53 protein-coding genes, 1 tRNA gene and 1 rRNA gene (1 of these 55 running past the window's edge) are annotated in these 43,626 nt (G+C 69.7%); 27 read left to right on the top strand and 28 right to left on the bottom strand.

The window, feature by feature from the left end; all coding sequences use genetic code 11:
- Positions 1-105 (bottom strand): 23S ribosomal RNA (locus B043_RS0104475); the annotation flags it as partial.
- A 145-nt stretch (positions 106-250) separates the two neighbouring features.
- Here B043_RS0104475 and B043_RS0104470 point away from each other — a divergent pair.
- Positions 251-910 (top strand): PspA/IM30 family protein, encoded by a 660-nt coding sequence (locus tag B043_RS0104470; protein WP_016330157.1) that lies wholly within the window; start codon positions 251-253, stop codon positions 908-910.
- Positions 911-922: 12 nt separating this feature from the next.
- On the opposite strand, the gene B043_RS0104465 is transcribed toward B043_RS0104470, so the two are convergent.
- Both B043_RS0104465 and B043_RS0104460 read right to left on the bottom strand, forming a co-directional pair.
- Complete coding sequence (locus tag B043_RS0104465; RefSeq protein ID WP_018461088.1) at positions 923-1,123, bottom strand: hypothetical protein; 201 nt, start codon at positions 1,121-1,123, stop codon at positions 923-925.
- Positions 1,124-1,135: 12 nt separating this feature from the next.
- The gene (locus B043_RS0104460; protein WP_016330159.1) at positions 1,136-1,759 is read right to left on the bottom strand and encodes a hypothetical protein; all 624 of its coding nucleotides are present in this window, start codon (positions 1,757-1,759) and stop codon (positions 1,136-1,138) included.
- 23 nt (positions 1,760-1,782) lie between these two features.
- Here B043_RS0104460 and B043_RS0104455 point away from each other — a divergent pair, with 23 nt between their 5' ends.
- From B043_RS0104455 to B043_RS0104440, 4 genes are read left to right on the top strand one after another with little or no spacing between them, the layout of a single operon-like run.
- Complete coding sequence (locus B043_RS0104455) at positions 1,783-2,505, top strand: metallophosphoesterase family protein (protein WP_016330160.1); 723 nt, start codon at positions 1,783-1,785, stop codon at positions 2,503-2,505.
- Entirely contained in the window at positions 2,472-3,278 is an 807-nt protein-coding gene (locus B043_RS0104450; RefSeq protein WP_018461087.1) for a DNA polymerase III subunit delta', read from the top strand. The genes B043_RS0104455 and B043_RS0104450 overlap by 34 nt, the downstream gene beginning before the upstream one ends.
- Complete coding sequence (locus B043_RS0104445) at positions 3,275-4,042, top strand: PSP1 domain-containing protein (protein WP_018461086.1); 768 nt, start codon at positions 3,275-3,277, stop codon at positions 4,040-4,042. Before B043_RS0104450 ends, B043_RS0104445 begins: the two co-directional genes overlap by 4 nt.
- 34 nt (positions 4,043-4,076) lie before the next feature.
- Positions 4,077-4,334, top strand: a complete 258-nt coding sequence (locus B043_RS0104440) for a hypothetical protein (RefSeq protein ID WP_018461085.1) — start codon at positions 4,077-4,079, stop codon at positions 4,332-4,334.
- Here B043_RS0104440 and B043_RS0104435 read toward each other — a convergent pair.
- Together B043_RS0104435 and B043_RS0104430 are read right to left on the bottom strand one after the other, a co-directional pair.
- Positions 4,322-5,239 (bottom strand): ABC transporter permease, encoded by a 918-nt coding sequence (locus B043_RS0104435; RefSeq protein ID WP_016330164.1) that lies wholly within the window; start codon positions 5,237-5,239, stop codon positions 4,322-4,324. The two genes, B043_RS0104440 and B043_RS0104435, sit on opposite strands and share 13 nt — an antisense overlap.
- Positions 5,236-7,065: an ABC transporter permease gene (locus tag B043_RS0104430; RefSeq protein WP_026234126.1), complete on the bottom strand. Its 1,830-nt coding sequence runs from the start codon at positions 7,063-7,065 to the stop codon at positions 5,236-5,238. The genes B043_RS0104435 and B043_RS0104430 overlap by 4 nt, the downstream gene beginning before the upstream one ends.
- A 41-nt stretch (positions 7,066-7,106) precedes the next feature.
- Between B043_RS0104430 and ubiE the strand changes: the two genes are divergently transcribed.
- Positions 7,107-7,805: a bifunctional demethylmenaquinone methyltransferase/2-methoxy-6-polyprenyl-1,4-benzoquinol methylase UbiE gene (gene ubiE, locus B043_RS0104425; protein ID WP_081623131.1), complete on the top strand. Its 699-nt coding sequence runs from the start codon at positions 7,107-7,109 to the stop codon at positions 7,803-7,805.
- Here the strand turns inward: ubiE and B043_RS0104420 are convergent.
- Complete coding sequence (locus B043_RS0104420) at positions 7,802-8,254, bottom strand: arsenate reductase ArsC (RefSeq protein WP_018461082.1); 453 nt, start codon at positions 8,252-8,254, stop codon at positions 7,802-7,804. The two genes, ubiE and B043_RS0104420, sit on opposite strands and share 4 nt — an antisense overlap.
- Positions 8,255-8,291: 37 nt before the next feature.
- A complete protein-coding gene (locus B043_RS0104415) occupies positions 8,292-9,974 on the bottom strand; it encodes a M3 family oligoendopeptidase (RefSeq protein ID WP_018461081.1) in 1,683 nt (560 codons plus the stop codon).
- Positions 9,975-10,030: 56 nt separating this feature from the next.
- On the opposite strand from B043_RS0104415, the gene B043_RS0104410 reads away from it, so the two are divergent.
- Positions 10,031-10,432 carry an acyl-CoA thioesterase gene (locus B043_RS0104410; protein ID WP_016330169.1) on the top strand — a complete coding sequence of 134 codons (402 nt, stop codon included), beginning with the start codon at positions 10,031-10,033 and terminating at the stop codon, positions 10,430-10,432.
- An 11-nt stretch (positions 10,433-10,443) separates the two neighbouring features.
- On the opposite strand, the gene trpD is transcribed toward B043_RS0104410, so the two are convergent.
- The 12 genes from trpD to thrS form a co-directional block, all read right to left on the bottom strand.
- Complete coding sequence (gene trpD, locus B043_RS0104405) at positions 10,444-11,433, bottom strand: anthranilate phosphoribosyltransferase (RefSeq protein WP_018461080.1); 990 nt, start codon at positions 11,431-11,433, stop codon at positions 10,444-10,446.
- Positions 11,421-12,002 (bottom strand): anthranilate synthase component II, encoded by a 582-nt coding sequence (locus B043_RS0104400; protein ID WP_016330171.1) that lies wholly within the window; start codon positions 12,000-12,002, stop codon positions 11,421-11,423. The genes trpD and B043_RS0104400 overlap by 13 nt, the downstream gene beginning before the upstream one ends.
- The gene (gene trpE, locus B043_RS0104395; RefSeq protein WP_018461079.1) at positions 11,999-13,384 is read right to left on the bottom strand and encodes an anthranilate synthase component I; all 1,386 of its coding nucleotides are present in this window, start codon (positions 13,382-13,384) and stop codon (positions 11,999-12,001) included. Before trpE ends, B043_RS0104400 begins: the two co-directional genes overlap by 4 nt.
- 182 nt (positions 13,385-13,566) lie before the next feature.
- The gene (locus tag B043_RS0104390) at positions 13,567-13,992 is read right to left on the bottom strand and encodes a c-type cytochrome (RefSeq protein WP_018461078.1); all 426 of its coding nucleotides are present in this window, start codon (positions 13,990-13,992) and stop codon (positions 13,567-13,569) included.
- A 9-nt stretch (positions 13,993-14,001) separates the two neighbouring features.
- Entirely contained in the window at positions 14,002-15,081 is a 1,080-nt protein-coding gene (locus B043_RS0104385) for a TIGR04053 family radical SAM/SPASM domain-containing protein (protein ID WP_018461077.1), read from the bottom strand.
- A 60-nt stretch (positions 15,082-15,141) separates the two neighbouring features.
- A complete protein-coding gene (locus B043_RS0104380; RefSeq protein ID WP_018461076.1) occupies positions 15,142-16,122 on the bottom strand; it encodes a hypothetical protein in 981 nt (326 codons plus the stop codon).
- Positions 16,119-16,733 (bottom strand): MBL fold metallo-hydrolase, encoded by a 615-nt coding sequence (locus B043_RS0104375; protein ID WP_018461075.1) that lies wholly within the window; start codon positions 16,731-16,733, stop codon positions 16,119-16,121. Before B043_RS0104375 ends, B043_RS0104380 begins: the two co-directional genes overlap by 4 nt.
- The gene (gene dxs, locus B043_RS0104370) at positions 16,720-18,567 is read right to left on the bottom strand and encodes a 1-deoxy-D-xylulose-5-phosphate synthase (RefSeq protein ID WP_018461074.1); all 1,848 of its coding nucleotides are present in this window, start codon (positions 18,565-18,567) and stop codon (positions 16,720-16,722) included. The genes B043_RS0104375 and dxs overlap by 14 nt, the downstream gene beginning before the upstream one ends.
- Positions 18,568-18,575: 8 nt before the next feature.
- Positions 18,576-19,211 (bottom strand): hypothetical protein, encoded by a 636-nt coding sequence (locus B043_RS0104365; RefSeq protein WP_018461073.1) that lies wholly within the window; start codon positions 19,209-19,211, stop codon positions 18,576-18,578.
- A gap of 60 nt (positions 19,212-19,271) precedes the next feature.
- Positions 19,272-20,456, bottom strand: a complete 1,185-nt coding sequence (locus B043_RS0104360; protein WP_018461072.1) for an ABC transporter substrate-binding protein — start codon at positions 20,454-20,456, stop codon at positions 19,272-19,274.
- A complete protein-coding gene (locus tag B043_RS0104355; RefSeq protein ID WP_018461071.1) occupies positions 20,453-21,244 on the bottom strand; it encodes a PaaX family transcriptional regulator in 792 nt (263 codons plus the stop codon). Before B043_RS0104355 ends, B043_RS0104360 begins: the two co-directional genes overlap by 4 nt.
- Before the next feature lies 1 nt (position 21,245).
- Positions 21,246-23,225: a threonine--tRNA ligase gene (gene thrS, locus B043_RS0104350; RefSeq protein ID WP_018461070.1), complete on the bottom strand. Its 1,980-nt coding sequence runs from the start codon at positions 23,223-23,225 to the stop codon at positions 21,246-21,248.
- A gap of 68 nt (positions 23,226-23,293) precedes the next feature.
- On the opposite strand from thrS, the gene B043_RS0104345 reads away from it, so the two are divergent.
- Both B043_RS0104345 and B043_RS0104340 read left to right on the top strand, forming a co-directional pair.
- Positions 23,294-23,527 (top strand): type II toxin-antitoxin system Phd/YefM family antitoxin, encoded by a 234-nt coding sequence (locus B043_RS0104345; protein WP_016330182.1) that lies wholly within the window; start codon positions 23,294-23,296, stop codon positions 23,525-23,527.
- Positions 23,524-23,907 (top strand): type II toxin-antitoxin system VapC family toxin, encoded by a 384-nt coding sequence (locus B043_RS0104340; protein WP_018461069.1) that lies wholly within the window; start codon positions 23,524-23,526, stop codon positions 23,905-23,907. The genes B043_RS0104345 and B043_RS0104340 overlap by 4 nt, the downstream gene beginning before the upstream one ends.
- 78 nt (positions 23,908-23,985) lie before the next feature.
- Here the strand turns inward: B043_RS0104340 and B043_RS0104335 are convergent, their stop codons facing one another.
- Positions 23,986-25,209, bottom strand: coding sequence for an MFS transporter (locus tag B043_RS0104335; RefSeq protein ID WP_018461068.1), 1,224 nt, complete (start codon positions 25,207-25,209; stop codon positions 23,986-23,988).
- Here B043_RS0104335 and B043_RS0104330 point away from each other — a divergent pair.
- On the top strand, positions 25,166-26,131 hold the full coding sequence (locus B043_RS0104330; protein ID WP_026234125.1) for a tetratricopeptide repeat protein: 966 nt from the start codon (positions 25,166-25,168) through the stop codon (positions 26,129-26,131). The genes B043_RS0104335 and B043_RS0104330 overlap by 44 nt on opposite strands.
- Here B043_RS0104330 and B043_RS0104325 read toward each other — a convergent pair.
- Positions 26,128-27,039, bottom strand: a complete 912-nt coding sequence (locus B043_RS0104325; RefSeq protein ID WP_016330186.1) for a diacylglycerol/lipid kinase family protein — start codon at positions 27,037-27,039, stop codon at positions 26,128-26,130. The genes B043_RS0104330 and B043_RS0104325 overlap by 4 nt on opposite strands.
- A 17-nt stretch (positions 27,040-27,056) precedes the next feature.
- On the opposite strand from B043_RS0104325, the gene B043_RS0104320 reads away from it, so the two are divergent.
- Together B043_RS0104320 and B043_RS0104315 are read left to right on the top strand one after the other, a co-directional pair.
- On the top strand, positions 27,057-27,701 hold the full coding sequence (locus B043_RS0104320; protein WP_018461066.1) for a histidine phosphatase family protein: 645 nt from the start codon (positions 27,057-27,059) through the stop codon (positions 27,699-27,701).
- Between the two features lie 9 nt (positions 27,702-27,710).
- Positions 27,711-28,562 (top strand): GNAT family N-acetyltransferase, encoded by an 852-nt coding sequence (locus tag B043_RS0104315; protein WP_018461065.1) that lies wholly within the window; start codon positions 27,711-27,713, stop codon positions 28,560-28,562.
- Here B043_RS0104315 and B043_RS0104310 read toward each other — a convergent pair.
- The gene (locus tag B043_RS0104310) at positions 28,532-29,413 is read right to left on the bottom strand and encodes a histone deacetylase family protein (protein WP_018461064.1); all 882 of its coding nucleotides are present in this window, start codon (positions 29,411-29,413) and stop codon (positions 28,532-28,534) included. The genes B043_RS0104315 and B043_RS0104310 overlap by 31 nt on opposite strands.
- Positions 29,414-29,448: 35 nt before the next feature.
- Here B043_RS0104310 and B043_RS0104305 point away from each other — a divergent pair, with 35 nt between their 5' ends.
- The gene (locus B043_RS0104305; RefSeq protein WP_018461063.1) at positions 29,449-30,078 is read left to right on the top strand and encodes a metallophosphoesterase; all 630 of its coding nucleotides are present in this window, start codon (positions 29,449-29,451) and stop codon (positions 30,076-30,078) included.
- Here the strand turns inward: B043_RS0104305 and B043_RS0104300 are convergent.
- Complete coding sequence (locus B043_RS0104300) at positions 30,048-30,503, bottom strand: tRNA (cytidine(34)-2'-O)-methyltransferase (protein WP_018461062.1); 456 nt, start codon at positions 30,501-30,503, stop codon at positions 30,048-30,050. The genes B043_RS0104305 and B043_RS0104300 overlap by 31 nt on opposite strands.
- Positions 30,503-32,038 carry an ATP-binding protein gene (locus B043_RS0104295; RefSeq protein WP_018461061.1) on the bottom strand — a complete coding sequence of 512 codons (1,536 nt, stop codon included), beginning with the start codon at positions 32,036-32,038 and terminating at the stop codon, positions 30,503-30,505. Before B043_RS0104295 ends, B043_RS0104300 begins: the two co-directional genes overlap by 1 nt.
- Before the next feature lie 180 nt (positions 32,039-32,218).
- Between B043_RS0104295 and B043_RS0104290 the strand changes: the two genes are divergently transcribed.
- The 5 genes from B043_RS0104290 to B043_RS0104270 are packed head-to-tail and all read left to right on the top strand — an operon-like array spanning position 32,219 to position 35,686.
- Positions 32,219-33,547, top strand: coding sequence for an ammonium transporter (locus tag B043_RS0104290; RefSeq protein ID WP_016330193.1), 1,329 nt, complete (start codon positions 32,219-32,221; stop codon positions 33,545-33,547).
- Entirely contained in the window at positions 33,544-33,894 is a 351-nt protein-coding gene (locus tag B043_RS0104285) for a P-II family nitrogen regulator (RefSeq protein WP_016330194.1), read from the top strand. Before B043_RS0104290 ends, B043_RS0104285 begins: the two co-directional genes overlap by 4 nt.
- Positions 33,895-33,898: 4 nt before the next feature.
- Positions 33,899-34,801, top strand: coding sequence for a LexA family protein (locus B043_RS0104280; protein WP_016330195.1), 903 nt, complete (start codon positions 33,899-33,901; stop codon positions 34,799-34,801).
- Positions 34,791-35,462 carry a molybdenum cofactor biosynthesis protein gene (locus B043_RS0104275; RefSeq protein WP_018461060.1) on the top strand — a complete coding sequence of 224 codons (672 nt, stop codon included), beginning with the start codon at positions 34,791-34,793 and terminating at the stop codon, positions 35,460-35,462. The genes B043_RS0104280 and B043_RS0104275 overlap by 11 nt, the downstream gene beginning before the upstream one ends.
- Positions 35,459-35,686: a hypothetical protein gene (locus B043_RS0104270; RefSeq protein WP_018461059.1), complete on the top strand. Its 228-nt coding sequence runs from the start codon at positions 35,459-35,461 to the stop codon at positions 35,684-35,686. Before B043_RS0104275 ends, B043_RS0104270 begins: the two co-directional genes overlap by 4 nt.
- On the opposite strand, the gene B043_RS0104265 is transcribed toward B043_RS0104270, so the two are convergent.
- The 3 genes from B043_RS0104265 to B043_RS0104255 are packed head-to-tail and all read right to left on the bottom strand — an operon-like array spanning position 35,683 to position 39,230.
- Complete coding sequence (locus B043_RS0104265) at positions 35,683-36,003, bottom strand: DUF3208 domain-containing protein (RefSeq protein WP_016330198.1); 321 nt, start codon at positions 36,001-36,003, stop codon at positions 35,683-35,685. The genes B043_RS0104270 and B043_RS0104265 overlap by 4 nt on opposite strands.
- A 4-nt stretch (positions 36,004-36,007) precedes the next feature.
- Positions 36,008-37,093: an alanine racemase gene (gene alr / locus B043_RS0104260; protein ID WP_016330199.1), complete on the bottom strand. Its 1,086-nt coding sequence runs from the start codon at positions 37,091-37,093 to the stop codon at positions 36,008-36,010.
- Positions 37,094-37,106: 13 nt separating this feature from the next.
- On the bottom strand, positions 37,107-39,230 hold the full coding sequence (locus B043_RS0104255; RefSeq protein WP_026234124.1) for a primosomal protein N' family DNA-binding protein: 2,124 nt from the start codon (positions 39,228-39,230) through the stop codon (positions 37,107-37,109).
- Between the two features lie 69 nt (positions 39,231-39,299).
- Between B043_RS0104255 and B043_RS0104250 the strand changes: the two genes are divergently transcribed.
- The 9 genes from B043_RS0104250 (at position 39,300) to plsX (ending at position 43,422) form a co-directional block, all read left to right on the top strand.
- A tRNA-Met gene (locus B043_RS0104250) sits at positions 39,300-39,376 on the top strand.
- Positions 39,377-39,427: 51 nt separating this feature from the next.
- The gene (locus B043_RS0104245; protein WP_016330201.1) at positions 39,428-39,670 is read left to right on the top strand and encodes a 4a-hydroxytetrahydrobiopterin dehydratase; all 243 of its coding nucleotides are present in this window, start codon (positions 39,428-39,430) and stop codon (positions 39,668-39,670) included.
- Positions 39,671-39,680: 10 nt separating this feature from the next.
- Positions 39,681-40,046 carry an acyl-CoA thioesterase gene (locus tag B043_RS0104240; RefSeq protein ID WP_016330202.1) on the top strand — a complete coding sequence of 122 codons (366 nt, stop codon included), beginning with the start codon at positions 39,681-39,683 and terminating at the stop codon, positions 40,044-40,046.
- Positions 40,043-40,357, top strand: a complete 315-nt coding sequence (locus B043_RS0104235; protein WP_016330203.1) for a DCC1-like thiol-disulfide oxidoreductase family protein — start codon at positions 40,043-40,045, stop codon at positions 40,355-40,357. The genes B043_RS0104240 and B043_RS0104235 overlap by 4 nt, the downstream gene beginning before the upstream one ends.
- On the top strand, positions 40,350-41,141 hold the full coding sequence (mutM, locus tag B043_RS0104230) for a DNA-formamidopyrimidine glycosylase (RefSeq protein ID WP_016330204.1): 792 nt from the start codon (positions 40,350-40,352) through the stop codon (positions 41,139-41,141). Before B043_RS0104235 ends, mutM begins: the two co-directional genes overlap by 8 nt.
- Before the next feature lie 10 nt (positions 41,142-41,151).
- Complete coding sequence (gene folK, locus B043_RS0104225) at positions 41,152-41,631, top strand: 2-amino-4-hydroxy-6-hydroxymethyldihydropteridine diphosphokinase (protein ID WP_016330205.1); 480 nt, start codon at positions 41,152-41,154, stop codon at positions 41,629-41,631.
- A gap of 39 nt (positions 41,632-41,670) precedes the next feature.
- Complete coding sequence (locus B043_RS0104220) at positions 41,671-42,048, top strand: RNA-binding protein S1 (protein ID WP_016330206.1); 378 nt, start codon at positions 41,671-41,673, stop codon at positions 42,046-42,048.
- A gap of 61 nt (positions 42,049-42,109) precedes the next feature.
- The gene (gene trxA / locus B043_RS0104215; RefSeq protein ID WP_016330207.1) at positions 42,110-42,442 is read left to right on the top strand and encodes a thioredoxin; all 333 of its coding nucleotides are present in this window, start codon (positions 42,110-42,112) and stop codon (positions 42,440-42,442) included.
- Positions 42,442-43,422: a phosphate acyltransferase PlsX gene (gene plsX / locus B043_RS0104210; protein WP_018461058.1), complete on the top strand. Its 981-nt coding sequence runs from the start codon at positions 42,442-42,444 to the stop codon at positions 43,420-43,422. The genes trxA and plsX overlap by 1 nt, the downstream gene beginning before the upstream one ends.
- Here plsX and B043_RS0104205 read toward each other — a convergent pair.
- Positions 43,411-43,626, bottom strand: partial view of an archease gene (locus B043_RS0104205; protein ID WP_016330209.1) — the 3' portion only. The gene runs 204 nt beyond the window's last position; only the last 216 of its 420 coding nucleotides appear in the window; its start codon lies off the right edge, out of view; its stop codon occupies positions 43,411-43,413. The genes plsX and B043_RS0104205 overlap by 12 nt on opposite strands.

Genomic DNA, 43,626 nt, shown 5'->3' with positions numbered 1-43,626 from the left:
GGGATCCACGCTCGCTACCAGCTCCCCCTGGCTTATCGCAGGTAGCCACGTCCTTCATCGGCTCGGGTGCCAAGGCATCCACCGTGGGCCCTTAGCATCTTGACCCTCAAAGAGCTACCTCANCAGTAGCCCCTCGCTTACCTATCTCCACCCCAGCTTTCAAGATCCCCCGCCACCCCTCCGGGCAGCGCAAATAAAAACCTACCACCCACAAAACAAACTGTCAAGAGGGGTGTGGCATACTGGGGGCATGACCCTACTAGACCGGATCGGGCGGCTCATCCGGGCCAACCTGCACGACCTTCTCCGGCGGGCGGAGGATCCGGAGAAGATCATTGAGGAGGCCCTTAGGGAGATGAAGGAGGCCCTCAAGGAGGCCCGCCAGAGCGTGGCGGAGGCCATGGCCGAGGAGAAAAGGCTTCAAAGGGAGCGGGAAAGCCACCTGAAGGAGGCCGGGCTCTGGGAGGAGAAGGCCAAGGAGGCCCTGAGGGCGGGCCGGGAGGACCTCGCCCGGGAGGCCCTGAAGCGGAAGAAGCGGGCTTTGGACCTGGCCGAGGGGTTCCGGGTCCAGGAGGAGGAGCAACGGGCCTTGGTGGAGCGCCTCGTGACCCAGCTCAAGGCCCTCGAGGCCAAGATTGAGGAGGCGGAGGCCCGCAAGAAGCTCCTCATCGCCCGCAAGCGGGGCGTGGAGGCGGCCGAGGCCGTGCGGCGCATGGAGTCCCGCCTGGAAGGCCACCCGGCCCTGGAGGCCTTTGAGGAGATGGAGGCCCGCATCCTGGCCATGGAGGACCGGCACGAGGCCCTAAAGGAACTGGACGGGGCCGATCTGGAAAAAGAACTCTCCGCCTTGTCCGCGGACAAGGCGGTGGAGGAGGAGCTTAAGCGGCTGAAAGAGGAGCTCGGGCAGTAAAGCGGGCCCAGGCTAGAGCAGGTGGTACGCCTTGCCCAGCCAAAGCATCAGGGCCACGGTGGCCGCGGAGAGAACGATAAGGAGGAGCATGAAAAAGATAAAGCGCAGGTCAAAGGTCTCCCCTTCCGTGGTGAGGACCCGGGGGTTCAGGATGAGGTAAAAAAGCAAGGTCACCAAGGCCGCGCCCAGGGCAAAAAACGCGATGTACGCCATCTCTCCCTCCCTTCACCAGAGGCGCATGAGGGCCTCCAGGTTCGCCCTCAAGTTTACCAGCCCCACCCCGTAGGTGGGAACCCCCAGGGCCCACCCCACCGCCCCCCAGTAGGGGCCGGGCCCCTCCGGCAGGTCCACGGGGGGCTTCTCCGTACGCCACGGGGGGTAGAGCCGCCGTTCCTGGTATACGAGGCCCGTGGGGGCCTCCACCCGGAGGAGAAGGGGCTCCCCTTCCGCCTCCAAGGGCCGCCACCCCTCCTCCGTCTCCTTGCCCCCGGGAAAGGAAAGGCCCAGCCCCTCCCCGGGAAAGGCCAAAAGGAGGCGCTGGGGGCGGAACTGGACCAGGAGGTGGGCCAGGGGGGCCCCCGTGGGGCCCGAGAGGGGGCGGCCCTCCAGGGTGGGGGAAAGGGGGGAGGGGTCCAGGGCCAGGAGGATCCGGCCCCGGAAGGCGAGGCCATTTAGGGCCTGGAGCACGGGGAGGGCCTCCTGGTAGGGGGCGTGGAGGAGGACCGTCCCCCCGCCAAGGCCACCCTCCAGGTAGGCGAAGAGGGTGCCGAAGGGGTCCAACCCGGCCCGCACGTGCTCCGAGAGGGCCTCGAGGTCCACGTAAAGCCGCTCCAGAAGGGCCTCGGTCATGGCCTCATGGTATCCTAAGCCCGGTGCGCTACCTGGTCCTCGCCGACATCCACGGGAACTGGCCCGCCCTAGAGGCGGTGCTCCAGGCCGCCCCTCCCTTTGACCGGGTCCTCTTCCTGGGGGACGCGGTGGGCTACTACCCGGACGGGGACCGGGTGCTGGACTTCCTCCTGGAGGTGGGGGCGGAAGGCGTCTTGGGCAACCACGACGCCTGGCTTTTGGCTCTGGAGCAGCTGCCCGTGGAGGGGCCGGTGCTGGAGATCCTGGCCTGGCAGCGGAAAAGGCTTTCCCGCCGCCACCTGGACTACCTGGCCAGCTGGCCCTGGCAGAAGGAGGTGGAGGGGGCCCTTCTGGTGCACGGGAGCCCCTGCGACCCCTTCACCTACCTGGACGACCTGGCCCCCGCCCGGGAGGCCTTCGCCTGCACGGAGAAGGAGCTGGTCCTTCACGGCCACACCCACCTGGCGGGGGCCTTTTTGGCCCTGGAGGGGCCGAGGCTTTGGGTGCGCCACCAGGCCTTTCCCCAAGGGGGCGAGCTCCTCCTTTCCCCCAAGGTGCGGGCCCTGGTGAACCCGGGCTCCGTGGGTCAGCCCCGGGACGGGGTGCCGGGGGCGGCCTTTCTCCTTTGGGAAGGGCGTAAGTTGGAGTTTTTCCGGGTGGACTACCCTCTGAACCGGGTGGAGGCCCGGCTTTTGGAGGAGGGGTTTCCCCTATGGCTTCTGGAGCGGCTCAAGGTGGGACAATAATCGGCCACGAGGCCATCCTGGCCCTTCTCCCCAGGATCGAGGCCTCCACCCTCCTCTTCACCGGCCCCGAAGGGGTGGGGCGGCGCACCGTGGCCCGGTGGTACGCCCTGGGCCTGAACCTGGGCTTCCCGCCCCCACCCCTTTCGGAGCACCCCGACCTCCTGGAGATCGCCCCCAAGGGAAAGGCCCTGAGGGGAAAGGCCGAGCTCTCCTTGGAAGAGGTGGAACCCCTCTTCGCCTGGCTTTCCACCCACCCCCGGGCCCGGGCCAAGGTGGCCATCCTGGACGGCGCCCACCTCCTCACCCCTCCCGCGGCCAACGCCCTTTTGAAGCTCCTGGAGGAGCCCCCGGCCTACGCCCGCCTGATCCTCATCGCCCCCAGCCGGGACACCCTCCTCCCCACCCTGGCCAGCCGGGCGGTGGAGGTGGCCTTTTCCCCTGTGCCCGAGGAGAAGCTTAGGGCCCTCACGGAGGACCCGGAGCTTCTGGCCTACGCCAAGGGGGCCCCGGGGAGGCTTCTTGGGGCCCTTGCCGACCTCGAGGCCTTCCGGGCGCGGATGGAAACGGCCAGGGCCCTCCTCCAGGCGGGGCCCCTGGAACGGCTCCGCCTCCTCAAGGAGCTCCTGGAGGAGGCGGAAGGCTTCCAGGCCCTGCACACCCTCCTTAAGGACCCCGCCCACCTTTCCGCCCTCTTCCGGGCCCAGGAGGCCCTGGAGCGCTACGTGAGCCCGGACCTGGTCCTGGCCCGCCTCGCCTTAGACTTAGGGGTATGACCGTAGGCGTTCGCTTCCGCACCCCCACCCTCCGCTACTTCCGCTTCCAGGGGGAGCCGCCCCCGTTGGACAGCTTCGTGGTGGTGCGCACCCCCCGGGGCCTCGAGGTGGGCAAGGTGCGCACCCCCCCAAGGAAGGCCCCCGAGGCGGGGGAGGTGGTGCGCCTGGCCAGCAAGGAGGACCTGGACCGGGCGGCGCGGCTTAGGGCCAGGGGGGAGGAGATCCTCTTTTACCTCCGGGCCCGGCTCAAGGAGGAAGGGGTGAAGGCCAAGGTCCTGGGGTGCGACCTCACCCTGGACGGCCGCCACCTCCTGGTCCACTACGCCGCCAGCGAGCGGGTGAACCTGAGGCCCTTGGGGGCGGAGCTCGCCCGCACCTTCGGCCTTCGGGTGGAGTTCCAGGCGGAAGGCCCCCGGGAGGAGGCCGCCTACCTGGGCACCCTGGGGGCCTGCGGGATGGAGTCCTGCTGCTCCACCTGGCTCCAGGGCTTCGCCCCGGTGTCCATCCGCATGGCCCGGGACCAGCAGCTGCCCCTCTCCCCGGAGAAGATCTCCGGCCCCTGCGGCCGCCTCCTCTGCTGCTTGGCCTACGAGCACCCCGTGTACCAGGAGCTCCTGAAGGAGCTTCCCAAGCGGAACGCCCGGGCCTGCACCCGGGAAGGGATCTGCGGCAAGGTGCAGAAGGTGAACCCCTTAAAGGGCACGGTGGAGCTCCTTCTGGAGGAGGGGAAGGTGCTGGAGGTCCCCAAGGAGGAACTCCGGTGAGGTCTTACCGTCCGGCGGAGGGGGCCTTCCGGCCATGACCCAGGCGGAGGCCTTCGGAAAGAGGGTCCGCCGCCTGGCCCTGAACCGCCAGGGCACGGAGGCCCAGGTCTTCCTGGAGGAGGGCTTTTTGTACCTTAGGGCGGACGGCTTCGCCCGCTTCGCCCAAGGGGAGGGAGAGGAGGCCCTTGCGGGCTTCGCCCTCCTGAAGGGCGGGGTGGAGCTCCGCTTTCGGGACGGGAGCGCCCTCCAGCTTCGCTACCGCTTGGGCCGCCTTCAGGCTCACTTCTCGTAGGGTTTCCCCACCGCCCCAGGGGGGCGGCTCCGGCCCATGAACCCCGCCAGGACCAGGATGGTGACCACGTAGGGGAAGGCCTGGACCAAGACCGCGGGGAGGATGTCCGTCCCCTGGAGCTGGATGGCCAGGGCGCTGGCGAAGCCGAAAAGGAGGGTGGAGAAGAGGATGCCCACCGGGTGCCACTTGCCGAAGATCATGGCCGCCAGGGCGATGAAGCCCATCCCCGCGGACATGCCCCGCACGAACTGGTTGAGGAAGCCGATGGAGAGGTAAGCCCCCGCAAGCCCCGCCAAGACCCCCGAGAGGACCACGCCCAGGTAGCGCATGCGGTAAACGTTGACCCCCAAGGTGTCCGCGGCCTCCGGGTACTCCCCCACCGCCCTAAGGCGCAGGCCCCAAGGGGTCTTGAAGAGGACCCACCAGGCCAGGGGCACCAGGAGGAAGGCCAGGTAGACCAAAGGGGAAAGGGCGAACCCCTCGGGGCCCAGGAGGGGCAGGCGGCTTTGCACCTCCTTGGAGTTGGTGGCGTTGCCGTAAAAGTAGGTGAGGACCAGGCTAGGAGCCCCCAGGGCCAGGAGGTTGATGGCCGTGCCGCTCACGATCTGGTCCGCCCGGTAGCGGATGGAGACCACCGCGTGCACCCAGGCCACCAGCCCCCCCACCCCCATGGCCACCAGCACCCCCGCCCAGGGGAGCCAGGGGGCGGGGCCTAGGGAAGCCTCCATCCGCTCCACGAAGACCGCCGCGGAAAGGGCCCCGAAGAGGATGATGCCCTCCAGGGCGATGTTCACCACCCCGCTCCGCTCGGAGAACATCCCCCCCAAGGCGGTGAGGAGGAGGGGGGTGGTCTGGCGCAGGGTGGAGAGGAGGAGGGCCAGGAAGAAGGCCGCGTCCAGGCTCATCGCGCCCCCCCCTTCCCCGCCTCCTGGGCCCTAAGCTCCACCTCCGCCGCCCTTAAGGGATCGGTGAAGTAGCGGGGGAGGAACCCCCCAGCGGCGATGAAGAGGACGATGAGGGCCTGGAGCACGGCCACCAGCTCCCGGCTGATGCCGAGCTGGAGGTTCACCTGAAGCCCCCCGGTGAGGAGGACGCCGAAGAGCCAGGCGGAAAGCCCCACCCCCAGAGGGGTGTTCTGGCCCATGAGGGCCACGGCGATGCCGTCAAACCCCACGCTGTAGGGGAGGGACTGCTTGAGGCGGTACTCGTCAATCCCCCCGCCCAGGACATAGTGGGTGGCGGCCAGGCCCGCCAGGGCCCCAGAGAGGAAGAGGATGGCCACCATCTTGCGCCCGGAGGAAACCCCGGCGTACTCCGCCGCCTTGGGGGCAAGGCCTAACGCCCGAAGCTCATACCCCCCCACGCTCCGGAAGACGTAGAAGTGGAAGAAGAGGAGGGCGAGAAGGGCCAGGAGGAAGCTCCCGTTGAGCCGCACCGAGGTGAGCTCCCCCCCCAGGGCCACCTGGGGGCCTGGAAGAAGCCCCCCCAGGAGGTAGCCCAGGACCATCCCCAAAAGCCCCGCAAGGACGCGGTAGCCGAGGCCTTTCCGCACCAGGAAGTACCCCCCAAGGCCGAGGAGGAAGGCCAGGGGCAGGGCGAAGGAAAGCTCCCCCCCGGGGGCCAGAAGGTCCGTCCAGAGGGGGATGCGGGCCTCGGGGCGGATCTCGTAGCTCCTGGCCTCGTACCCCGGGTACTTGAAGGGCAGGTAGACGGGCTGGCCGAAGAAGCGGTACTCGTTGGTGGAGATGAGGAAGAGGAGGAGGCTTGCGGCCACGTAGTTCAGCATGATGGTGTTGATGACCTCGTGGGCCCCGAAGCGGGCCTTGAGCCAGCCGGGCAGGGCCCCCCAAAGCCCCCCGGCCAAAGCGGCGGCCAGGATGGCCAGGGGCAGGACCAGCCACCGGGGTCCGGGGAGGTAGACCCCCACCAGCATGGCGGCGATGGCCCCCAGGATGAGCTGCCCCGGGGCCCCGATGTTGAAAAGCCCGCCCCTAAACCCCAGGGCCACGGCCAGGCCGGTGAAGATAAGGGGGGTGGCCAAGAGGAGGCTTTGCAGGAAGCCCGGAAGGCTCACCAGGGGGCTGAAGAGGAGCTGGTAGGTGTAGGCGATGAGGTCCAGCTTGACCATGAGGGCCTCCCTGAGGCCCTTCGCCTCCCCAGGGCTCTCCTTGATGAGGGCCACGATGAGCCCCCCGAGAAGCACCGCAAGGAGCAGGGAGAAGAGGGGCACCACCGCCCCCCGGCGCCGCACCAGGAAGGCCAGCCCCCCGGGGGCCCGAAGCCGCCCCAGGAGGAGGAGGTAGAGGCTAAAGGCCAAGGTGGCGTAGGCGGCGAGGCCGAGGCTAAAGCGCCTTAAAGGGGGGGGTTCCCCCTGGGCCAGGGCGGGGGCGTTGGCCTGGCCCACGCTTCCGTAGAAGAGGAAGGCCAAAAGGAGGAAGAGCCCAAGCCCCATCCCCCCCAAGAGGTAAAGCCCCTTGGGCCCCGCCCGGAAGCCCAGGACCAGGGTGAGGAGGAGCCAGGCCAGGGCCAGGTAAAAGTAGGGGAGGAGCCAGGTGTCCCGGTAGCCCTGGGGGAGGCTACCTAGGGGGAGGTGGTGCCCAAAGGGGTTCAGGAGCACCCCCTCCCCGCCAAAGAGTCGGTGGGGCACGGCCCAAGGAGCCAGGTACCAGAGGAGAAGGGTAAGGAGCCCCCCCAAAAGGACCAGCGCCCCCACGCGGCGATCGGTCAACACGCCCACGATTCTACCCCATGCCCCCGGGGTAGACTTTAGGGGTGGCGTCCGAGGACAAGGCCCAGAGGGTGCGGCGGATGTTCTCCGAGATCGCGCCCCGCTACGACCTCCTAAACCGGCTCCTCTCCTTGGGGGTGGACCTCTCCTGGCGGAAGCGGGCGGTGGCCCTGGCCCTGGAGCGCCAGCCCCGGCGCATCCTGGACCTGGCCACGGGCACGGGGGACCTGGCCCTCCTCCTGAAAGCCCGGGCCCCGGAGGCCCAGGTGGTGGGGGCGGACTTCGCCCCGCCCATGCTGGCCCTGGCCCGGAAGAAGGCGGAGGCCCAGGGGCTCAAGGTGGAGTTCCTCGAGGCCGACGCCCTGGCCCTCCCCTTCCCCGAGGCCTCCTTTGACGCGGTCACCCTCGCCTTTGGCTTCCGCAACTTCGCGGACTACGAAAAGGCCCTCTCGGAGATCCACCGGGTCCTGACCCCCGGGGGAAGGCTCGTCCTCCTGGAGTTCCCCCCGCCCCCCAAGGGGGCCTTCGGCCTGGTCTACCGCCTTTACTTCGGCAAGCTCCTCCCCTTCATCGGGGGGGTGGTCTCGGGGAACTTCGGCGCCTACCGCTACCTGCCGGAGAGCGTGGAGGCCTTCCCGCCCCCTGAGGCCCTGAAGGCCCTCATGGAGGGGGTGGGGTTTGGGGTGCGCTACGAGCTCCTCACCTTCGGGGTGGCGGCCATTCACGTGGGGGACAAGGCTTAGCCCCAGGCCGCCCGCTCTAGCTCCTCGTCGGCGGGCACCCGCCCCTCCTTGAGGCTTTGCACCAGGAAAAGGCTCATGCGCCCCAGGGCGTCCCGCACCCGGCGCCACTCCTCTAGGGGCTTCCCCGAGGGGTCGGGGAAGGAGACGTGGCGCTTCAGGGTCTTCTCCGGATAGACGGGGCAGGCCTCCCTCGCCCCGTCGCACACCGTGAGGACCAGGCCGAAGTTCCAGGGGTCGGGCACCTCCAGGAGGGTCTTGGAGGTGTGGCCCGAAAGGTCGAGCCCCACCTCGGCCATGGCCCGCTTGGCCTCCTCCTTGACGAAGGTCTTCTCCGTGCCCGCGGAGTGGACCTCGAGGTCCACCCCGAGGAGGCGGGCGTGGTGCCGGAGCCAGGCCTCGGCCATCTGGCTGCGGGCGGAGTTGTGGGTGCAGAGGACGAGGAGGCGCATCCCCCTTTAAGCCTAAAGCCCCACCGTCAGGGGAGGGTCAGACCATCCGGGCCAGGGCCTCCACCTTCGCCTCCAGGACCCCCAGGGCCTTCCGCCAGAAGGCGGGGCTTTCCAGGTCAAAGCCGAAGCGGGCGGCGAGTTCTTTGGCGGGGTGCATCCCCGAAAGGGCCAGGAGCTCCTCGTAGCGCTCGGCGAAGGCCGGGTCCGCCTGGGCCTCGCCGTAGACCGCCAGGCCGAAGAGGAGGCCGAAGGTGTAGGGGTAGTTGTAGAAGTCCGAACCGTAGTAGTGCCCCTTCACCGCCCACATGTAGGGGTGGAAGGTGGCCAGGGCCTCCCCGTAGGCCTCCTTCTGGGCCTTGAGCATGAGCTCCTTAAGCTCCCTTGGGGATAGCTCCCGGGCCCGCCGCCTCTCAAAGACCCAAGACTCAAAGAGGAAGCGGCTGTAGATGTCCACCACCACCTGGGCCGCCCCCTGGAGGTAGGCGTCCAGGATGAGACGCCCCTCCCCGGGGTCCACCTCCTTGAGGGCGGCCTCCACCACCAGGGTCTCGTTCATGATGCTGGCGGTCTCCGCCAGGGTCATGGGGACCTCCCTTAGGCTGGCGGGCACCCGGGCGAGGGCAAAGTTGTGGTAGGCGTGGCCGAGCTCGTGGGCCAAGGTGGAGAGGGACTCAAAGCTCTCCTCGTAGTTGGCCAGGATGAGGCTTTTCCCCCCGCCCCTCGGCATGCAGTAGGCCCCGCCCACCTTCCCCCTTCGGGGGAGGAGGTCCATCCAGCGCTCCGCAAAAGCGAGCTCCGCCACGCGGGCGGCGTTCGGGAAACGGGCAAGCTTCTCCTTGAGGAAGCTTCGGGCCTCCTCCAGCGTCCAGCGCCGCCCCTCCCCCAGGGGGGCGAAGAGGTCCCACCAGTCCAGCCTTTCCTTCCCAAGCCCCTTGGCCTTCAGGGCGAAGTAGCGGCGGAAGAGGGGGAGGCCTTCCCTTACCGCCTCCAGCATGGCGGAAAGGGCCCGCCTCGTGATGCGGTTTGCAAGGAGGGTGGGCTCGAGGTCGTCCCGGAAGGCCCGGCGGCGGTTCAGCACCGAGGCCTCCCCCTTCACCCCGTTCATGGCAAAGGCCAGGGGGACCTCGTGCGCTGCCCAGGCCTTAAGCTCCGCCTCGTAGGCCTTCTTGCGCACCTCCTCCTCGGGGCGGAAGTAGAGGTTGCGCACCTTGGTGATGGGAAGCTCCTCCCCGTCCAGGAGGGCGGTGATCTGGCTGGTGAGGCTCTCGTGGAGCTTGGCCCAGGCCTCCCGGCCCGATAGGGCAAGCTCCGCGGCCAGAGTCTCCTCCCCCTCCGGCATGAGGTGGAGGGCCTGGAGGCGGGCCTCCTCCACCAGGATGCGGTAGGGGCCGGCCTCCTCGGGGTCCTCCAGGGCCAGGCGGCGGGTGAGGCGGGGCGCGAGGCGCTTCAGCTCCAGGAAGAGGATCTGGAACTCGGAGAGCTTGGCCGCGGCGGCCTCGTCCGCGGTGTCCGCGGTGAAGCGGGCGTAGAGGTAGGCCTGGAGGGGAAGGGCCTCCTCGTGGAGGCCGTCCAGGGCGGCCAAGACCTCAGGAAGGGGGGCCTCCTTCTCCAGGAGGTCCCTAAGGGCCCCAATCCGGCCCCTCAGGCCCTCCCAGGCCCGCTGGAACTCGGGGCTTTCCAGGCCGGGGAAGAGCGGGGTAAGGTCCCAGGTGGTTTCCATGGCCCCAGTATACTGACCCGGCGGTCAGGGGCGTGGGGGTGGTATAGTTTTGGCCCATGGAAGGTTTTCCGGTGGTGGTCCACGTGGACGTGCGCTTCCGCGACCTGGACCCTTTGGGCCATGTGAACAACGCCGTCCACCTCTCCTACATGGAGCTCGCCCGCATCCGCTACTTCCAGCGGATCTCCCCCGACTGGCTCCAGGAGGGCCACTTCGTGGTGGCCCGCATGGAGGTGGACTACCTCAAGCCCATCTACCTGGAGGACGAGGTGCGGGTGGGGGCCAAGGTGGTGGGGATCGGGCGCTCCAGCCTCAAGATGGAGCACCTCATCCTAGCGAACGGCGAGCCCGCCGCCCGGGGGCTTTCCGTCCTGGTCTGGCTGGACGAGGGGCGGCCCGCCCCTCTCCCTGAGGCGGTGCGGCGGCGGATCGGGGAGGTGGAGGGGCACCCCCTATAAACAAGCGCCCTTTAGCCCTTCAGGAAGCGCACGTAGCCTTCCAGGAGGAGGTAGGCCTCCCCCGAGGCCAGGACCTCGAGGGCGAGCCTAACCCCCTCCTCCAGGCCTCCCACCCGCCCCGCGGCGTAGAACCCCGCCCCCGCGGCCAGGGCCACCGCGTCCCGCAAGGGGCCCCTCTCTTCCCCTTTCAGGATCCGGCGGGCCAGCTCGGCGTTCGCCCCGGGGCCGCCCCCCTTCAGGGCCTCCAGGGGGGCCCGCCTGAGGCCCACCCCCTCGGGGGTGAGGGCGTAGGTCCTTCCCCCCACCTCCACCACCCGGTTCTCTCCCAAAACGAGCTCGTCCGCCCCCTCCCCGTGGACCACAAGCCCTTTCGCCCCAAGCCGTTCCAGGGCCTCGGCCATGGGGAAAAGCCAATGGGGGCTATAGACCCCGAGCACGTACCGGTCCGCCCCCGCGGGGTTGGTGAGGGGGCCCAGGAGGTTGAAGACCGTGCGGATGCCGAGTTCGGAGCGCACCGGGGCCACGTGGCGCATGGCGGGGTGGAAGGCCCGGGCGAAGAGGAAGCCGAAGCCCAGGGCCTCGATGGCCTCCCCCACCCGCTCCGGGGGGGCCTCGAGGTCCACCCCCAGGGCCTCCAGGAGGTCCGCGGAGCCCGCCTGGGAGCTCGCCGCCCGGTTCCCGTGCTTGGCCACCGCCACCCCCCCCGCCGCGGCCACCAGGGCCCCCAGGGTGGAGAGGTTGACCAGGCCCTTATGGTCCCCCCCCGTGCCCACGATGTCCAGAAGGGGCCTCCTTTCCACCCTAAGGGGCCTTGCCGCCTCGCGCATGGCCCGGGCCATGGCCGCGATCTCGTGGGGGCGCTCCCCCCTTAGGGCCAAGGCGGTGAGCACCCCCGCGGCCCGCACCGGGGAGACCTCCCCCCGCATGAGGGCCCCCATGAGCCCGTAGGCCTCCTCCTCCGTGAGCACCTCCCCCAAAAGCGCTTTCCTTATGGCCTCCATGGGTCCTCCAGGAAGTTCTTGAGGATGAGTTTACCCGCCTCCGTGAGGTAGCTTTCCGGGTGGAACTGCACCCCGTGCACCGGGTAGGCGCGGTGGCGGAGGCCCATCACCGTCCTGCCCCCGGCCTCCTCCACCCAGGCGTTCACCAAAAGCTCCTCGGGGAGGTTTCGCACCACCAGGGAGTGGTAGCGGGTGGCGGGGAAGGGGCTTTCCAGACCCCGGAAGACCCCGGTGCCGTCGTGGTGGATGGGGCTCACCTTGCCGTGCATGACGATGGGCGCGGGCACCACCTCCGCCCCGAAGGCCGCCCCGATGGCCTGGTGGCCCAGGCAGACCCCCAGGATGGGGTATCGGGGGGCGTAGCGCTTTATGAGGGGGACGGAAAGCCCGGCCTCGAGGGGGGTGCAGGGCCCGGGGCTGATGAGGATCCGGTCCGGGTTCAAGGCCTCCACCGCCTCCAGCTCAAAGCGGTCGTTCCGCCACACGATGGGCTCCGCCCCAAGCTCCCCCAGGTACTGGACCAGGTTGTAGGTGAAGCTGTCGTAGTTGTCCACCACCAAGACCCTCATAGCCCCTCCTCCGCAAGCTCCACCGCTCTCAGGAGGGCCCGCGCCTTGTTCAGGCACTCCTGGTACTCCCTCTCGGGCACGGAGTCCGCCACGATGCCCGCCCCGGCCTGCACGTGCATCCACCCCTTGGCGATCACGAAGGTGCGCAAGGTCAAGGCCATGTCCATGACCCCGTCGTAGGCCAGATAGCCGAAGCTTCCCCCGTAGGGCCCCCGGCGGTGGGGCTCCAGCTCCTCGATGATCTCCATGGCCCGGATCTTGGGGGCCCCGGAGACGGTGCCCATGGGGAGGACGCTGGAAAGGGCGTCCAGGGGGGTCTTCCCCTCGGCCAACACCCCCTCCACCGTGGACACCAGGTGCATCACGTGGGAGTAGTACTCCACGTGCAGGGGCTCCAGGACCCGCACCGTGCCGAAGGCGGCCACCCGGCCGATGTCGTTTCGGGAAAGGTCCAGGAGCATCAGGTGCTCCGCCCGCTCCTTTTCGTCCCGTAGGAGCTCCTCCGCAAGCCTTTGGTCCTCCTCCTCGTCCTTCCCCCTGGGCCTCGTCCCCGCGATGGGCCGGGTGACCACCCGGCGGCCGTCGGAGCGGAGGAGGCTTTCGGGGCTGGCGGAGACCAGGACCACCTCCCCCAGGTCCAAATAGCCCATGTAGGGGCTCGGGTTCACGCTCCTAAGGGCGCGGTAGAGGGCGAAGGGGTGGACGGTGAGGGGGGAGGAAAGCCTCAGGGAGAGGACCACCTGGAAGATGTCCCCGGCGTAGATGTAGCGGAGGGCCTTTTCCACGGCCTCGAGGTAGGCCTCCCGGGTGAGGTCCGCCCTAAACTCCGCCCGCCCCCCAGGCCGCATCCCCGGAACCCCAGGGAGGGGCCCCTTGAGCCGGGCCTCGGCCCAGGCGAGCCGCTCTTCCGCCTCCTCCCCGTCCTCCCCGGGGGCGATGAGGTGGAGGAGGCTTTTTAGGTGATCAAACACCGCCACCACCTCGGGCTCCACGAAGAGGAGGTCGGGCAGGCCCAGGTCGTCGGGCTTGAGGGCGGGCAGGCGCTCGTAGTAGCGGATGAGGTCGTAGGCCGCGTACCCCACCACCCCGCCAAAGAAGGGGGGAAGGTCAGGGGGGCGCTCCAGGGGGGCGTGCACCGCCTGGTAGAGGGCCCGCAAGGGGTCTTCCGCGGGCAGGGGCTTCCCGTTTACGGTGAAGACCCCGTCCTTAAGCCGGAAGGTGCGCCTGGCCCCCACCCCCACGATGGAGAAGCGGCTTTGCCGCCCCCTTTCCACAGACTCCAGGAGGAAGCTCACCGGGGCCTTCTCCGCAAGCTTCAGGTAGGCGGTGACGGGGGTCTCCAGGTCCGCCAGAAAGGTCCTGCGAAAGGGTTTGATCGCCATGCCACCCCCTAAAAAAGCCCCCCGGGGTGCACCCCGGGGGAACGCCCGCCTCCGCCCCGGGGCCTAGCCGGGCCACCACCAGGCGAAGACGGGAGCCATGGGCTTACCTTACCCCAACCCCCCCTCCCAGGTAAAGGGCCCGGGGCCCCTAAGGGGCCCCGGTAGGGAGGGAGTACACCGGTCTACTTGACCGGGGGACGGGACTTGAGCACCTCCTGCGGGGCGTAGGCCTTGGCCCGCTGGGCCTTCACCTCCTCCGGGGTGAAGGGCTTGGCCTTGGACTTGGCGAAGGCGGTGAGGATGTGGTTCAAGACCGCCGCCACCTCCGGGTCCTTGAGCTGGCGGAAGGGGGGCATGACCCCGTTGAAGGTCTTGCCCTCCACGGTGAGGGGGCCCTGGAGGCCGTAGAGCACCACCCGGATGAGGTACGCCCGCCCCCCCTGGGCCTGGACCACCTTGTCCAGGTGGGTAAGGGGCGGGAAGGCCCCGGGCAGGCCCTGCCCGTTCACCTGGTGGCAGCTTTGGCAGTTGGCGGAGTAGACCTTGGCCCCCTCGCTTTGGGCCAGGGCCAGGCCCAGGAAGGCCAAGAGCAGGAGGAACGTCCTCATGCTTTCATCTTACCCGTGTAGCGGGGCGGGGCCAGGGGCATTTGTCCTGGGGGTGTAGGCGCACCGGGGGTCGGCGGCCAGGTAGTCCCCGGTCTCGGCGAAGGCCCGGGCCCGGCTTCCCCCGCAGATCTCCTTGTACTCGCAAAAGCCGCACTTCCCCTTCAGGCGGGTCTTGTCGCGGAGGGCCAGGAAGAGGGGGCTTTGGCGGTAGATCTCCAGAAGGGGCCTCTCCCGGACGTTCCCTGCGGAAAGGGGCAGGAAGCCCGAGGGGTAGACCTCCCCCGTGGAGGAGACGAAGACGAAGCCCAGGCCGTCGGAGAGGTGCACCCCCCGGCCCGCCCCCACCAAGGCCCCGTCCTCTTCCCCCTCCTTGGCCCGCCTCTGGAGGACCACCCGGCGGAACATGGGGCCTTCCGTGGTGCGCACCTTAAAGGGGTAGCGGCGGGAGAGCTCGTAGAGGAGGTGCATGACCTCCTCGTACTCCTCGGGGGAGAGGCTTTGCAGAAGGGCCCCCCGGCCCACGGGGACCAGGAAGAAGACCTCCCAGGTGGCCACCCCTTTGGCCTTGAGGATCTCGGCGATCCCCGGAAGCTCCCCCACGGTGAGGCGGGAAACCGTGGTGTTCACCTGGGTCATGAGCCCCACCTCCCGGGCCCAGTCCAGGGCCTCGAGGGCCAGGGCGAAGGTCCCGGGCACGCCCCGGAAGCCGTCGTGGGTTTCGGGGCCCGCCCCGTCCAGGGAGATGGCCATCTGGTGCACCCCCAGCTCCTTGAAGCGGGCCACCACCTCCCGGGTGAGCCTCGGGGTCACCGCGGGGGTGATGCCCACCTTAAGCCCCAGCCGCTGGGCCTCCTCCAGGAGGAGGAAGAGGTCCGGCCGGGCCAGGGGGTCCCCCCCGGTGGGGAGGAGGATGGGCTTGGGGGTGTAGGTGGCGAGCTCCCTTAAAAGGGCCAGGCCCTCCTCCGTGGAGAGCTCCCCGGGCAGGGGATGGGGCTCGGCGGAGGCCCGGCAGTGGCGGCAGGCCAGGAGGCAGGCCCGGGTCATCTCCCAGGCCACCAGGAGGGGGAAGCGGTGGAGGTCGGGCTTCATGCCCCCAGGATGCCCCTAGGGGGGAGGGACGGGTGTCCCTCTGGCCCCAGGTCCCCCGCTTTAGCGGGCCAGGGTGAGGCGGTAGACCAGGCGCCGGGCCTCCTTGGGGCCCACGGTGACCTCCAGGCGGTAGCCCTCGGGGAGGAGGGTGGCCCCGGGGAAGTCCAGGCGGAAGGGCTGGGGGAAGACCTCAAAGAGGAGGAGGGTCACGGGGTAAGGGTAGGGGTTTTCCAGGAGGGTTTCCACCCGGTAGGAGCGCTCCTTTTCCCCCTGGGCCACCTCCTCCACCTGGCGGAGGAGGCGCGCCCCTAGGTCCCGGCCCAGGAAGACCTCGGCCACCTCCCCTTCCGGGGTGGCGGGGAGGAGGGCCTGGCCCAGGAAGAGGCCTTCCTCCACGGCCTCGAGGCGCCCCGGGGCCAGGGGGAAGGGGGCCCTAAAGCGGTAGCCCCGCTCCAAGGGGAGGACCCTGGCGGTCCCGAAGGGCCCCTGGTAGCGGAGGAGGCGGGTGGGCTTGAGGTCCGCCTGGAGGAAGGGGAACTCGGTGGTGCCCGTCAAGATCCGCCTTGGGGGAAGCTGGTAGCGGAAGAGGCCGAAGGGGCTTTCCCCAGGGCCTTCCGCCAGGGCCCGATAGGCCATGGCCTTTTCCAGGAGGGGGGCCTCCCCCGCCAGGAGGGTGAGCCGCCGGGCCTCCAGGGGCTCCCCCTCCAGCGTAAGCCGGGCCCAGGCGGTGAGAAGGCCCTCCTCCAGGGTGTAGAAGACCTCCCCCCGAAGCCCCAGGTAGAGGTAGCGGAGGGTGGCCTCCCCCTCCCCCCGGTAGCGGAAGAAGACGGCCCCCGGGCGGTACAGCCGCTCCATCTCCTCCACCCCAAGGAGGCGCAGGGAGCCGGGCACCGTCTTCTCCAGCCGTTCCCCCCCCAGGTAGACCCAGGCGGAAGGGGGAAGGGTAAGGGGCTCCTTGACCTCGGCGAAGCCCGGATACACGGTCACCTCCTGGGCCAGGGCGGCAAGGCCCAGGAGAAGGAGGGCCAGGACTTTTCTCATACCCCCAGTTTACGGGCGAGGGCCTCCACCTCTTCCCGCTTGAGGGGCCCCCCGTGGCCGGGGTAGACCCATTCCGCCCCCAGGTCCAGGATCCTGCGCACCGTCTTCCGGGCCAGGGCGTGGTCCTCGTTGATGAGGCGGGGAGGAAGCCCCCGGCCCCTCAGGGCGTCCCCCGCCAGGAGCACCCCTTCCCTAAAAAGCCCCACCTGGCCCAGGGTGTGGCCGGGCAGCTCCACCACCCGCCAGCCCAAGACCTCCACCCCCTCCTCCACGGGCCTCAGGGCCTCCCCGGGCAGGGGCGGGCCCAGGTTGGCGAGGAAGCCCCCAAGGAGGGGGATGGGGAGGGGCGGGCGGGGTTTTTTCCCCGTGAGGTAGGGCCACTCCCGGGGGTGGGCCAGGACGGGGAGGCGGAACCTCTCCCAAAGGGCCCTAGCCCCCCCGGCGTGGTCCAGGTGGTGGTGGGTGAGGAAGAGGAGGAGAGGGGGCTTTTGGAGGAGGGCGAGGAGCCGCCGGCGCTCCCAGGGAAGCCCCGCGTCCACCAGGAAGTAGCCCCCTTCCGCGGGGACGCGGTAGAGGTTGGCGGCGAAGGGGAGGCGCTCAGGCCCGCTCATGGACGGGGGCCACGCCCATCTCCCTAAGGGCCCTCCGGATCCCCTCGGCGTCGATCCCCGCCTGGCGGTGGAGGGAGGGGATGGCCCCGTGCTCAAAGAAGCGGTCGGGGAGGGCGAGGACGCGCACCTCCGGCTTCAGGCCCATCTCGTTTAGGGCCTCCAAGACCGCGCTCCCAAAGCCCCCCATCCCCTGGTGGTCCTCCACGGTGATGAGCTTGTAGCCCGCAAGCCAGGCCAGCATCTCCCGGTCCAAAGGCTTCAGGAAGCGGGCGTTGACCACGCCCACCCGGGGGTCCTCCCCGGCGGCCTCGAGGGCGTACCTCAGCGTCTTCCCGAAGGCCAAGAGGTAGACCTCCCGCCCCTCCTTCAAAACCTCCCACTTCCCCCAGGGGATCTCCGGCCAGACCCCCTCGGGGGCCCGCTCCACGTTGTCCCGGGGGTAGCGGATGGCCACCGGCCCCCCCACCTCCAGGGCCTTCTTCAGCATGGCCCTGAGCTCCAAGGCGTCCTTGGGGGCGGCGATCTGCAGGTTGGGCACCGTGCGCAGGAAGGCGATGTCAAAGACCCCGTGGTGGGTGGCCCCGTCCGCCCCCACGAGCCCCGCGCGGTCTATGGCGAAGACCACGGGCAGGTTCTCAATGGCCACGTCGTGGATCACCTGGTCGTAGGCCCTTTGGAGGAAGGTGGAGTAGATGGCCACGATGGGCCTCATCCCCTTAAGGGCCAGCCCCGCGGCGGTGGTCACCGCCACGTCCTCGCAGATCCCCACGTCCAGGTAGCGCTCGGGGTGCTCCGTGGAGTAGCGCACCAGCCCCGAGCCCTCCCGCATGGCGGGGGTGATGACGAAAAGCCGGGGCTCGAGGCGGGCGAGCTCCGTCACCGCGTCCCCGAAGGCCTGGCTCCAGGAGTAGCCCTTGGAGACCTTCTCCGGCTTCTTGGGGTCAAAGCCGGGGGGCCCGTGCCAGTAGATGGGGTCGGCCTCGGCCACCTTGTAGCCCTTCCCCTTCTGGGTGACCACGTGGAGGAGGGTGGGACCTTCCAGCTCCTTGAGGTGCTCCAGGATGTGGATGAGCCCCTTGAGGTCGTGCCCGTTCACCGGGCCCACGTAGCGGATGCCCCAGGCGTAGAAGGGGTTTTCCTGGTGGAGGAGGAGCTTGGCCGCCTCCTTGGCCCGGTCCACCAGGCCGAAGAGCCGGGGGGAGATGTGCTCCAGGACGTTTTTCCCCAGCTTCTCCATGTCCTGGACCCACTTCCTGATCTGGAGCTCCTTGAAGTAGCGGTTGAGGGCCCCCACGTTCTCGGAGATGCTCATCTCGTTGTCGTTCAGGATGATGAGCATCCTCTTCCCCAGCTCCCCGATCTTGTTCAGGGCCGCCAGGGCCATCCCCCCCGTAAGCGCCCCGTCCCCGATGACCGCCACCACGTGGTGGTCCTCCCCCAGGAGGTCCCGGGCGAGGGCCATGCCCAAGGCGTTGGCCAAGGAGGTGGAGGCGTGGCCCACGGTGATGGCGTCGTGGGGGGACTCGGAAACCTTGGTGAAGCCGGAAAGCCCCCCCTCCAGCCGGATGGTGTGGAAGCGGTCCTTGCGGCCCGTGACCAGCTTGTGGGCGTAGGCCTGGTGGCCCACGTCAAAGAGGATCTTGTCCTTGGGGGAGTGGAAGACCCGGTGGAGGGCCAGGATGAGCTCCACCGCCCCCAGGGAGCTCGCCAGGTGGCCGCCGTTTTGCGCCGTAACCCGGATGATCTCGCTCCGGATCTCCTCGGCGAGGACGAGAAGCTCCTCCAGGCTTAAGGCCTTCAGGTCCTCAGGGGAGTTCACCTTGTCCAGGATCATGCTCACCTCTAGCGGAAGTTGCGCTCCAGAAGAACCCGCCCCTCCCGGGTCCGCACCTCGCCCACCCCGGGGGCGAACCAGACCTCGTAGAGGGCCTCGCCCCGCTCATCCTTGAAGCTTTGGCGGATGCGAAAGACCCGGAAGGTCCCCGCGGGCACCCGCACCTCCCGGCTCTCCAGGACCTCCATGGTGTAGGAAAGCGCCCCGCTGGCCAAAGGCTCCCTTCCGGAAGGGGCGAGGAGCTCCACCTTTACCTCCGTCCTTCCCCCCCAGCGGTACCCCACCTGGAGGAGCCCTTCGGGGGGGTACTCCAGGAGGGGCGGGGTGAAGGTGACCCGGGCGGAGGGCTCCTGGAATCCCAAAAGCCTCACCCCCTCCTTCACCTGCCGGAAGTAGACCCGATCCTCCCCCCGGCCAAAGCTCCGGAAGCGCAGGGCCTCCTCCCCCCCCAGCACCCCGGGGCCCTCCACCCTTAGGCGGTAGGGCGGGGCGGAGAGGCTTTCCCCTTCAGGCAGGTAGACCCACTCCAGGCCGGTGAGGGCGGGGTAGAACCCCACGGGGCCCTCGAGGGTGGGCCCCGCCTCCCCCACCCGGGGGGCGCAGGCGGCGAGGACGAGGAGAAGGGGCATAAGGTACCGCTTCATGGTACGGAGTTTACCCCTTAAGGCCCGTAGCCCCCCCTACACTCCCCCGGCCCAGGGATCTCAGCGCCCCTCCGCCGCCAGGGCCTTCCTCTGGGCCTCCTCCAGGGCCCTTTTGGGATCCAGGCCCCCCTTGAGGCTCCGCTCCAGGGCCTCCTCCAGAAAGCCGTACCAGAGGACCATCTCCGGGTCCTGGCTCCAGGGCCGGCCCCACTCCGCCTGGGCGAAGACCGCTTTCCGCTCGGGGTCCTTCAAGAACTCCCCCAAGGCCCTTTCGGCCGAGCGGCGCAAGGGGAGGTACCAGGTGGTCTCCGCCCACTCCGCCTGGAGCTCGGGCTCCAGGAAGCTCCGCCAGAAGGCCACCGCCCCCTTGGCCTGCTCCGGGGAGGCCCCCTTGAGGACCACCAAGACCGCCCCGGAAAGGGGCACCGCCCCCGAGGGAAGGCGGGGCACCGGGGCCAGGCCCACGGCGAAGGGCAGGGAGGTCTGGCTCAGGACCACGGGCAAGGCGGTGCTGGGGCCTAGGCCCATGAAGGCCTTGGTGCGCAGGAAGTCCGCCACCGCGAACTGGGCCTCCGCCAGGTTGCGGGCCTGGGCGTGGCCTTTTTTCACCATGCGGTGGAGCATCTCCAAGGCCTCCACCACCTCCTTGGAGGTGAAGGCAGGGCGGCCATCCCTCACCAGGCTCCCCCCCAGGCTCATGACGATGGCGTTGAAGCTCCAGATGTCCGTGGAGACCACCAGGCCCTTGGCGGTGCGGCTGGTGAGGCGGGCCGCGGCCTCCTCCACCTCGGCCCAACTGGTGGGGGCCCTAAGCCCCCGGGCGCGGAAGGCGTCCTTGTTGTAGTAGAGCACGGGGACGGAAAGGCCCAAGGGAAGGCCAAAGGTCTTCCCCTTCACCTGGCCTGCCCGCAGGAACTCGGGGTAGAGGTCCTGGGGCAGGTCCTGGAGGTAGGGGTCCAGGGGAAGGGCCGCCCCCTCCTGGGCCAGGCGGGGGAGGAAGGAGAGCTCCGCCTGGAACATGGCCGGGGCCCCCCCCGAGCGGAGGGCGGAGAGGAGCTTCACCCCCGCCTCCCGGTAGTCCCCGAGGTAGCGGGCCTCGAGGCGGTAGGCCTTCTGGGCGGCGTGGAAGCGGTCTATGGCCTTGAGGAGGACCTTGTCCCCCGGGGGGCCCGCGGTGTGCCAGAAGGGGATGGCGGTCTGGGCCCACCCCAGGAGCAAAAAGGGAAGGAGGAAAAACGCCCTCATCCCCTAAAGCCTACCGGGGCCTCCATGAGAGCGCCTGAGGGGGAAAGCCCCACCTCCTTAAGGAAGGGGAGGGCTGCCCGGTAAAGCGCCGCCCGAACCTCCAGGAAGGCCCGCCGGGCCTCGAGGCCCGGGAAGCCCTCGGGGAGAAGGGCCTCGGGGAGGCCGGGGTCCAGGAAGAGGGCCTTGCGCATCTCGTGGACCAGGCGCGTGAGGAGGGCGAAGGCCCGTTCGGGGTCCTCCGGGGCCACCGGGAAGACCAGGGCGCGGTAAAACCGGGCCGCCTCCTCCAGGGGAAAGGCCTTCAACACCTCTTCCTTGGGGCTTAGGGGCTCCGCCCGGAAGAGGAGCCCTTTCACCCGGTAGAAGCCCAGGAGCTCGGAGGCCGCCCCCTCCTCCACCCCCGCCCCCAGGTAGACCCCGCTCTGGAGGAGGCCAAAGCCCAAAAGGGCCATCTCCCGCCGGAAGCGCTCCCTTTCCGCCCGCACCCTGGGGCCTTCGGGGAGGACCAGGAGAAAGCGCCCGTCCCAGGGGGCCGGGGCCCCGTAAAGCCTCTTCCGCACCTGCTCCACCTGCCAGTAGACCCGGTCGGAAAGGGCGTAGGCCGCGCTCCGGCCCGCACGCACGGGCTTCACCCAGCCCCGCTTGGCGCTCCGGGAAAGGGCCGCCCGCACCGCCGCCTCGGAAAAGCCCAGGGCGGCCATCATGCGCACCAGGGCCCGCACCGGGGCCTGGCGCTCGGGGTACACGTACTCCAGGAACAGGGTGAAGATGGTGGAGCGGGCACGCATCTTAGAACGCCGACTCCAGAAGCTTCTCCCGGTACTCCTTAAGGGCCCCCTCCAGGAAGGCGGAAAGGGGCATGCTCCCCAGGTTCCCCCGGTGGCGGCGGCGCACGCTCACCCCCCCCTCGGCCTTCTCCCGCTCCCCCACCACCAGCACGTAGGGCACCTTGGCCACCTCCGCGTCCCGGATCCGGGCCTGCATCCTTTCGGGCCTCAGGTCGGCCTCCGCGCGGAGGCCCGCGGCCTTGAGCCGCTCCACCACCTCCTTGGCGTAGTCCTCCTGCTTCTCGGAAACGGGGACCACCACCGCCTGCACCGGGGCAAGCCAAAGGGGGAAGTCCCCGGCGAAGTGCTCGATGAGGATGCCGATGAAGCGCTCCAGGGAGCCAAAAGGGGCCCGGTGGATCATCACGGGGCGGTGCTCGGCCCCGTCCCGGCCCACGTAGGTGAGGCCGAAGCGCTCGGGGAGGTTGTAGTCCACCTGGATGGTCCCAAGCTGCCACTCCCGCCCCAGGGCGTCCTTCACCACGAAGTCCAGCTTGGGGCCGTAGAAGGCCGCGTCCCCCTCCTCCACGGTGTAGTGGAGGCCCGCCTCCAGGGCGGCCTCCTCAATCTGCCGCTCCGCCAGGGACCATTTGGCCTCGTCCCCCACGTACTTATCGCTCTTCGGGTCCCGCACCCCGATGCGGGCCCGGTAGTCCTTAAGGCCCAGGGTGGAGAGGACCTTTAAGACCAGGTCCAAAACCCCCAAAAACTCCTCCTTCACCTGCTCGGGGGTGCAGAAGATGTGGGCGTCGTCTTGGGTGAAGCCCCGGACCCGGGTGAGGCCCAAAAGCTCCCCCGCCTTCTCGTAGCGGTAGACGGTGCCGAACTCCGCAAGCCTCAAGGGAAGCTCCCGGTAGGAGCGCCGCCTATAGGCGTAGATGCGGATGTGGTGGGGGCAGTTCATGGGCTTTAGGAGGTACTCCTCCTCCTCGCCCCGCTCCTTGAAGCTGATGGGGGGGAACTGGCTTTCCGCGTAGTAGGGGTAGTGGCCCGAGGTCTTGTAGAGCTCCAGGGAACCGATGTGGGGGGTGGTGACCAGCTGGTAGCCCCGGCGGATCTGCTCCTCCCGCATGAAGGCCATGAGCTCTTCCCGGATGACGTTCCCCTTGGGAAGCCAAAGCACGAGCCCCTTCCCCACCATGGGGTCTATGAGGAAAAGCTCCAGCTCCCGCCCGAGCCTCCTGTGGTCCCGCTTCTTGGCCTCCTCCAGCTGCCAGAGGTACTCCTTAAGCTCCTCCGCGGTGCGGAAGGCCACCCCGTAGACCCGCTGGAGCATGGGCCGCCGTTCGTCCCCCCGCCAGTAGGCCCCGGCCACGTGGGTGAGCCGAAAGTGGGGGGGGATGCGGCCGGTGGAGGGGACGTGGGGCCCCCGGCAGAGGTCGGTGAAGCCGAAGGCCTCGTCCCCCTGCTGGTAGAAGCTGATCTCCTCCCCTTCGGGCAGGTCCAGGATGAGCTCGGTCTTGTAGGGGTCCTTGCCCTGGTAGCGGGCGAGGGCCGCCTCCCGGGGGAGGACGAAGCGACGCAAGGGGAGGTCCCGCCTCAGGATCTCCCGCATCTTCTCCTCAATGGCCGGGAGGTCCTCGTCGGAGATGGGCTCGGGGGCCTCTATATCGTAGTAAAAGCCCTTCTCGATCACCGGCCCCACCCCCAGGCGGACCTGGTCGGGATCGTAGCCCTTTTCCCGGAAGAACTCCTTCACCGCCTGGGCCAGGACGTGGGCCAGGGTGTGGCGGAAGAGGTGCTGGTACTCGGGGTCCTTCTCCGTGAGGATGCGCACCGTGGCCCCCTCGGGGAGGGGCTTGAAGAGGTCGTAAAGCTCCCCGTCCACGATGGCCCCCACCGCCGCCCGGGCCAGGCCCGGCCCGATGCGCTCGGCCACATCCTTGGCGGTGGCCCCCTCGGGGACCTCGAGGGCCCGCCCATCGGGTAGGTAGACCGTCATGCCCTTCACTATATCCCTTCCCCCGGAGAGGCTTGACTTAGCCAAGCCCTTAGCCAGAAGATGGGGGGGTGAAGAAGGTCACCGTTCACCGGGCCAAAACCGAGCTCTCCCGTCTCCTACGCAAGGTGGCCCTGGGGGAGGAGGTGGTCCTCATGAGGGGGCGGGAGCCGGTGGCCCTCCTGGTCCCCTACCCGAAGGAGGGGCGGAAGCGCCTTTTCGGGCGGTACAAAGGCCAGATCCGCATCGGGGAAGACTTTGACGCCCCCCTGCCCGAAGAGATGGCGGAGGCCTTCGGCCTGTGAAGCTCCTCCTGGACACCCACGCCTTCCTCTACTTCCTCACCGGCGACCCCCGCCTCTCCCCTAAGGCCCGCCGGGCGGTGGAGGAAGGGGAAGAGGTCTACGTCAGCGCGGCCAGCGTGTGGGAGATGGCCATCAAGGCGAGCCTAGGCCGTTTGGACCTTCCCGAGGACCTCGAGGCCTTCCTGGCGGAAGTCTTTCGGAGCGAAGCCTTTTTGCCCCTCCCCGTCAGCCTGGTCCATGCGGCGGCGGTGCGCGCCCTGCCCTGGCACCACAAGGACCCCTTTGACCGCCTCCTGGTGGCCCAGGCCCGGGAGGAAGGGCTGGCCTTGGTGAGCAAGGACGCCATCCTGGACCGCTACGGGGTGGAGCGGATCTGGTAAGTACCCCGCCGAAGCAAAGGCTTCGGCGGGGGCCCCAGGCTTTCCTAGAGCCCTGGAGATTTTGCACCGCAAAGGCGCCTAGCCTTCCTGAGGAAGTCTCCGCCCCACCCAAAGGGCCAAGGCGTAAAAGGCAAAGGCCGCCAGGAAAAGCGCAGGAAAGCCCAAGAGGTCCACCAAGGCCCCGCCCAGCACGCTGGAAAAGGCGAAAAGCCCGGCCAGGGTGTTGGCCAGGCCGATGTAGGCGCTCCGCTCCCCCTTGGGGGCCAGGTTCAGGAGGTAGGTGGTGGTGGCGAGGCCAAGGGCGGCCAGGTAGGCCCCTTGGAGGAGGAAGACCACCCCGAAGAGGGAGGGGGGCAGGAGGAAGGGCAGAAGGGGCGTGGCCACAGCCAGGAAGGCCCCTGCCTGGAGCACCCCTTTAGACCCCCGCTCCGCCATCCGGGCCCAGAGGAGGTTGGAGAGGGTGAAGGAGAGGGCGTAGAGGGAAAGGTAAAGGCCAAGCTCCGCCCCCTGGCCCAGCCTCCGCACCGCAAAGACCGCGTAAAAGGGCTCCGCCATGCCCCCAAGGCCCAAAAGAAGGCGCACCCTCAGGTAGCGGCGGAAGGCCGGGTCCCGCCAGGGGGCCAGGAGGTCCACCTTTTGGGGCGGGGCCTCTTCCCTGGGCTCCTCCGTGAGCCCGAAGAGGTACCACCCCGCCCCGAAGGCCAAAGCCCCCAGGGCGAAAAGGAGGGCGTAAGGCAGGGGAAAGGGAAGGGGCAGGGCCAGGATGGCCCGCACCAAAAACCCCGCCAAAAAGGCCAGTAGCCCCCCCACCAGGTTGCGGGCGCTGAAGAGGGCGGCCCGCCTGGACATGGGCACGGTCTTGGCCACCACCTCCCAGAAGGGCAGGCTGGAAACCCCGGTGAAGAGGGCGTTGAGGAGGAGGCCCAGGAGAAACCCCAGGAAGAGGAGGTGGGGCCAGGGGCCAAGGAGAAAGGCGGAAAGGGCCATGAGGAGGACCCCAAGGAGCCTCAGGGCCGCCACCTTGCGGTAGAGGACGATCTTCCGGGGAAGCCGCGCCACCCAGGGGGCCAAGAAGGCCTGGGGCACCATCCCCCCCGCCTGGAGGAGGGCGGGGAGGAGGCCGATGAGGCTCGCGGGGGCCCCCAGCTTGGCGGCAAACCCGGCAAGGACGATGTTGGGGTTCAAAAAGGTGTCCCCCAGCCAGACCAGCCAGCCGTTCACCACCGCCAGGCGGTAGTTCCGCTCGCGGAGGTCTAAGATGGTGAGGATGGTGCTCCTGCCTTCCCTCGGGCCCTTCCACATCCTGCACCCACGCTACAACGCGGCCACGGTCCTGGCCATCCTCGAGGCCCAGGCCCCTTCCGCCCTCTACCTGGCCTCCCACAGCCCCGAGGGCCTCGAGGGGGGGGCCTGGCGGGAGGAGGACCCCCTCCTCTTCCACCTCCTCCCCTGGGCGGAGGAGCGGGGGATCCCCGTGGTGGCCCTGGACGGGGAGGCCCACCTCAAGGGGGAGGCGGAGGCCTTCCGCCAGGCCCTGGCCCAGCACCCCTTGGGGGCGCGCCACCTGGAGCGCATGGGGGCCTTTGATGAGGCCCTGCTCGCCCTCCTCCGGCGGCCCCTCACCCCCGAGGTCCTGGCGGACCGGGCCTTTTGGGAGGAAGTCCAAGGGGTATACCGGGGCTTCGCCGAGGCCTTCGGCGAAGGCCCGGCCACGGGCTTCCGCGCCCGCCGGATGGCCCGGGTGGCGGAGGCCTTAAAGGGGAAGGAAGGGGCGGTGGTGGCGGACTTCCTGGACTACCCCTTCCTTCTGAAAGCCCTCCCCGGGGCCACCTTCCCCCCCCACACCCCCACGGAGAAAGAGCGGGTGCGGGCCCTTTTGGACCGGGCCTGGCAGCTTAAGGAGGAGGACGACTGGGCGGCCCTCCTCCAGGGCCTCCTGGAGGTGGGCACCCCGGAGGCCCTTTTCCTCTCGGCCCAGATCTACCTGGCCGCGGGGCAGTGGGAGGACGCCTTGGCCCTTATGGAAGAGGTCTTCCGCATGGACTTCCAGCACCCGGGCTACCTTCCGGGCTACGTCCTGGCCCGCTTCGGGCAACTCCTGGACCTTTCGGGGCAACGGGAGCGGGCCCTCAGGGCCTACCGGGGGGTCCTGGCCCTCTCCTTCGCCCCGGAGGAGGCCCGGGCCATCGCCCTGGCGGGGCTCAGGACCCCCTTCCGCCTCTAAGCCCCGAGGGGGCTGAGCTTGGGCCCCTTCTCCAGGGCCCGGCGGCCCACCACCTTTAGGGCCAGGGGGTGGATCTCGGCGCGGTAACGCTCGGCCTCGGGGAGAAGCTCCCCGTCCGCATGGGCGGGGACGGGGGCGGCAAAGTGGGCCTCCAAAACCCGCCCCGAGAAGGCGCGCACCTCCTTATGCCCCAGGTGCCGGCCAAGGAGGAGCCGCGGCAGGATGAGGACCACCCCCAGCCGGGAAAACCGCCCCGCCAGCACCACGGCAAGCCGCCCGTCCCGGGGATCGGCCATGGGGGCGATGGGGATGCCGCCCCCGTAGGCGGGGCCGTTCATGGCGGCGAGGAGAAGGAGAGGCCCCCTGTAGACCTCCTCTCCGTCCAGAAAAACCCGCCCCTCGGGCAGGCGGAGGTCCTTCAGGACGGCGAAGAGGGCGTAGAGGTAGCGGGGCATGCCCCGGAGGAAGGGGGGGGCAGAAAGGGCCTTCTTGGCCACCAGGGCGTCAAACCCCAGGCCCAGGGAGGCCCCAAAGGGCTCCCCGTTCACCACGCCCAGGTCCACCGCCTCCTCCGGGGCGAAGAGGGCGTGCTCCAGGGCCAGGGGCCAGGGGAGGCCCTTTAGGCCCAGCATGCGGGCGAAATCGTTCCCGCTTCCGATGGGCACCACCCCCAGGGTCTTGTCCGTGCCCGCAAGGCCCTTTAGGACCTCGTGCACCGTCCCGTCCCCCCCCACGGCCACCACCCGGGCCCCAGGGGGGGCCTTCCCCGCAAGCTCCGCCGCGTGGCCCGGCCCTTCGGTGAGGAAGGCCTTGGCGCCCTTGTCCCGGGCGGCCTTCAGGATGGCCCCGGAAAGCCGCCCCACCTTCCCCCGGCCCGCCGCCGGGTTGACGATGACCCACCTTTCCACCCCTGTATTTTAGGGGCATGGGCCTCCTCGCCCACTTCCTGCAAGGCCCCCACCCCAAGACCACCCTCCTCCTCACCCGTGCGGGGCCGGTGGAAAACCCCCACCACCTCCTCTACAGCCACCCCGGCCTGCCCCTGGCGGAGGAGGGGCGGAGGGCCCTCCTCGCCCTCCTTCCCCTCCTCGCCCCCTACCCCCTGGCCCACCTCTACGCGGCGGACAGCCTTGCCGAAAAGGAGGCGGCGGCGCTCCTCTCCCAGGCCCTGGGCCTTCCCCACACCCTCCTCCCCGGGCTTCGGGAACGGGCCTGGGGGGCCTGGGAGGGCCTGAGCTTCGCCGAGGTGGAGGCCCGCTTTCCCGAGGAGGTGCAAAGCTGGCTTCGGGACGAGGCGGGCTTCGCGCCCCCTGGGGGCGAAAGCCTCCTTGCGGCTTGGGAGCGGGGGAAAAAGGCGGTGAAGGGCCTCTTGGAGAGGCACCGGGGGCAGGCCGTTCTCCTCATCGGGAACTGCACCCTAAACCGCGCCGCCCTAAGCCTGGCCCTGCCCCTTCCCCCGGAGGAGGGCTTGCGGGTGGAGCAGGACTACGCCCGGCTTACGGTGGTGGACTTCTACGGGGAAGAGGGGGTGGTGAAGGCCCTGAACCTCGGGCCCCTCCCGAAGGAGTAAACTGGGGGCATGATCCGGCCCGTCACCCGGCAGGACCTCCCGGGCCTCTTGGACCTCCTCCGCCACCTGGACGGGGAGGGGGGCCCCAGGGTGCTGGCCCCGGAGGCCCGGGACCTCGAGGGCCTGGCGGAGGAGCTGGAAGACGGCCTGGTCCTCCACCGGGAAAAGGTGGAGGGGTACGTGGGCCTCTACCCCTTCTGGGACGGGGCGGCCCTGGAAGGCCCCCTGGCCTACCGGGCGGAAGACCTCCTCCCCCTCCTCCAGGCGGCGGAGGAGCGGGCCAAGGCCCTTCGGGCCGAACGGCTTTACGCCTTTCCCCAAGCGGAAAACCACCCCTTGAGGAAGGCTTTGGAGGAGGCGGGGTTTTCTCTCCTCCACCTCACCTACTTCTACGTGAAGGCCCCGGAGGGCCTGGACTACCCGCCCCCCAAGGGGGTGGCCATCCGGAAGGGCTTCCCTGGGCCTGGAGTCTACCGGGAGCTCTACCGGGAAAGCGAGGAGGGCTGGGCCCTAAGGCTCCGCTGGACGGACGAGGAGCTCCGGGAGCACTTCCAGGACCCGGGCGTCCACCTCCTGGTGGCCTACCAGGGGGAAACCCCGGTGGGGATGGCGGAGGTGGAGGTGGAGGGGGACGAGGCCAGCGTGGCCTACATCGGGGTGGTGCCCCGGGCCCGGGGGCAGGGGATCGGGCGGGCCCTCCTCTCGGAGGCCGCCAAGCTGGCCCGGAAGAAGGGGGCGAGGCTTTTAAGGGTTCGGGCCCACGACCACGAGAAGGAGGCCCGGGAGCTTTACGAAAGGCTGGGCTTCCGCCTAGAAGAGGCGGTGGCCACCTACGCCAAGGAGCTTAGGGCCAGCCGGTAGGTGGCGGCGTGGGCCTCCACGGTGAGGCGGGGGTCGCGGTTGTACCCGCCCCCCATGACCACCACCAACGCCGCCCCCACCTCCTTCACGAAGCGATAGACCCGGAGGTCCCTTTGGGCCACGCCTTCCAGGGTTAAGGAAAGCCGCCCAAACCGATCCCCCTTCAGGACATCCACCCCCGCGTTGTAGAAGACCAGGGCCGGGCGGAAGGCCCCCGCCTTCTCCAACGCCTCCTCCAGGGCCCGGAGGTAGGCCCCGTCCCCCACCCCGTCGGGCAGGCCCACGTCCAGGTCGCTCCGCTCCTTCTTCAGGGGGTAGTTCCGCTCCCCGTGGAGGGAGAGGGTGTAGACCGTGGGGTCCTGCCCGAAGAAGACCGCGGTGCCGTTCCCCTGGTGGGCGTCCAGGTCCAGGACCAGAACCCGCCCCGAGAAGCCCCGCCGCCTGAGCCAGGCCACGGCCACGGCCACGTCGTTGAAGAGGCTGTACCCCTCCGCCCGGTCGGGGAAGGCGTGGTGGGTGCCCCCCGCCAGGTTCAGGCCGAGGCCTTCCTCGATGGCGTCCAGGGCGGCCATCAGGGTCCCCCCGGCGGCGTGGAGGGCCCGGCGGAGGAAGGCCGGGGTGAAGGGGAGGCCCAGGCGGAGGCTCTCCTCGCGGGAAAGCCCCTCCCGGAAGACCCGTTCCAGGTACAGGGGGTCGTGGGCCAGGAAGAGGGCCTCCTTGGGCACCTGGGGGGCGGGCTCTATGGGGAGAAGCCCCTTTAGGGCCTCCGCCACCCCCCGGTACTTGTAGAGGGGAAAGGGGTGGCCCTCGGGTAGGTCCAGGGGGAGGTGGTAGGTGGTGTAGGCCTTCACGCCCCCATCATGCCTGGGTAGACTGGGGCAAAACCGTGCGCCTCCTCCTCCTTTCCGACCAAGTCCACCCCCACCTCCACACCCCCCGCTTCCCCCAAAACCTCCCCCCCTTGGACCTGGTGCTGGCCGCGGGGGACCTCCCCGGGGAGTACCTGGAGTACCTGGCCAGCAAGGTGGCGGTGCCCGTCCTCTACGTCTTCGGCAACCACGGGGAGGAGTGGGTGGGGGAAGGGGAAGGGCGGAGGCGGCCCGGGGGGGTGGTCCTCCTCCACGGGCGGCTTTTCGTCCACCGGGGGCTTTGGATCTACGGCATCGGGGGCGTGCCCCGGTACCGGGAGGGGGAGGGCCAGCTCTCGGAAGGGGAGCTCCTCCGCCTGGTCCTGAAGCCCTTTCCCCTCCTCTTCCCAAGGAGGCTCAAAAGGGGCCACGGGGTGGACCTCCTCCTCACCCACGCCCCGCCCCCAGGGCCGAGCGCAGGGGAAGACTTCGCCCACCGGGGAAGCCCCGCCCTAGGGCTTTTCCACCGCCTCTACCGCCCGAGGGTCCACGTCCACGGCCACGTTCCCCTCCTGGGGGCCAACCCCAAGCGGCGCCACCGCACCCCCTTAGGGGTGGAGGTGGTGAACGCCCAGGGCTACGCCCTTCTGGAGCTCAGCTGGCGGTAGGCCTCGTAGGCCGCCACCCCCACGGCCACCGCCAGGTTCAGGGAGCGCACGGGGCCCGGCATGGGGATCTGGAGGGAGGGAAAGGCGTCCAGGATCTCCTGGGGAAGCCCCCGGGTCTCGGGGCCGAAGAGGAGGTAGTCCCCCTCGCGAAACTCGGCCTCGTAAAGGTCCTTTTCTCCCCGGGCGCTGAAGGCCAGAACCCGGGCCCCCGTGGGCAAGCTTCCCAGGAAGGCCTCCCAGGTGTCGTGGACGAAAAGCCGCACGTGGGGCCAGTAGTCCAGCCCCGCCCGCCGAAGCCTAGGGTCCCCCAGGCGGAAGCCCAGGGGGCGGATGAGGTGGAGGGGAACGCCCAAGGCGGCCGCGGTGCGGGCCACGTTGCCCGTGTTCTGGGGGATCTCGGGCTGGTAGAGGACGAGGTGGAGCATCAGGCCCTCCGGTAGCGCGTGCCCGGCCCCCGGCCCTCCCTCAGCACCCTCCCCTCCCCCATGAGGCGGCGGAGGAGGGCCAGGACCTCCTTCGGGGAAAGGCCCAGGAGGGCTTCTAGCTCCCGCCGGGTGCGGGGAGCCCCCAAGGCGGCGAGGAGGCGCTGGGCCAAGGGGTCCTGGCCCTGGAGGCGGTACCGCCCCCCCTCTTTAAGGAGAAGCCCCATGCGCTCCAAGCGGTGGAGGACCCGCCGGGCGCTTTCCGGGGGGAGCTGGAGGGCCCGGGCGAGCTCCTCTAGGCCTGCCCTCCCCACCCGCCTCAGGTGGCCCAGGACGATGAGGTGGTCCAGGCTGAAGGCCCCGTGGCGCTCCTGGGCCTCCGCCAGGCCCCGCACGAAGGCCTCGTCCAGCTCGGGGTTGTAGAGGACCAGGGTGAGGGCCTCGGGGAAAAGGCGGTACTCCGGGGGCTCCTTGCCGTACTTGAGGAGGAGGCGGTACATCTTGTCCACCCCGCTCCCCGCCCGCTCCACGTAGCCCAGGCGGTAAAGGGCCTCCGCCAGGCGGGGGTTCCGCCTTTTCGGGGGGTGGCGGAGGACGTTTTCCGGGGTGATCCCGGGGGGGAAGCCCCCGGGGTTGGAGACCTCGAGGCGGTCGGGATGGTGGTGGACCTGGATGGCGTCCAGGCTCTGCCAGTCCCGGTGGACCAGGGCGTTCAAGAGGGCCTCCCGGTAGACCTCCTGGTCAAAATCCCAGACCTCTATCCGGAAAAGCCCCACGGTGAGGTAGCGCACCCGGTTTCGGGCCTGGATGAGGTCCCTCAGGCGCTCCAATAGGGCGGGGATGGGCCTTAGAAGGTCTTCGCGGAAGGCGTAGCCCTCCTCGTCCTGGTGGAAGTAGTAGCTCACCTCCGCCTGGGGCAAAAGCCTCCTTAGGGCAAGGGGCGTGCCCGCCAGGAGAAGGCCCGCCACCGTGGGCCTTTCCTCCCCCTCCACCCGCTCTATGAGGCCCAAGGCGAAGAGGAGCTCCAGGTCGGGCAGGGCCGCGAGGGCGCTTCCCCTTTCCTCCAGGATGCGCCGTAGGCGCAGGACCTCCAGGGGGTCCAGGTCGGAGAGGCTCGCCGCGGGGAGCACCTGGGCGGTGAAGTCGGGCTCGGGGCGGGCCTCCCCCAGCTTGAGCTCGGTAAGCCGGGCCCCGTCCCAAAAGGGCACCCGCCCGGGGCCCAAGGCGATGGCCGCCGGGGCCTTGGGCACGTGGAGGGCCAGAACCCGCCCCTCCGGGCCCTCCAGGACCTCCACGTAGGGCAGAAGAAGCCCCTGGGTGAGCTGGAAAAGGGCGTGGGTGATCTGCAAGGGGTGGATCTCCGCCGCCCCCAGGACCCGCCCTTCGGGGCTCACCCCCAGGAAAAGGGTCCCCCCCTTGTGGTTGGCCAGGCCCACCGCGTAGCGGGCCAGCTCGTCCGGGGAAAGGTCTTGGGGCAGGAAGAGGGTGCGCTCGTCCTGCCCGGCCTTCAGGCGCTCCAGAAGCTCCGCCCACGTCACGGGCTCCAGTTTACGGGCACGAGCGGCCTGATGGTTTTGCAGTTTGTACATTTTTAGAGTGACAAAAAGCACATTTAGGGGATATATTTGGCTTTTGGTTGGGATAGTATAGGCAACTTGTAAAGCTAAAGCTTGACAAGTTGCCTATACTGATCTACCCTCAACCCTAAGGGGGTGACCATGGGAAGAAAAGCCGTCCTAACCCTTACGGCCCTAAGCGGCCTGGGCTTGGCCCAGGAGTTAAGCGGCGCGGACACGGCCTGGATGCTGGTCTCCACCGCCCTCGTCCTCCTCATGACCCCGGCCCTGGCCTTCTTCTACGGGGGTCTGGTGCGGAGCAAGAACGCCCTGAACACCATGCTCATGAGCTTCGCCGCCCTGGCCTTCGTGGGGGTGGGCTGGGCTCTTCTGGGCTACACCCTGGCCTTCGGCGAGGGGGGGCCCTGGCTTGGGGGATTGGGCCACGCCCTCCTCCAGGGGGTGGGCCTCGAGGCCAAGGGCACCATCCCCCACCTCCTCTTCCTGGCCTTCCAGGGGACCTTCGCCATCATCACCGCGGCCTTGGTCTCGGGGGCCATCGTGGAGAGGATGCGCTTCCCCGCCTACCTGGCCTTCCTCACCCTGTGGGGGCTTCTGGTCTACGCCCCCCTGGCCCACTGGGTCTGGGGCGGGGGGTTCTTGGGCCAGCTGGGGGCCTTGGACTTCGCCGGGGGCACGGTGGTCCACATCAACGCGGGGGTGGCGGGGCTGGTGGCCGCCTTGGTTCTCGGACCCAGGAAGGACTACGGCCGCCAGGCCATCCTGCCCCACAGCGTTCCCCTCACCCTCTTAGGGGCGGCCCTCCTCTGGTTCGGCTGGTTCGGCTTCAACGGGGGAAGCGCCCTGGGGGCAAATGGGATCGCCGCCCTGGCCTTCGCCAACACCTTCCTCGCCCCCATGGCCACCCTGGTGGTCTGGCTCCTCCTGGACCTCTTCCGCACGGGCAAGGCCACCGCGGTGGGGGCGGCCACGGCCATCGTGGTGGGGCTGGTGGCCATCACCCCGGCCGCGGGGTTCGTCTCCCCCTTTTCCGCCCTGGCCTTAGGGGCCCTTTCCGCCTTCCCCAGCTACTTCGCCCTCCTCCTCAGGGCCCGGACCCGGCTGGACGACAGCCTGGACGTCTTCGCCGCACACGGGGTGGGGGGGATCGCCGGGGCCCTCCTCACCGGGCTTTTGGCGGAGAAGGCCTGGAGCGGAGCGGCGGACGGCCTCCTTTTCGGAAACCCCGCCCAGTTCGGCGTGCAGGCCCTAGCGGTAGGGGTAGCGGTGCTCTACAGCGCCCTGGGGACCTTCCTCCTCCTCAAGCTGGTGGGCCTCTTTACCCCCCTTCGGGCGGGCCCCAAGGAGGAGGGGTTGGGCCTGGACGTGACCCAGCACGGGGAGGAGGCCTACGCCTCCGGGGAGGGGGCCATCCTGGTCCTCCCCGAGGCCGCGCCCCCGGTCTTGAAGCCCCAAGGAGGTGAGGCATGAAGCTCATCGTGGCCATCGTCCGCCCCGAGAAGCTGGGGGAGGTTTTGGAGGCCCTCTTCAAGGCCGAGGTCCGGGGGCTCACCCTAAGCCGGGTCCAGGGCCACGGCGGGGAAACGGAAAAGGTGGAGACCTACCGGGGCACCACGGTGAAGATGGAGCTTCACGAGAAGGTGCGCCTGGAGATCGGGGTCTCCGAGCCCTTCGTGAAGCCCACGGTGGAGGCCATCCTCAAGGCGGCCCGCACCGGGGAGGTGGGGGACGGAAAGGTCTTCGTCCTCCCCGTGGAGAAGGTCTACCGCATCCGCACCGGGGAGGAGGACGAGGCCGCGGTGACCCCGGTACAATAGGGGTGTGACGGCCAGGCAGCGGGCCATCCTGAACCTCCTGGTGGAGGCCTACATCCAGACGGGCGCCCCCGTGCCCTCGGCCAAGGTGGCCGAGGGGCTCGGGCTTTCCCCCGCCCTGGCCCGCTACGAGCTCATCGCCCTGGAGGAGATGGGCTACCTCACCAAGCCCCACACCTCCGCGGGCCGGGTGCCCACCCGCCAGGGCTTCCGGCAATACAGCCTCTCCCTCCTCCCCCCTAAAGGCCTGCCCCCCTCGGTCCAGGAGCGGGTGGAGCGGGCCCTAGAGGGGGCCCGGGAGCCCGAGGCCTTTTTGGTGAAGGTAGCCGCGGGGCTTTCCGGCTACCCCGCCCTCCTCCGCCTAAGGCCGAGGAGAAGGCCCCGCCTCCTCCAGGTCCACCTCTCCCCCCTCCCCGAGGGGACCCTGGCCGTGTTGGTCCTCGAGGGGGGCCGGGTGAAGGAGGCCAGGCTCCCCCTCACCCTAAGCCCGGCCCGGCTAAGGGAGGCGGAAGAAGCCCTTCAGGGGCCTTTTGAGCACCTCCCCCAAGCCCCTTCAGGCCTGGAAGGGCTCTTCGCCGCCCTGGAGCGGATCCTGGCCCAGGGGCTGGGGCAGACCTACCGGGAGGGCCTGGCCCAGGCCCTAAAGGAGCCCGAGGCCCGGGACCCGGCCTTCCTGGAACGGCTGGTCCAGCTCTACGAGGCGGAGGGGGAGGACCTCCTCACCCCCCCGGGCCGGGTGGACGTGCGGGTGGGGGAGGTGGAGGGGGTGAGCGCGGTGCAGGCGGGCTTCGCCCGGGGGGAGTGGACGGGGGAGCTGGTCCTCTTAGGCCCCATGCGCATGCGCTACCCCGAGGCCTTGGCCGTGGCCTACAGCCTGAGCCGGGTCTATACTGAGGGCCATGCGGGTTAAGGTGCGGCTTTTCGCCCTCTACCGGGAGCAGGCGGGCCAAGACCACCTCACCCTGGAGCTCCCCGAGGGGGCGAGGGTCTTGGAGGCCCAGAAGGCGCTGGAAGCCCTATTTCCCAGCCTCCAGCTGGAAGGGGGGATGGCGGCGGTGAACCAGGCCCTGGTGGGAGGGGAAACCCCCTTAAGGGAGGGGGACGAGGTGGCCTTCCTGCCCCCCGTCTCCGGGGGCCAGGACAGCTTCGGCCTCACGGAGGCCCCCCTGGACCTTTCGTCCCTGGTGGCCTGGGCCACGGCCCCCGAGTACGGGGCGGTGGTGAGCTTCCTGGGCACCACCCGGAGCCCCAACCGGGGGGCGGAGGTGGCCTATTTGGAGTACGAGGCCTACCCGGAGATGGCGGAGAAGGTCATGGCCCAGATCCTAGGGGAGATGCGGGCCCGCTGGGACCTGGGCCGCATCGCCCTCTGGCACCGGCTGGGCCGGGTGGACCCAGGGGAGGCCTCCATCGCCATCGTGGTCTCGGCGAGGCACCGCAAGGAGGCCTTCTTAGCCTGCCAGTACGCCATTGACCGGGTGAAGCAGATCCTCCCCGTCTGGAAGAAGGAGCACCGTCCGGACGGGAGCTTCTGGGTGGAGGGCTTCGCCCCCGAGGAGCACCGGCTTTGACCCCCTGGGCCCTTGGGCTTCTCCTCCTCGTCTCCTGGGCCCTGCCCCTCCTTTTGGGGTTCCTTTCGGGCCGGGCCTTTCTCCTGGGGAGGAAGCGGGTGGGGCTTGGCCTTCTCCTCTTCGGGGCCTTCCTGGGCCTTTTGGTGCGGCCGAGGCCTTTAGGGCTTCTCCTCCTCCTCCTCGGGCTTGGGCTTGGGTACTGGCCCCTGAGGCGGCCCGCCTAAAGGGGCCTCAGGTCCTCCAGAAGGAGCCACCCCACCCCCTGGGGAAGGCCTTCCAAAAGGGGCTTTAGGACCTCCGCCACCCGCTCGGCCAGGGGCTTCAGGGCCTCCGGCGGCGCTTCCGATAGGGCAAGAAGGGTGAGCTGGTAAAAGCGCTGGCCCGCCGTGGGGGTCCCGTCCTCAAAGAAAGGCACAGGGGGCGGGACCTCGTCCAGAAGAAGCCTCGCCCCCTCCACCTCCTCGGGCAGGAGGGCCTTGGGGTCTAAAGGGGCCTCCCTGGGGTGCCAGAGGTAGCCCTGGAAGAGGCGGACGGCCTGCACCCCCTCACTCTACCCGCTCCACCACCCTCCCCTCCAGGAGGTAGAGCCGGGGCAGGCGGCGGGAGAGGTGGACGGCCACCTCGTAGGGGATGGTCCCCCGGGCCTCCGCCAGGGCGCAAAGCCCCGTGGGGCCGAAGTCGGGGCCGACCACCTCAAAGACCGCCCCCAGGTCCACGGGAGCGGGGAGGAGCACCGTGGTCTGGTCCATGGAGATGCGCCCGGCCACGGGGAGGAGGCTTCCGTCCGGCCCCTTCACCCCCCGCACCGCCCCCCGGGGGAGGCCATCCGCGTAGCCCACGGGCAGGGTGGCGAGCCACTCCCCCCCCCGGGCCACGTACTCCCCCCCATACCCCACCCGCGCCCCCCTTTCCAGGCGCTTCACCAGGGTGGGGCGGGCCAGGAGGCGGAGGACGGGCCTAAGGCCAAAGCCGGGGATGAGCCCGTAGAGGGCAAGCCCCACCCGCGCGTTCTCCCCCCCGTGGAGGAGGAGGCCATGGGAGTTCTCCAGGTGGTAGAGGTAGCCGGGGCCAAGGGCCCTTTGCACCTCCAGAAAACGGGCCCTTTGCACCTCCACGAAGGAGGGGTCCTCCCCCGCGGTGGCCAGGTGGCTATAAACCCCTTCCACCCTAACCCCCAGGGCCTCTACCGCCCGTAGGGCGGCCAGGGCCTCCCGCCAGGGGAAGCCCACCCGGTTCATGCCGGTGTCCACCTTGAGGTGGGCCCTGGGGGTGAGGCCGAGGGCCCGGGCCCTTTGGGCCAGGGCCCGGGCGGCCTCGAGGGTGGAAAGCGTAGGGACGAGGCCCAGGGCTAGGGCCTCCTCGGCCTCGAGGGGGTGGAGGCTTCCGAGGAGGAGGACCTCCCCCCCCACGCCCCCCCGCCTTAAGGCCCGGGCCTCGCCCAGGGTGGCCACCGCCACCCGCCTAACCCCCCGCCCCAGGAGGAAGCGGGCTAGGGGGAGGGCCCCGTGGCCGTAGGCCTCCGCCTTGAGCACGGGGATGACCTCCCCCTTGGCCCGGGCCGAAAGGAGGGCGTAGTTGGCCCAAAGGGCCCCCAGGTCCACCTCCAGCCAGGCCCGGTAGGGGGGTTCCATGGCCAAAAGGATATCAGTCCTCCAAAAGGCCCACGAAGCGGAAGGGGTCCGGGTCCAGCTTGAACTTCCGGCGGTCCAGGTGGGCAAGGAGCTCGTGGAGCCTTTCCGTGCTCCCCTTCAGGAGGAGGTGGTAAAGGTAGTGCCCCTTGAGCTTGGGCACGGGGGCGGGGGCGGGGCCCAGGACCTCCTCCTCCCCCGCTGCCTTCCTTAAGGCCTCCAGGAGCTCCAGGGCCAGGGCCAGGGCCCTCTCCTCCTTGCGGTGGGCCACCTCCAGCTTCACCATGCGCACCTTAGGAGGGTAGTCCAGGGCCTCCCTGAGGGCCTTCTCCTCCCACAGGAAAGCCTCCACCTCCCCCTCCTCCAGGGCCCGGTGGACGGGGTGGTCGGGGTGGAAGGTCTGGAGGACGAGGAGGGGCCGGTGGCCGGGCCTGAGCTCCGTGAGGGCCCAAAGGAGGCGGTGGTAGCGCTCCGCGGCCCGGAAGTCCGAGTCCATGAGGAAGCCGTCCGCGTAGGGGAGGAGGACCAGGGCAAGCCCGGGGAGCACCGGGCCCCTTAGGAGGGCCGTGGTCCCCACCACCACCCCAGGCTCCCCCCGGAGGAGGGGGGTGAGGTCGTCCTTCCCGTCCTTGGCGAAGCGGTACACGGGGAGGGTAAGCCGCTCCTTAAGCTCCCTTACAAGCCAGTCCACCCCCGGGCCCCGGGGCTCTAAGAGGGGGGAGCCGCACCGGGGGCAAAGGGGGGGCGGGGCCTCCTTGTGGCCGCACTGGTGGCAGAGGAGGGTGGGGGGGCTTTGGTGGAAGCGCAAGGGGAGGGCGCAGTCCGGGCAGGTGGGCTTGTAGCCGCAGTCCGGGCAGAGGAGGAGGGCGCTAAAGCCCCGCCTCGAGGCCAGGACCACCGCCTGGCGGCCCCTTTCCTCCACCTGCTTGAGGAGGGCCAGGGCCCTGCCCGTGAAGGGCCAGCCCCGCTCCTCCTTAAGGGAGAGGGTGAGGAGGCGGGGCTTGGGCACGGGGAGGCGGAGGGGCTTCCTCTCCAGGACCTCCACCGCGGGCACCAGGGAGAGGTAGGTGAGGGGGATCCCCAAAAGCCGGGCCCTGAGCTCCGCCAGGGGAGGGATGAAGGCCCGGGTGCCCGAGGGGAGCTTGTAGCTTTCGCTCCCCTCCTCCACCACCACGATCCCCTGGGGGGTGTAGGGAAGGAGAAGCCCCCCGTAGGTGGCGAAGACCGTGCCCCCTGGCCTCTGGAAGAGGGCCTCCCGGGCCCAGGAGGGAAGCCCCCCGTGGTAGGGCCTGGCCTCGGGGAAGCCCTCCAGGAAGCGCTCCAGAAGCCCCACCTCGGGGAAGAGGACGAGGTGGTCCCCCTCCTCCAGGAGGCCCTTGAGGACGCGCATCCTCTCCCGAAGCCGCCCCCCGTTCACCCGCTCGGGCCGCTCGGGGAGGAAGAGGGGCTCAAGCGCCGGGCCCCGCCCCCTTGGGGGCTCGGGGGGGAGGAGGCCGATGTACCCCTTTTCCAAAAGCCGCTTCACCACCCCTACCCCCACCCCCGCGGCCCGGGCCAGGGCGGCCTGGCTTTCCGCCTCCCCCAGGGCCTTGAGGGCCTCCAAGACCCGCCTAGGGGCTTCCTCCAGCCCCTCCTCGGGCTCCTTCAGGAGGCGGAGGACCCTCTTTTGCGGCCTAAAGGAAACCTCCTCCTCCAGAACCCCGGCTTCCCGTAAGAGGTCCAAAAGCTTGGGGTCAAAGCCCTTGGCCTCCTGCCAGTCCCTTAGGGCGGAAAGCCCAGGGGGAAGAAGCCCAGGGTCCGCCCGCGGGAAGAGGCGCACCCGGTGGACGAGCTCGGGCATGGGGGGGAGGAAGTCCGCAAGCACCTGGCCCAGGGGCGCGAAGAGGTGGTGGGCCGCGGCCTTCAGGAAGGCGATCTCCTCCTCCCGGAGGAGGGGGCGTTCGTCCAGGTAGGCCAGGGCGTGGCGGAGGTGGAGGGCGGGCCGCCCCTCCCCTTCCCCCACCACCACCCCAACCCGCACCTCCCCCCGCCAGGGCACGGCCACCCGCCGGCCCAGGGCCTCTTCCTCCTCCCTCCCCAAGGGGGGGAGGTAGGTGAGGGCCTCCAGGGGAAGGGGCAGGGCCACCTCTAAAAGCCGCATGGGGCCAAGATACCCAAACCCCCCACCCTTGACAAACCCCCCTAGGCCCGCCATACTAAAGGTTGGCGACGCGGGGTGGAGCAGCCTGGTAGCTCGTCGGGCTCATAACCCGAAGGTCGCGGGTTCAAATCCCGCCCCCGCAACCAAACCCGTCCCCGGGCACAAAAGGCCCGGGGGTTTTGCCCTACGCTCAGGGCATGGACTGGCAGGTGCTGGAGAACCCCGAGCGCCTCTACAAGGAGTTCCGCTTTCGGGACTTCCGGGAGGCCCTGGCCTTCGCGGACCGGGTGGGGGCCCTGGCGGAGGAGAAGGGGCACCACCCCCGCCTCACCGTGGAGTGGGGGCGGGTGACGGTGGAGTGGTGGACCCACACCAAGGGGGGGGTCACGGAGAGGGACCGGGAGATGGCCCGGCTGACGGATGGCCTCTACGTCCCTTAGGCTAAGGGGGATGGAGGCGCGCACCCTCGAGCTCGTCTTCCCCGAGCACACCAACCCCCTAGGGGCGGCCTTTGGCGGGTTCGTCCTGGGCCTTATGGACAAGGTGGGCTCCTACGCCGCGGCCCGGCGGGCCAAGAAGCCCGTGGTCACCGTGGCCGTGGGGGGTGTGGAGTTCAAGGTGCCCATCCGCACCGGGGACCTCCTGGAGGTGGTGGCCCGGGTGGTGCGGGTGGGCCGGACCTCCCTCACCGTGGAGGTGGAGGTGTACAAGGAGCGCTTCGGCAAGGAAAACGGGCGGGTTCTCGCCACCAAGGGGGAGCTCACCTACGTGGCGGTGAACGAGAAGGGGGAGCCCGTCCCGGTGGACGCGCCGTGAAGGCCTACCTAGACGAAGGGTGCCCCTACTGCCGGGCCTTCGGGAAGGCCCTTAAGCGGCTGGACCGGGAGGGGAGGCTCGTCCTCCTCCCCGTGGGCAGCGCCCCCGAAGGGGACAGGTCCGCCCTCCTCGAGGCCCTCCACGTCTTTGAGGGGGAAAGGGTCCACCGGGGCTACGGGGCCCTCCTGGCCCTGGCCCGCGCCCTTCCCCCCCTAAGGCCCCTCTACCCCCTCCTCTGGCTCGGAGGGGCCTTGGGGGTGGGCCCCTGGCTTTACCGCACGCTCGCCCGCAGGAGGCCCCGGGATGCCTGAGCTCCCCGAGGTGGAGACCACCCGCAGAAAGCTCCTTCCCCTCCTCCGGGGAAAGGCCCTCCTCAAGATCCTCCACCAAGACCCCTTACGCTACCGGAACACAGGAGAAGCGGAAGGGAAAAGGGTGTTGGACTTGGAGCGCCGGGGGAAGTTCCTCCTCTTCGCCCTCACGGAGGGGAAGGAGATGGTGGTCCACCTGGGCATGACCGGGGGCTTCCGCAAGGAGAAGACCCCCCACGCCCGGGTGGAGTTCGTCCTGGAGGACGGGCACCTCTTCTTCCACGACCCCCGGCGCTTCGGGCGCATCTGGGTGGTGGAGCGGGGGGCGTACGGGGAAATCCCCCTCCTCGCCCGCCTGGGCCCCGAGCCCCTGGGGGCCTTCCCCTTTCCGCCCTTCTACAAGGCCCTTAAGGGGAGCCGGAAGCCCCTCAAGGCCCTCTTCCTGGAGCAGCGCCTAGCCGCGGGGGTGGGGAACATCTACGCGGACGAGGCCCTTTTCCGCGCGGGGCTAAACCCCTTGCGCCCGGGGCAAAGCCTCTCGGAGGCGGAGGCCTTCCGCCTGCACCAGGCCCTGAGGAGCGTCCTGGAAGAGGCGGTGGCCCTAGGGGGGAGCACCCTTTCCGACAAGACCTACCAGCAGCCGGATGGCGTCCCCGGGGGCTTCCAGGCCCGGCACGCGGTCTACGGGCGGAAGGGCCTCCCCTGCCCCCGCTGCGGCGGCCCCATCCTCCGCCTCCGGGTGGCCGGGCGGGGCACCCACTTCTGCCCCCGCTGCCAGGCGTAGACTGGAGGGCGTGCGCGCCTACATCGCCTTGGGGAGCAACCTGGGGGACCGCACCGGCTACCTCCTCCTGGCCCTTTCCGCCCTCTCCCGCCTGCCCAAGACCCACCTCCTCCGCCTCTCCCCCGTCTACGAGACCGACCCCGTAGGCCCCCCCCAGCCCCTCTACCTCAACCTGGTGGCGGAGGTGGAGACCGCCCTCCCCCCCAAGGCCCTCCTCCAGCATCTCCTGGACATCGAACAGGCCCTGGGCCGGGTCCGGACCGAGCCCCTAGGCCCCAGGACCATAGACCTGGACCTCCTCCTCTACGGGGACCTGGTCCTGGAGGAGGAGGGCCTTACCCTCCCCCACCCCCGCCTCCAGGAGCGGGCCTTCGTCCTGGTGCCCCTCGCGGACCTGGCCCCCGACCTGGTCCACCCCCGGCTGGGCCAGCGGGTGGCCGACCTCCTGAAGAGGGTGGAGGGGAAGGGGGTGCGCCCTCTTGTGCTATAGTGGGGCTACCGCGGGCGTGCTCGCGCGAGGAGAAGGACAGTGGAGCTAGAAGCTGGAAGCATCGTGGAAGGCCGCGTGGTGCGGGTTACGGATTTTGGCGCCTTTGTGGAGCTCCCGGGCGGGGAACAGGGCCTGGTGCACATCTCCCAGATCGCCCACGAGTTCGTCAAAAACGTCCGGGACTTCCTCAACGAGGGGGACATCGTCCAGGTGATGGTCAAGGGCCGGGACGCCAAGGGGCGGCTGGACCTGTCCATCAAGGACCTGACCCCTGCGCCCGAGGGGGCCCCACCCCCTAGGCCCCGGCGCCTGCCCCGGCAGGCCCCGGAGTTTGAGAACAAGCTCAAGAGCTTCCTCCGGGGCACGGGGGGCTTCGGAGGCGGCAAGGGGAAGAAGGGCGGCAAGAAAAAGCGCTGATCCAAGGCCCCTTCCCCCTGGGGTTTATCCCCGGGGGGTTTTGCTCTAAAGTGGGGGAGGTATGGCGAAGCCCGTGGAGGTTACGGACGCGGAGTTTGACCAGCTCTTGGCGCAGAACCCCTTGGTTCTGGTGGACTTTTGGGCCGAGTGGTGCGCCCCCTGCCGGATGATCGCCCCCATCCTGGAGGAGCTGGCCCAGGAGTATGAGGGGCGGGTGGTGGTGGCCAAGCTGGACGTGGACGAGAACCCCAAGACGGCCATGCGCTACCGGGTGATGAGCATCCCCACGGTCATCCTCTTCAAGGGGGGCCAGCCGGTGGAGGTCCTGGTGGGGGCCCAGCCCAAGCGCAACTTTGAGGCCAAGCTGCAGAAGCACCTCCCCCCCAGCGCCTGATGCGGATCGCCCTGGACGCCATGGGGGGCGACCACGCCCCCAGGGTCACGGTGGCCGGGGCCCTGAAGGCGGCCCGATCCGGGGTGGAGGTGGTCCTGGTGGGGCCGGAGGACCGGCTGAAAGAGGAACTCCAGCGCCAGGGGGGCCACCTCCCCATCCACCCCGCCCCGGACTGGATCCGCATGGAGGAGCAGGCCACCGAGGTGCGGAGGCGGCGGGAAAGCTCCATCGCCGTGGCCATGGAGCTCCTCAAAAGGAAGGAAGTAGAGGCGGTGGTCTCCATGGGCCACACCGGGGCCACCATGGCCGCGGCCCTCTTCACCCTGGGGCGGGTGAAGGGGGTGGAGCGGCCGGCCCTCCTGGTGGAGTTCCCCAGCCAACGGGGCCGCACCTTCCTCCTGGACGGGGGGGCCAACGCGGACTGCCGCCCCTCCTTCCTCCTCCAGTTCGCGGCCATGGGCCTGGCCTACGCGGAGGCCAGCGGGGCGGAGGCCCCCAAGGTGGGCCTCCTTTCCATCGGGGAGGAGGAGGGGAAGGGGAACGCCTTGGTCCTCGAGGCCTACCCCCTCCTGAAGGCCGCTTTGGGGGAGCGCTTCTTCGGCAACGTGGAGGGGCGGGACATCTTCCTGGGCACCACGGAGGTGGTGGTCACCGACGGCTTCACGGGGAACGTGGCCCTGAAGCTGGCGGAAGGGGAGGCCAAGGTCCTCCTTTCCTGGATCAAGGAGGCCCTCACCTCCTCCCCCCTGGCCCGGCTTGGGGCCCTTTTGGTCCTCCCCGCCCTGAGGCGGGTGAGGGCCAAGGTGGACCCCGCCCAGTACGGGGCCATGCCCCTTCTGGGGGTGGAGGGCACGGTCCTCATCGGCCACGGCTCCGCGGACGAGGAGGCGGTGAAAAACGCCCTCCTCCGGGCCAAGGCCCTGGCGGAAGCGGGGCTTCTTGAGCGGGTCAAGGAAAGGCTTTCCCGCTTATACGTCTAGGATCACCCGCGCCCGCCACCTTCCCCCCTCCTCCGCCACCTTCAGGCCGTGGAAGGTGGCGCTTTTCACCTCCCCCTGGAAGCCCATTTCCGGCCGAAAGGGCTCCCCAAAGAGCGTCCCCTCCAGGGCGTAGCCCGTGGGGGTGGGGTTAATCCGCAGCCTGGCCCGGCCCGGCACGAAGCCCTTGGTCTGGATCAGGTAGAT

It is taken from the genome of Thermus oshimai DSM 12092 (assembly GCF_000373145.1).
GTDB lineage: Bacteria > Deinococcota > Deinococci > Deinococcales > Thermaceae > Thermus > Thermus oshimai.
Note: the sequence above shows the minus strand (reverse complement) of the source record. Positions and strands in the feature narration are given on the sequence as shown.

Excerpts from the sequence above, each read along its gene's own strand:
- B043_RS0104400 (WP_016330171.1), bottom strand. The coding sequence starts at position 12,002 with ATGAGGGTCTTGGTGGTGGACAACTACGACAGCTTCACCTACAACCTG.
- B043_RS0104320 (WP_018461066.1), top strand. The coding sequence starts at position 27,057 with ATGGGCCTCCTCGCCCACTTCCTGCAAGGCCCCCACCCCAAGACCACC.
- B043_RS0104275 (WP_018461060.1), top strand. The coding sequence starts at position 34,791 with ATGCGGGTTAAGGTGCGGCTTTTCGCCCTCTACCGGGAGCAGGCGGGC.
- B043_RS0104470 (WP_016330157.1), top strand. The coding sequence starts at position 251 with ATGACCCTACTAGACCGGATCGGGCGGCTCATCCGGGCCAACCTGCAC.
- B043_RS0104315 (WP_018461065.1), top strand. The coding sequence starts at position 27,711 with ATGATCCGGCCCGTCACCCGGCAGGACCTCCCGGGCCTCTTGGACCTC.
- B043_RS0104410 (WP_016330169.1), top strand. The coding sequence starts at position 10,031 with ATGGAAGGTTTTCCGGTGGTGGTCCACGTGGACGTGCGCTTCCGCGAC.
- B043_RS0104290 (WP_016330193.1), top strand. The coding sequence starts at position 32,219 with ATGGGAAGAAAAGCCGTCCTAACCCTTACGGCCCTAAGCGGCCTGGGC.
- B043_RS0104385 (WP_018461077.1), bottom strand. The coding sequence starts at position 15,081 with ATGAAGCCCGACCTCCACCGCTTCCCCCTCCTGGTGGCCTGGGAGATG.
- thrS (WP_018461070.1), bottom strand. The coding sequence starts at position 23,225 with ATGACGGTCTACCTACCCGATGGGCGGGCCCTCGAGGTCCCCGAGGGG.
- B043_RS0104245 (WP_016330201.1), top strand. The coding sequence starts at position 39,428 with ATGGACTGGCAGGTGCTGGAGAACCCCGAGCGCCTCTACAAGGAGTTC.
- plsX (WP_018461058.1), top strand. The coding sequence starts at position 42,442 with ATGCGGATCGCCCTGGACGCCATGGGGGGCGACCACGCCCCCAGGGTC.
- B043_RS0104330 (WP_026234125.1), top strand. The coding sequence starts at position 25,166 with ATGGTGAGGATGGTGCTCCTGCCTTCCCTCGGGCCCTTCCACATCCTG.
- B043_RS0104450 (WP_018461087.1), top strand. The coding sequence starts at position 2,472 with ATGGCTTCTGGAGCGGCTCAAGGTGGGACAATAATCGGCCACGAGGCC.
- B043_RS0104355 (WP_018461071.1), bottom strand. The coding sequence starts at position 21,244 with ATGCGTGCCCGCTCCACCATCTTCACCCTGTTCCTGGAGTACGTGTAC.
- B043_RS0104440 (WP_018461085.1), top strand. The coding sequence starts at position 4,077 with ATGACCCAGGCGGAGGCCTTCGGAAAGAGGGTCCGCCGCCTGGCCCTG.
- B043_RS0104460 (WP_016330159.1), bottom strand. The coding sequence starts at position 1,759 with ATGACCGAGGCCCTTCTGGAGCGGCTTTACGTGGACCTCGAGGCCCTC.
- B043_RS0104445 (WP_018461086.1), top strand. The coding sequence starts at position 3,275 with ATGACCGTAGGCGTTCGCTTCCGCACCCCCACCCTCCGCTACTTCCGC.
- trxA (WP_016330207.1), top strand. The coding sequence starts at position 42,110 with ATGGCGAAGCCCGTGGAGGTTACGGACGCGGAGTTTGACCAGCTCTTG.
- alr (WP_016330199.1), bottom strand. The coding sequence starts at position 37,093 with ATGGAACCCCCCTACCGGGCCTGGCTGGAGGTGGACCTGGGGGCCCTT.
- B043_RS0104335 (WP_018461068.1), bottom strand. The coding sequence starts at position 25,209 with ATGTGGAAGGGCCCGAGGGAAGGCAGGAGCACCATCCTCACCATCTTA.
- B043_RS0104390 (WP_018461078.1), bottom strand. The coding sequence starts at position 13,992 with ATGAGGACGTTCCTCCTGCTCTTGGCCTTCCTGGGCCTGGCCCTGGCC.
- trpD (WP_018461080.1), bottom strand. The coding sequence starts at position 11,433 with ATGGAGGCCATAAGGAAAGCGCTTTTGGGGGAGGTGCTCACGGAGGAG.
- trpE (WP_018461079.1), bottom strand. The coding sequence starts at position 13,384 with ATGGCGATCAAACCCTTTCGCAGGACCTTTCTGGCGGACCTGGAGACC.
- B043_RS0104300 (WP_018461062.1), bottom strand. The coding sequence starts at position 30,503 with ATGCTCCACCTCGTCCTCTACCAGCCCGAGATCCCCCAGAACACGGGC.
- B043_RS0104375 (WP_018461075.1), bottom strand. The coding sequence starts at position 16,733 with ATGAGCGGGCCTGAGCGCCTCCCCTTCGCCGCCAACCTCTACCGCGTC.
- mutM (WP_016330204.1), top strand. The coding sequence starts at position 40,350 with ATGCCTGAGCTCCCCGAGGTGGAGACCACCCGCAGAAAGCTCCTTCCC.
- B043_RS0104255 (WP_026234124.1), bottom strand. The coding sequence starts at position 39,230 with ATGCGGCTTTTAGAGGTGGCCCTGCCCCTTCCCCTGGAGGCCCTCACC.
- B043_RS0104380 (WP_018461076.1), bottom strand. The coding sequence starts at position 16,122 with ATGAGAAAAGTCCTGGCCCTCCTTCTCCTGGGCCTTGCCGCCCTGGCC.
- B043_RS0104285 (WP_016330194.1), top strand. The coding sequence starts at position 33,544 with ATGAAGCTCATCGTGGCCATCGTCCGCCCCGAGAAGCTGGGGGAGGTT.
- B043_RS0104415 (WP_018461081.1), bottom strand. The coding sequence starts at position 9,974 with ATGGAAACCACCTGGGACCTTACCCCGCTCTTCCCCGGCCTGGAAAGC.
- B043_RS0104465 (WP_018461088.1), bottom strand. The coding sequence starts at position 1,123 with ATGGCGTACATCGCGTTTTTTGCCCTGGGCGCGGCCTTGGTGACCTTG.
- dxs (WP_018461074.1), bottom strand. The coding sequence starts at position 18,567 with ATGATCCTGGACAAGGTGAACTCCCCTGAGGACCTGAAGGCCTTAAGC.
- B043_RS0104240 (WP_016330202.1), top strand. The coding sequence starts at position 39,681 with ATGGAGGCGCGCACCCTCGAGCTCGTCTTCCCCGAGCACACCAACCCC.
- B043_RS0104435 (WP_016330164.1), bottom strand. The coding sequence starts at position 5,239 with ATGAGCCTGGACGCGGCCTTCTTCCTGGCCCTCCTCCTCTCCACCCTG.
- B043_RS0104420 (WP_018461082.1), bottom strand. The coding sequence starts at position 8,254 with ATGCGCCTCCTCGTCCTCTGCACCCACAACTCCGCCCGCAGCCAGATG.
- B043_RS0104360 (WP_018461072.1), bottom strand. The coding sequence starts at position 20,456 with ATGAGGGCGTTTTTCCTCCTTCCCTTTTTGCTCCTGGGGTGGGCCCAG.
- B043_RS0104365 (WP_018461073.1), bottom strand. The coding sequence starts at position 19,211 with ATGAAGCGGTACCTTATGCCCCTTCTCCTCGTCCTCGCCGCCTGCGCC.